This window comes from Nocardia sputi (genome assembly GCF_023501985.1).
This window is the reverse complement of sequence record NZ_JAMFLC010000016.1, coordinates 55,330-111,655: the sequence shown is the minus strand read 5'-3', so window position 1 is coordinate 111,655 and position 56,326 is coordinate 55,330. Positions and strand designations below refer to the sequence as shown.

Annotated in this window: 53 protein-coding genes and 5 pseudogenes (2 of these 58 running past the window's edge); 25 read left to right on the top strand and 33 right to left on the bottom strand. The window is 66.9% G+C overall.

Going from position 1 to position 56,326, the window contains the following annotated elements:
* The 3 genes and pseudogenes from M8859_RS21420 to M8859_RS21410 all read left to right on the top strand — a co-directional run.
* Positions 1-342, top strand: partial view of a cytochrome P450 family protein gene (locus M8859_RS21420; RefSeq protein ID WP_159930974.1) — the 3' end only. 867 nt of this gene lie to the left of the window's left edge; 342 of the gene's 1,209 nt are visible here — the last part of the coding sequence; the start codon falls outside the window, past its left edge; its stop codon occupies positions 340-342.
* A gap of 1,338 nt (positions 343-1,680) precedes the next feature.
* Positions 1,681-2,097, top strand: coding sequence for a phenolic acid decarboxylase (locus M8859_RS21415; protein ID WP_159930973.1), 417 nt, complete (start codon positions 1,681-1,683; stop codon positions 2,095-2,097).
* Positions 2,098-2,606: 509 nt separating this feature from the next.
* A pseudogene (locus M8859_RS21410) lies at positions 2,607-2,843 on the top strand (transposase); the annotation flags it as partial.
* Between the two features lie 40 nt (positions 2,844-2,883).
* Here M8859_RS21410 and M8859_RS21405 read toward each other — a convergent pair.
* A protein-coding gene (locus M8859_RS21405) for an IS3 family transposase (protein WP_195070763.1) occupies positions 2,884-4,040 on the bottom strand; the annotation gives its coding sequence in 2 pieces (ribosomal slippage) (positions 2,884-3,761 and positions 3,761-4,040; 1,158 coding nt in all).
* A gap of 78 nt (positions 4,041-4,118) precedes the next feature.
* Between M8859_RS21405 and M8859_RS21400 the strand changes: the two are divergent.
* A pseudogene (locus tag M8859_RS21400) lies at positions 4,119-4,359 on the top strand (transposase); the annotation flags it as partial.
* A gap of 104 nt (positions 4,360-4,463) precedes the next feature.
* On the opposite strand, the pseudogene M8859_RS36915 reads toward M8859_RS21400, so the two are convergent.
* The 13 genes and pseudogenes from M8859_RS36915 to M8859_RS21335 all read right to left on the bottom strand — a co-directional run.
* A pseudogene (locus M8859_RS36915) lies at positions 4,464-4,961 on the bottom strand (integrase core domain-containing protein); the annotation flags it as partial.
* Between the two features lie 117 nt (positions 4,962-5,078).
* Positions 5,079-5,231, bottom strand: a complete 153-nt coding sequence (locus tag M8859_RS21390) for a hypothetical protein (RefSeq protein ID WP_159930720.1) — start codon at positions 5,229-5,231, stop codon at positions 5,079-5,081.
* A 202-nt stretch (positions 5,232-5,433) separates the two neighbouring features.
* Positions 5,434-5,778, bottom strand: a complete 345-nt coding sequence (locus M8859_RS21385; RefSeq protein WP_249644770.1) for a hypothetical protein — start codon at positions 5,776-5,778, stop codon at positions 5,434-5,436.
* A 139-nt stretch (positions 5,779-5,917) separates the two neighbouring features.
* Positions 5,918-6,304 (bottom strand): protein-tyrosine phosphatase family protein, encoded by a 387-nt coding sequence (locus M8859_RS21380; protein WP_249644769.1) that lies wholly within the window; start codon positions 6,302-6,304, stop codon positions 5,918-5,920.
* Positions 6,305-6,599: 295 nt separating this feature from the next.
* Positions 6,600-6,914, bottom strand: a pseudogene (locus M8859_RS37300) (Tn3 family transposase); the annotation flags it as partial.
* A pseudogene (locus M8859_RS21370) lies at positions 6,910-7,230 on the bottom strand (Sir2 family NAD-dependent protein deacetylase); the annotation flags it as partial. The pseudogenes M8859_RS21370 and M8859_RS37300, both read right to left, overlap by 5 nt.
* A gap of 58 nt (positions 7,231-7,288) precedes the next feature.
* Positions 7,289-7,951 (bottom strand): transcriptional repressor LexA, encoded by a 663-nt coding sequence (gene lexA, locus M8859_RS21365; RefSeq protein WP_159930718.1) that lies wholly within the window; start codon positions 7,949-7,951, stop codon positions 7,289-7,291.
* On the bottom strand, positions 7,948-8,946 hold the full coding sequence (locus tag M8859_RS21360) for a LysR family transcriptional regulator (protein ID WP_236565786.1): 999 nt from the start codon (positions 8,944-8,946) through the stop codon (positions 7,948-7,950). The genes lexA and M8859_RS21360 overlap by 4 nt, the downstream gene beginning before the upstream one ends.
* A 211-nt stretch (positions 8,947-9,157) precedes the next feature.
* A complete protein-coding gene (locus M8859_RS21355; protein ID WP_308221218.1) occupies positions 9,158-11,452 on the bottom strand; it encodes a molybdopterin guanine dinucleotide-containing S/N-oxide reductase in 2,295 nt (764 codons plus the stop codon).
* A 61-nt stretch (positions 11,453-11,513) separates the two neighbouring features.
* Complete coding sequence (locus M8859_RS21350) at positions 11,514-11,996, bottom strand: nitroreductase family deazaflavin-dependent oxidoreductase (protein WP_159930717.1); 483 nt, start codon at positions 11,994-11,996, stop codon at positions 11,514-11,516.
* 365 nt (positions 11,997-12,361) lie between these two features.
* Entirely contained in the window at positions 12,362-12,760 is a 399-nt protein-coding gene (locus tag M8859_RS21345; RefSeq protein WP_195072007.1) for a DUF4870 domain-containing protein, read from the bottom strand.
* 110 nt (positions 12,761-12,870) lie between these two features.
* Positions 12,871-13,347, bottom strand: coding sequence for a VOC family protein (locus tag M8859_RS21340; RefSeq protein WP_249644768.1), 477 nt, complete (start codon positions 13,345-13,347; stop codon positions 12,871-12,873).
* Positions 13,348-13,398: 51 nt separating this feature from the next.
* Entirely contained in the window at positions 13,399-13,896 is a 498-nt protein-coding gene (locus M8859_RS21335; RefSeq protein ID WP_195072005.1) for a pyridoxamine 5'-phosphate oxidase family protein, read from the bottom strand.
* A gap of 529 nt (positions 13,897-14,425) precedes the next feature.
* On the opposite strand from M8859_RS21335, the gene M8859_RS21330 reads away from it, so the two are divergent.
* Positions 14,426-14,812 carry a DUF6924 domain-containing protein gene (locus M8859_RS21330; RefSeq protein ID WP_249644767.1) on the top strand — a complete coding sequence of 129 codons (387 nt, stop codon included), beginning with the start codon at positions 14,426-14,428 and terminating at the stop codon, positions 14,810-14,812.
* A gap of 482 nt (positions 14,813-15,294) precedes the next feature.
* Here M8859_RS21330 and M8859_RS21325 read toward each other — a convergent pair whose 3' ends face one another.
* Together M8859_RS21325 and M8859_RS21320 are read right to left on the bottom strand one after the other, a co-directional pair.
* Complete coding sequence (locus M8859_RS21325) at positions 15,295-15,909, bottom strand: restriction endonuclease (protein WP_195072004.1); 615 nt, start codon at positions 15,907-15,909, stop codon at positions 15,295-15,297.
* Positions 15,910-16,046: 137 nt separating this feature from the next.
* Entirely contained in the window at positions 16,047-17,447 is a 1,401-nt protein-coding gene (locus M8859_RS21320; protein WP_249644766.1) for a HEAT repeat domain-containing protein, read from the bottom strand.
* Positions 17,448-17,884: 437 nt separating this feature from the next.
* Here M8859_RS21320 and M8859_RS21315 point away from each other — a divergent pair, with 437 nt between their 5' ends.
* Positions 17,885-19,204: a family 1 glycosylhydrolase gene (locus M8859_RS21315; protein WP_159930710.1), complete on the top strand. Its 1,320-nt coding sequence runs from the start codon at positions 17,885-17,887 to the stop codon at positions 19,202-19,204.
* 43 nt (positions 19,205-19,247) lie between these two features.
* On the top strand, positions 19,248-19,442 hold the full coding sequence (locus tag M8859_RS21310) for a hypothetical protein (RefSeq protein ID WP_249644765.1): 195 nt from the start codon (positions 19,248-19,250) through the stop codon (positions 19,440-19,442).
* A 5-nt stretch (positions 19,443-19,447) separates the two neighbouring features.
* On the opposite strand, the gene M8859_RS21305 is transcribed toward M8859_RS21310, so the two are convergent.
* Both M8859_RS21305 and M8859_RS21300 read right to left on the bottom strand, forming a co-directional pair.
* Complete coding sequence (locus tag M8859_RS21305) at positions 19,448-20,428, bottom strand: NAD(P)H-dependent flavin oxidoreductase (RefSeq protein WP_159930723.1); 981 nt, start codon at positions 20,426-20,428, stop codon at positions 19,448-19,450.
* A 70-nt stretch (positions 20,429-20,498) separates the two neighbouring features.
* The gene (locus M8859_RS21300; RefSeq protein ID WP_195139667.1) at positions 20,499-21,197 is read right to left on the bottom strand and encodes a TetR/AcrR family transcriptional regulator; all 699 of its coding nucleotides are present in this window, start codon (positions 21,195-21,197) and stop codon (positions 20,499-20,501) included.
* A gap of 186 nt (positions 21,198-21,383) precedes the next feature.
* On the opposite strand from M8859_RS21300, the gene M8859_RS21295 reads away from it, so the two are divergent.
* The 3 genes from M8859_RS21295 (at position 21,384) to M8859_RS21285 (ending at position 25,481) form a co-directional block, all read left to right on the top strand.
* Positions 21,384-23,105: a GMC oxidoreductase gene (locus tag M8859_RS21295; protein ID WP_195072000.1), complete on the top strand. Its 1,722-nt coding sequence runs from the start codon at positions 21,384-21,386 to the stop codon at positions 23,103-23,105.
* Positions 23,106-23,363: 258 nt separating this feature from the next.
* Entirely contained in the window at positions 23,364-24,923 is a 1,560-nt protein-coding gene (locus M8859_RS21290) for a serine hydrolase (protein WP_249644792.1), read from the top strand.
* 138 nt (positions 24,924-25,061) lie between these two features.
* Positions 25,062-25,481, top strand: a complete 420-nt coding sequence (locus M8859_RS21285) for a hypothetical protein (RefSeq protein WP_195071999.1) — start codon at positions 25,062-25,064, stop codon at positions 25,479-25,481.
* A gap of 81 nt (positions 25,482-25,562) precedes the next feature.
* Here M8859_RS21285 and M8859_RS21280 read toward each other — a convergent pair whose 3' ends face one another.
* Entirely contained in the window at positions 25,563-25,976 is a 414-nt protein-coding gene (locus tag M8859_RS21280; protein WP_159930705.1) for a VOC family protein, read from the bottom strand.
* Between the two features lie 1,247 nt (positions 25,977-27,223).
* On the opposite strand from M8859_RS21280, the gene M8859_RS21275 reads away from it, so the two are divergent.
* Together M8859_RS21275 and M8859_RS21270 are read left to right on the top strand one after the other, a co-directional pair.
* Entirely contained in the window at positions 27,224-27,985 is a 762-nt protein-coding gene (locus M8859_RS21275) for a bestrophin-like domain (RefSeq protein ID WP_195071998.1), read from the top strand.
* Positions 27,986-28,536: 551 nt separating this feature from the next.
* Positions 28,537-29,019 (top strand): hypothetical protein, encoded by a 483-nt coding sequence (locus M8859_RS21270; RefSeq protein WP_249644764.1) that lies wholly within the window; start codon positions 28,537-28,539, stop codon positions 29,017-29,019.
* A gap of 241 nt (positions 29,020-29,260) precedes the next feature.
* On the opposite strand, the gene M8859_RS21265 is transcribed toward M8859_RS21270, so the two are convergent.
* Positions 29,261-30,022, bottom strand: coding sequence for a 3-hydroxyacyl-CoA dehydrogenase (locus M8859_RS21265; RefSeq protein WP_159930702.1), 762 nt, complete (start codon positions 30,020-30,022; stop codon positions 29,261-29,263).
* A 238-nt stretch (positions 30,023-30,260) separates the two neighbouring features.
* Here M8859_RS21265 and M8859_RS21260 point away from each other — a divergent pair, with 238 nt between their 5' ends.
* Positions 30,261-31,112, top strand: a complete 852-nt coding sequence (locus M8859_RS21260) for a crotonase/enoyl-CoA hydratase family protein (protein ID WP_159930701.1) — start codon at positions 30,261-30,263, stop codon at positions 31,110-31,112.
* A gap of 21 nt (positions 31,113-31,133) precedes the next feature.
* On the opposite strand, the gene M8859_RS21255 is transcribed toward M8859_RS21260, so the two are convergent.
* Entirely contained in the window at positions 31,134-31,808 is a 675-nt protein-coding gene (locus M8859_RS21255) for a cyclase family protein (RefSeq protein WP_159930700.1), read from the bottom strand.
* Positions 31,809-31,950: 142 nt separating this feature from the next.
* Here M8859_RS21255 and M8859_RS21250 point away from each other — a divergent pair, with 142 nt between their 5' ends.
* From M8859_RS21250 to M8859_RS21240, 3 genes are all read left to right on the top strand, one after another.
* Complete coding sequence (locus M8859_RS21250) at positions 31,951-32,157, top strand: hypothetical protein (RefSeq protein ID WP_159930699.1); 207 nt, start codon at positions 31,951-31,953, stop codon at positions 32,155-32,157.
* A gap of 238 nt (positions 32,158-32,395) precedes the next feature.
* A complete protein-coding gene (locus M8859_RS21245) occupies positions 32,396-33,925 on the top strand; it encodes a hypothetical protein (protein ID WP_195071997.1) in 1,530 nt (509 codons plus the stop codon).
* A gap of 415 nt (positions 33,926-34,340) precedes the next feature.
* Complete coding sequence (locus M8859_RS21240) at positions 34,341-34,826, top strand: DUF2505 domain-containing protein (RefSeq protein ID WP_195071996.1); 486 nt, start codon at positions 34,341-34,343, stop codon at positions 34,824-34,826.
* Between the two features lie 91 nt (positions 34,827-34,917).
* Here the strand turns inward: M8859_RS21240 and M8859_RS21235 are convergent, their stop codons facing one another.
* Positions 34,918-35,928: an alpha/beta hydrolase gene (locus M8859_RS21235; protein ID WP_249644763.1), complete on the bottom strand. Its 1,011-nt coding sequence runs from the start codon at positions 35,926-35,928 to the stop codon at positions 34,918-34,920.
* A 289-nt stretch (positions 35,929-36,217) separates the two neighbouring features.
* Between M8859_RS21235 and M8859_RS21230 the strand changes: the two genes are divergently transcribed.
* Positions 36,218-37,282, top strand: a complete 1,065-nt coding sequence (locus M8859_RS21230; RefSeq protein WP_372492927.1) for an alpha/beta hydrolase — start codon at positions 36,218-36,220, stop codon at positions 37,280-37,282.
* A 38-nt stretch (positions 37,283-37,320) separates the two neighbouring features.
* On the opposite strand, the gene M8859_RS21225 is transcribed toward M8859_RS21230, so the two are convergent.
* The 5 genes from M8859_RS21225 to M8859_RS21205 all read right to left on the bottom strand — a co-directional run bounded on the left by M8859_RS21225 (position 37,321) and on the right by M8859_RS21205 (position 43,207).
* Positions 37,321-38,394, bottom strand: a complete 1,074-nt coding sequence (locus M8859_RS21225; RefSeq protein ID WP_249644762.1) for an LLM class flavin-dependent oxidoreductase — start codon at positions 38,392-38,394, stop codon at positions 37,321-37,323.
* 5 nt (positions 38,395-38,399) lie between these two features.
* Positions 38,400-38,567 carry a DUF1684 domain-containing protein gene (locus tag M8859_RS37685; RefSeq protein ID WP_201295389.1) on the bottom strand — a complete coding sequence of 56 codons (168 nt, stop codon included), beginning with the start codon at positions 38,565-38,567 and terminating at the stop codon, positions 38,400-38,402.
* A gap of 395 nt (positions 38,568-38,962) precedes the next feature.
* Positions 38,963-41,824: a TIR domain-containing protein gene (locus M8859_RS21215; protein ID WP_249644761.1), complete on the bottom strand. Its 2,862-nt coding sequence runs from the start codon at positions 41,822-41,824 to the stop codon at positions 38,963-38,965.
* Positions 41,824-42,564 (bottom strand): hypothetical protein, encoded by a 741-nt coding sequence (locus M8859_RS21210; RefSeq protein ID WP_249644760.1) that lies wholly within the window; start codon positions 42,562-42,564, stop codon positions 41,824-41,826. Before M8859_RS21210 ends, M8859_RS21215 begins: the two co-directional genes overlap by 1 nt.
* 142 nt (positions 42,565-42,706) lie before the next feature.
* Positions 42,707-43,207: an anti-sigma factor antagonist gene (locus M8859_RS21205; protein ID WP_249644759.1), complete on the bottom strand. Its 501-nt coding sequence runs from the start codon at positions 43,205-43,207 to the stop codon at positions 42,707-42,709.
* Positions 43,208-43,335: 128 nt separating this feature from the next.
* Between M8859_RS21205 and M8859_RS21200 the strand changes: the two genes are divergently transcribed.
* On the top strand, positions 43,336-43,938 hold the full coding sequence (locus tag M8859_RS21200; protein WP_195071990.1) for a TetR/AcrR family transcriptional regulator: 603 nt from the start codon (positions 43,336-43,338) through the stop codon (positions 43,936-43,938).
* 143 nt (positions 43,939-44,081) lie between these two features.
* Here M8859_RS21200 and M8859_RS21195 read toward each other — a convergent pair whose 3' ends face one another.
* Positions 44,082-44,525 (bottom strand): pyridoxamine 5'-phosphate oxidase family protein, encoded by a 444-nt coding sequence (locus tag M8859_RS21195; protein ID WP_195071989.1) that lies wholly within the window; start codon positions 44,523-44,525, stop codon positions 44,082-44,084.
* Positions 44,526-44,814: 289 nt separating this feature from the next.
* Here M8859_RS21195 and M8859_RS21190 point away from each other — a divergent pair, with 289 nt between their 5' ends.
* Positions 44,815-45,171, top strand: a complete 357-nt coding sequence (locus M8859_RS21190; protein ID WP_249644758.1) for a DUF2218 domain-containing protein — start codon at positions 44,815-44,817, stop codon at positions 45,169-45,171.
* Between the two features lie 190 nt (positions 45,172-45,361).
* Here M8859_RS21190 and M8859_RS21185 read toward each other — a convergent pair whose 3' ends face one another.
* Positions 45,362-46,201, bottom strand: a complete 840-nt coding sequence (locus M8859_RS21185; protein WP_159930181.1) for a DMT family transporter — start codon at positions 46,199-46,201, stop codon at positions 45,362-45,364.
* Positions 46,198-46,716: a MarR family winged helix-turn-helix transcriptional regulator gene (locus M8859_RS21180; protein WP_195141067.1), complete on the bottom strand. Its 519-nt coding sequence runs from the start codon at positions 46,714-46,716 to the stop codon at positions 46,198-46,200. Before M8859_RS21180 ends, M8859_RS21185 begins: the two co-directional genes overlap by 4 nt.
* Positions 46,717-47,018: 302 nt before the next feature.
* Here M8859_RS21180 and M8859_RS21175 point away from each other — a divergent pair, with 302 nt between their 5' ends.
* Positions 47,019-48,194, top strand: coding sequence for a DUF3089 domain-containing protein (locus M8859_RS21175; protein WP_195071985.1), 1,176 nt, complete (start codon positions 47,019-47,021; stop codon positions 48,192-48,194).
* 182 nt (positions 48,195-48,376) lie between these two features.
* On the opposite strand, the gene M8859_RS21170 is transcribed toward M8859_RS21175, so the two are convergent.
* The 3 genes from M8859_RS21170 to M8859_RS21160 form a co-directional block, all read right to left on the bottom strand.
* On the bottom strand, positions 48,377-49,258 hold the full coding sequence (locus M8859_RS21170; protein ID WP_159930184.1) for a DUF4231 domain-containing protein: 882 nt from the start codon (positions 49,256-49,258) through the stop codon (positions 48,377-48,379).
* Between the two features lie 192 nt (positions 49,259-49,450).
* On the bottom strand, positions 49,451-50,890 hold the full coding sequence (gene proS, locus M8859_RS21165; RefSeq protein ID WP_249644757.1) for a proline--tRNA ligase: 1,440 nt from the start codon (positions 50,888-50,890) through the stop codon (positions 49,451-49,453).
* A gap of 234 nt (positions 50,891-51,124) precedes the next feature.
* Positions 51,125-51,790 carry a hypothetical protein gene (locus tag M8859_RS21160; RefSeq protein ID WP_249644756.1) on the bottom strand — a complete coding sequence of 222 codons (666 nt, stop codon included), beginning with the start codon at positions 51,788-51,790 and terminating at the stop codon, positions 51,125-51,127.
* A gap of 117 nt (positions 51,791-51,907) precedes the next feature.
* On the opposite strand from M8859_RS21160, the gene M8859_RS21155 reads away from it, so the two are divergent.
* From M8859_RS21155 to M8859_RS21135, 5 genes are all read left to right on the top strand, one after another.
* Positions 51,908-52,927 carry a GlxA family transcriptional regulator gene (locus tag M8859_RS21155; protein ID WP_159930186.1) on the top strand — a complete coding sequence of 340 codons (1,020 nt, stop codon included), beginning with the start codon at positions 51,908-51,910 and terminating at the stop codon, positions 52,925-52,927.
* A 107-nt stretch (positions 52,928-53,034) separates the two neighbouring features.
* Complete coding sequence (locus M8859_RS21150) at positions 53,035-54,087, top strand: nuclear transport factor 2 family protein (protein WP_249644755.1); 1,053 nt, start codon at positions 53,035-53,037, stop codon at positions 54,085-54,087.
* 82 nt (positions 54,088-54,169) lie between these two features.
* Complete coding sequence (locus M8859_RS21145) at positions 54,170-54,895, top strand: DJ-1/PfpI family protein (protein WP_249644754.1); 726 nt, start codon at positions 54,170-54,172, stop codon at positions 54,893-54,895.
* On the top strand, positions 54,892-56,205 hold the full coding sequence (locus M8859_RS21140; RefSeq protein WP_249644753.1) for a Dyp-type peroxidase: 1,314 nt from the start codon (positions 54,892-54,894) through the stop codon (positions 56,203-56,205). Before M8859_RS21145 ends, M8859_RS21140 begins: the two co-directional genes overlap by 4 nt.
* A gap of 37 nt (positions 56,206-56,242) precedes the next feature.
* Positions 56,243-56,326 carry the start of a DJ-1/PfpI family protein gene (locus tag M8859_RS21135; protein ID WP_249644752.1) on the top strand. It continues 525 nt past the right edge of the window, so only the first 84 of its 609 coding nucleotides appear in the window; the start codon lies at positions 56,243-56,245; its stop codon lies beyond the right edge, outside the window.

Genomic DNA, 56,326 nt, shown 5'->3' with positions numbered 1-56,326 from the left:
ATGGTCGACGGAATCTTTTTGGAGGCACACCAGCCGATCGTCGTCAGCCTCGCTGCCTGCAACAACGACCCTGCGATCCGCGTGGCCGCCGACCCCGGCGGCAGCCACATCGGCAACCGGGCACATGTGGCGTTTGGCGGCGGACCACACGGCTGCCCAGCAAAAACCTTGGCCTACGAGATCGCGCAGCATGCTATCGATCAGTTGTGCACCGCGGTGCCTGACATGACGCCAGCCGTGCCCGTAGATGAATTGGTCTGGCGGCCGGGACCCTTCCACCGGGCGCTGGAGGCATTTCCGGTCGTTTTCGAGCAACTGCCACCGATGCCTATCCCCCAGTGAAGTGATCTCACCAACTTTCGGCTGACGCGCCGGTATTCGAAGTGGGTGAGAACGAGTGCGGCTTCGACGACGGTGCCGATTCTTTCGGGGCTGCACGTGAAATGAGACGCAGGGCGCGCCAGCGGGCCGACGAGCACGGCGAAGCCGCGCTCGCACAGGGAGCGCAGCCCACGGAGCAGCGCGTTGTAGGTGCGGTTTCCCTGGGGGCGAGGGCTCGGCCATCGGCGGGTTGCTTGATCGGGGTGTGTATGCCGATCCCGGCACCTTCGTAGCCGCGCTCGGCCAGGGTCGGCAGGTCCAGATGTGCCGCTGCCCAGTACAACGCGGGTAGGACGTGGTCGCGGGCGGCGGCAACCAGGTCGTGCACCGAGGCGGGTCCGACGTCGGGGAACCCACAGCGGCAATCCGGTTGGCGCCGAGACGGCTTGGACGTTGCCACCGGGACTGTGGGCTTTGCCGGAGTACCACACGTCGATCTGCTCGCCTCTCACGCTGGTGGTCTTCTCGCCGCAGCGGTCGGCGCCGAAGACCTTCCCGTCCAAGGATCAGGTGCGTGAGACCTTCCTCGTGGGCACGGTACAGGGCTTCGTGCAGGTCGGGGGCTTGGGCCGCGAGGGCGGTGATGCCGTCGTGGTGGTAGCGGTCGGAGGTGGCACGGCTGATGCCGAATGCCGCGCCGAGCACCGCGATATCTTCGTGTTTGCGGAACCATGCCAACAGCATCAACACCTGTTTCCAGCAGGTCAGCGCCCGGCTGCCGCAGGGGTGCCGTGTGCTCGGCGTTGCGCGGCCAGTGTCTGGTCCTCTGGAGGTAGTGCGGGCGGAATTCGTCCGGTTCGCCGTGGCGGCGGGAGGTTGATGTGAGGGTGCCGAAGGCAGCCGGATCGGCGTGGGCGGATGCGCTGGCTGCGGTTGAGTGGGCCGTGGTCGTGGTCGCCGAGCGGTTCGCCGAACTTGGCGCGGTGACGCCGGGTGCGGTGGCGGTGGCCGCGAGTGGTGGTCGGCTTCTGGCTCCCGGTTGGCCACCGCGGCCGGAGCCGGCCCCGATGTTTCTGTCGTGATCCGGACGAGTCGGAATCTGTCGCCTACCTTGGTGAGATCACCTCAGTGAGCATCGAAGCCGCCGCCGGTCCTCTTCCGCGTGTGCGAATCGCGAGTTGCCAACACCGCAGCCATGCCCTGGAATCTTTTGTGCCACAATGCAACCGACACCGAAGCTTCGCTCAATCTACAACCAAGGTCTCCGGCCCTATGCGATGATGATCATCGAATATCGTTCGCAGGAACTCACTTGAAAGGGGGATCGGGATTGGCTTCACGGCCGACCCGGACTGTCGAATGCTGAAATCTATCGTCGGACAACGCTTGCACCTGTACTTGCCCAACGGTTGGGAATTCGACCCCTGGATCACTGGTGCCGGTTTTATCGACTACACGCTGACCGAGGGTCCTCACAAGGGGCGTCACGCCATCCAGAAACCTACGTACCGTCGACTGGCAGACAACGTCGAGTTTCTGGGCTGGTACGAGGAGACCGGTACCACCGTGACCCTCGTCTGGCACCTCGACAGCCAGGTAGTGGACCGGTTCGCGACGGTGCCTCGATGGCTGGCCGATGTCGACATGTCCATAAGCGCAGGTGACAATCAAGATCCTGAGTTCCGCGAGAAGATGGCGCAACTCGCTGCGGCCGGACCAGATATGCCGCGGCACATTTACGCGGACCACGGCCACTTCGAGCTCAGCAATAAATAAAACCGCACGAGACGGTGCAGATGCCGCAGCAGCCCGCCGCAGATGCCGGCCACCGTGATGTCGCCGGCTCGACCCCCGTCCCTGCGGTTGCGGCAATCGACGATGCCACAGGGTTTCCCTTCCCGGTGGCATCGTCGCCTCGAACGAGAACCCGAATGGTCTGCCAGCACTGCGAGTTCGCCACATCGACGGCGACATGGCCACGTTCACTGATATCGCGGGCATCGGACCAAACGGAGCGTTTCTCGTGCGTCCCGACCACTTCGTCGCATGGCGATCACCCGCCCCCCACCTCACCGGAAAACGCCATTCGGCAGTTGTTGGTTGTCGTCAGGTGTCGGGTGGCCGGAGGAGGTTGCACCTCCGGCCACCCTGACATGACGACGAAGTAAGTAAGAACCAGCGGGCTTAGACCGTGTCTTACGTGGTTGTAATTCGTTCGCTTTGCGCCGGAATGTGATGTGCTGCATGATGTTCGACTCGTGGTCGATGAGTTGTCGAGACTTCTGGTGCCGGACGAGTTGTGGGCCCTCGTCGAGCCGTTGCTTCCGGAGTTCACTGCGCGTCCGCAGGGTGGTGGCACCGCCCCGGTTGATGAGCGTGCGGTGTTCACCGCGGTGGTGTTCGTGCTGACCAGCGGTTGTGCGTGGCGGATGCTGCCGCCCTCGTTCGAGGTCACCGTGCCGACGGCGCATCGCCGGTTCAGTGTGTGGACCGAAGCCGGGCTGTGGCGGCGTCTGCACAGGGGACTGCCCCGGCTTTGGTTGACTCGCGGTGTTGATGGGTTCAGGCCGCGAGTGCGGTCTGGTTGATTGTCTCGAACTCGATTGGGGTGAGTTTGCCGAGTCCGCGTTGTCGCCGTTTGCGGTGGTAGGTTCTCTCGATCCAGGTCACGATCGCCAGACGCAGTTCGGCCCTGGTCGGCCAGCGTTGCCGGTCGAGGACATTGCGCTGGAGCAGAGCGAAGAACGACTCCATGGCAGCGTTGTCACCACATGCTCCGACCCTTCCCATGGAACCGCGTAAACCATTGCGCGACAGCAGGCTGACGAACTTTCGTGATCGGAATTGGCTGCCCCTATCGGAGTGCACGATTGTGCCGACCGGTGCCCGCACCGCGATGGCATTGCTCAAAGCGTTGACCGCCAGTGAGGCCTTCATGCGCGAGTCGATGCTGTAGCCGACGATCCTGTTGGAATAGCAGTCCTTGATCGCGCACAGATACAGCTTTCCCTCGCTGGTGGGGTGCTCGGTGATGTCGGTGAGCCATCGCTGGTCCGGCGCGGTCGCGGTGAACTCGCGTTGGACGAGGTCGTCGTGCACCGGCGGCCCGGCCTTGCGGTTCAACCCTCGTTTCTTGGCGAAGCTGCTCCAGATCCGCTGGATCGAGCAGAGTCTGGCCACCCTGTTCTCACCGGCGCTGATCCCGCGCGCGGGCAGTTCGTCGGCGATGAACCGATACCCGAATGCCGGGTCGTCGGCGTGGATGTCGTAGGCGGCGTTGATCAGGTGCGCGTCGTCCCGATCACGTTGCGATACAGGGTTTTTCTTCCACTTATAGAAAGCCTGTGGGGTGAAGCCCAATACCCGGCAGGTCACCGCGACGGGCACCTGCACAGGTGCGGTGTCGGCGGCGAGGTCGAGGACCAGCGGGTACATCATTTTGGGTTGACATCGCGCGACAGGTAGGCGACCGCGCGACGCATTACCTCGGCTTCCTGTTCGAGTTGCCGGATCCGTTTGCGGGCCTCCCGCAGCTCGGTGGACTCGTCCGGGGTGGCGCCAGGCCGGGCCCCGTCTTCGATGTCGGCCCGTTTCAGCCAGTTCTTCAGGCAACTCTGCGAGATGCCGAAATCCTTGGCGACCTGAGTCAACGGCGCTTCGCCCTTGCGGGCGACCGCGACTACGTCGCGACGGAACTCCTCAGGGAACGGCTTGGGCATGATGACGATCCTTCCACTGCGAAGACCGAAGTCATCACAGATCAGGAGTCAACCGAACCGGGGGCAGTCCCCAGCGTCGTGCTGGATGAGCTGGGCGGCGCAGGCTTGATCGACTGGTCGCGAGCGGTCATCGACGCGGCGAGTGTCCGGGTGAAAAAGGGGGACCTTTGACCGGCCCGAGCCCGGTTGATCGCGGCAAGCCCGGCTCGAAGATCCACGTGCTGTCCGACCGCGCGGAATCCCGCTGTCGGTGGGTATCTCGGCCGCCAACACCAACGACGCTGAAGCGCTGCGGCCTATGGTCAAAGCGATTCCTGCTATTGACTGGGCCCCGTTTTCAGGTCCACCGATCATGTGAGTTGTAGTGGTTGGTTGAACTCGGTCGGTGACCATTGCTGGCGGAATGCGGTGGGGGCTGAGGAAGCCCAGCGATCCGTGTGGCCGGTAGTTGTTGTACTCGAAGCGCCAGTCCTCGGCAAGGACCTGGACCTCGGTCAGAGAATGAAAGATCTCGCAGGTGAGGAATTCGTCGCGGAAGCGGCCGATGGACGATTCGCAAATCCCGTTCTGCCATGGCGGTCCTGGGTCGATGAACGGCGCATCGACCCCGGTGAACCGGCACCAGTCGGTCATCGCGTGTGCGGTCATCTCGGTGCCGTTGTCCATGCGGATGTGCTCGGGTTTGCGCCCGGTCGCCGCGATGATCTCGTCGAGCACGCCGATCGGCGCATCGGCGGTGCAGGACCGGAAAGCCTTGACGGCGAGGGCTTCCCGGGTGAACTCGTCGACGACGTTGGGGAACCGCACCTGCCGGCCGTCGACGGTGAGGTCGAACTGGAAATCCAACGCCCACATCTGATCCGGTCGCGACGCCCGCAGCCGTTGATGGCGGCCAGGGCCGATCCGGCGCTTCTTACGCACCCGGACGGGGCGTTTCAGCCCTTCCTCGCGCCAGAGCCGTTGCGTACGTTTTCGATTGACCACCAGGGCTTCGGCCCGGCACCAACCAGTCAAGATCCTGGCCTGGATCTACGAGGCCTACTCCCAGCCGCACACGACGTCGAACGGCATCGCCGCCAGCATGAAAATGGCGCGCTCCACGGTCGACCGCGCGATCCGCTGCGCGATCGAGCTGACCGGTTCACGGTAATCCGGGGCGGGGTCGCCCTCCGCGGGCGAGGTGCGGTTCAACGGTCCGCCGCATCTTCCCGACCCGGTGGCTCATGCAGGAGCTGAACCATTGGCTAGCCCATGCGTTGCAGGTCGGCACTCGCCAACAGTGCGCTGGAAAGGATCGAGTGCCTCGGGCGCAACGGTTCGGTCGATCCGTCGTCGCGCGTCAGCTCGAGCCTCCGCACCATGCACCGTTCATTTCGCGGGGAATGACGGCGGGTCATTCGTGGAGCCGGTGGTGCAGGTCGTCCAGGAGCTCGATCGCGGCGGTGAACGCCGGAATCGACTCGGTCGGAAATGAGTAGGCGGCCACCTTGGAGAGGTGAGCGGATTCGGGTAACGGATTGCCTGGATCAGCCGTCGCTTCGGGCAGGCCGCGGGTGACGCCTTCCCGCCGGGCCGCGACGTTGAGTGACTGCGTGGCCGCGCGCAGCAGGCTGTCGCCGGTCAGTTCTGAGATCCTGCCGACCGGGGCGGATCCGCCTTCGGCGATCAGGGCCTGCACCAGCCGGTGCCCGCTGGGTGTCGAGGACCGCAGGATCTGCGCCGCCACCGCGGGGTCCACTCCACACACTCTGCCTCCCCGATGTCCGGCGAGGTGTCGACAGGATCGAACTCAGTGGTGTCGGTACCGGAGAGCAGTACTGACTCAGAGTGTCTCACGTCGTGACATTTAGTTGGCCGGGTTTGTGGAGGCTTGTTTGTCAGTGGTCGGCTGAAGTCGTGAAGCGGTGAACGAAGCGGCGTTGCCAAGGTGTTTCGACAGCGCGCGGTGAATAGTGCGTGCGGATGTAGGCGACTGCCTCGTTTGCGGGGATGCCGTCGAGCACTGCGATGCATGCGAGTGCCGTGCCGGTTCGGCCGTGGCCGCCGTTGCAGGCCACCTCGACTCGCTCGGCGGCGGTTCGCTTCCACGCCTCCTGCAGTGCACCGTGGGCGTCGGTGCGATCTGAAGGCAACCAGAAGTCGGGCCACCGAATCCATCTGCTGGACCACGCCACGGCCGGAGGCTGTTTTCCGAGCAGGTACAATCCGAATTCAGGCACGGGACCGTCCGGCATCGGCCGACGAAGTGCTCGGCCGCGTATCATTCGGCCCGACGGCAGAACGAGCAGGCCAGGCGTCGAAGAGTCTCAGGTGACAGTCACGGGTACACCCTAGACTTCACTTTGTCGCTCTCACCTGCACCAGCCTTTTGTAGCAGGTCAGTGCGGCGGCGAGGGTGAGGAAGGCGCAGAAGTGGTTGGCGTAGCGCTCGTATCGGATGCTCAGGCGGTGGTAGCCGAACAGCCAGGCGATCGACCGTTCGATCACCCTTCTGTGCTTGTTGAGCTTCGTGCTGGACTCGATGCCTTTGCCAACGCCTGACACCACCGGCATCTGTTCCGACATGTCCAGGCTGTCCGCGCCCAGACCGCGCAAGAACCCGAGCTTGTCGACTTCGGCCTTCACCGCTTCCGCCGATGCTTCCACCGGTCCGGTCGACAGCCACCGCAACCGTGACATTCCGATCGACACGTCGGTGGCAAGCAACGCATCCAGCTCGGCACACCGTTCCGGCGTGAACTCATGCGCCAACCGGTCGTAGGTCTCGGACTGAGCCTGCTTGCGGGCGTGGGCGACGCGCTCCACCACCGTCACCGGACCCGGCCGGATCACCCGTGCCGAGATCAGACACTCACACGCCAGCCGGAACAACAACCTCCACATTCTGGGTGATCAGCCCGGTGACCACGCCCATCCGCTCCAGCCACGCCAGCGCGCGATGCCCGGGATTGGGGCGCGAGGCGTCCATGCGCCGCCAGCCCACATGGTTGCGCGCCCAGTACTGCTGCCTGAAGACCGGATCGCCGACGAACTGCTGGTAGGTCATCGGGTTGCGCGGCGGCGAGGACGGACCGCGATAGTCGGGGATACCGCTGTCGGTCGAGACCCCGGCACCGGTCAGCGCGACGACCCGGCGCCCGTCGAGCAAGCGCACCAGCTGCTCGAACCCGGCGCCGGAAGATGTCAGCATGCCGTTCAGGGTACGGCGGTCACCGCGGGCCGCATCGCGCCGTCACAGTTCGGCGAGGTCAGACCCGCCGCATCACCGACACGACCTTGCCGAGCACGACCGCCTCGTCGCCATCGATCACCTCATAGGCGGGGTTGCGCGGCTCCAGGTACACGTGACCGTTGCGCCGCCGGTACACCTTCACCGTCGCCTCGCCCTCGATCATCGCCGCCACGATCTCCCCGGAATGCGCCTCGTGCTGCCGGCGGACCACCACCAGATCACCGTCGCAGATGGCCGCGTCGATCATCGAATCACCACGCACCCGCAGGCCGAACACCGTGCCGCGCCCGACGAGCTCGCGCGGCAACGTCATCGTCTCGTCGGCATGCTCCTCGGCCGGAATCGGAGCGCCCGCGGCGATATCGCCGACCACCGGCACCGCCACCGAATCCTGCGCCGTCTCCCGCCGCGCGCCCGCCTGCAGGAACATCCGCACATCGATCGGCCGCGACACCGTCCGGCTGCGCCGCAGAAAACCCCGCTCCTCCAAGCTCTTCAGATGCTTGGACACCGACGACGTGGAGCGCAGACCCACCGCGTCACCGATCTCACGCGTATTCGGCGGATACCCGTGCCGCAGCACCCACTCCCGGATCGTGGCGAGAATCCGCTGCTGCCGCGGCGGCAACGTCGAGGTGTCGAGATGCTCGAAGGCGTCGAGCGGGTCGTATCCGGTCACCCGGGGAATGGTAGAGGCAGGGGCGGACACTCCGTGCCGGGCGCGGCGCCCGGCACGGCGAACAGCGCCCGATCGGCTTCGGGCACCCAGCAGGCGGCCGCGATATCCCGGTTGTAGTTCTGCGCGACGTGCTCGATCAACGGACGCAGCCCCGGATGCCGGTTGCCCGCCGACCACAGCAGCGCCAGCGGATACGCCGGAGTGGGATCGACGACCATCAGACGCCGCAGGTTGGGATGCCACGGCGTCTGGCCACCGTCTCCGCTGAAGGTCGTCAGCGACGACGAGTCCGCGATGCGTTCGACGAGCTGCGCCAAGTTCAGCATCGGTCCACTGGTGTCGACCGGAACCCCGCTGAACGCACTGAGATCTCGATAGAAATCCGCCCACTCCGACGGTGTGGCCGCCCCCGGCACCCACACCGGATGCCCGGCGATCTCCCGCAACGCGATCGTCGACCGGCCCGCCAACGGATGATCCTTACCCACCAGCAGATACAACGGCTCCAGATACGCGGGCGCGGCGACGATGTCGCCGGGCAACGTCACCGGTCCGCCGTACGCGCGGGCCAGGGCTGCGTCGACCAGGCCGCTGCGCAAGGCCTCCCGCGAGGTCGTGATCGCGTTCGAGATGACGATCTCGGTGTCGCAGCGCGGATGGCGCGCCAGATAGAACTCCATCAACTCGGTCGCGGCCGCCCGTTTCCCCAGCACCGCCACCCGCAACGGCCGCACCTGCGCACGAACGGCCCGCACCGCCTCCTCGGCGCCCGCCAGCAGTGACCGTGCGTACGGCAGCAATCGCGCACCGGCGCCGGTCGGCACGCTACTGCCGTGCCCGCGATCGAAAAGCTCCGCACCGAGCTGTGATTCGAGCTTCGCGATGCGCTTGGACACCGCCTGCTGACTGATCCCGAGCACAGCCGCGGCGTGGCCGAACTGCTCCTGCTCCACCACCGCGACGAACGCGCGCAGCGCCGCCAGATCCAGGTCCACCCGCCACCTCCATGAACAACCATCCGTTGTCCATATTTTCGTGTCTTTTGTTCGACTTCCGCGATCACCACTGCTTATATGGACCAGCAATAGCGATCAGCGAACACAACCTACAACCAGACGATGTTCGCCGAGCGATAGGTCCCGTGAACGTCGAGGCCCACCTGTGTGGCGGTGTGAGCACCGCACGGACACGACCACCAACGGTGGACTACGACTCGGACGCAACTCCGATCCGGGGCGGGCGAAGCACCTCCACATCCGCTGGAGGACCCGCATAGCGTTCGATCTCCACCAGCGTGAGCTGCCCGGCGCAGCCCTGGCTCAGCGTGGAGGACGGGCGGTCGGCGATGAGCACGTTGGGATTACCGTGGCGGCAGAACGTCGGATCGGCCGGATCCGGGTCGTACCAAGCCCCGGTGGACAACTGCGCCACACCAGCCCGCACCCCGTCGTCGACCAGCAATCCGGCCAGACAACTGCCTCGCTCGTTGAACACGCGCACGACCTCACCTGCGCGCAGGCCACGAGCCGCGGCGTCGGAGGGATGCATGCGAATCGGTTCCCGCCCGGATATCTTCACAGACCGGCTGTGCGCACCCATGTCCAGCTGGCTGTGCAACTTGGTCCGCGGTTGATTCGCCACCAACTGCAACGGATATCGCCTCGCCGCCGGACCGCCCAGCCACTCCTCGGGCTCCAACCACACCGGATGCCCCGGGCAATCGGCGTACCCGAAGCCATCGATGGTCGCAGAGAAGATCTCGATCTTCCCGCTCGGTGTGGTGAGCGGAAACCGGTCCGGGTCGGCGCGAAAGTCCGCAGCCAGCACCTGCCGCGGGTCGGGCACCGGAAGCTCGAGGCACTCGCCGGTCCAGAACGTGTCGAAGTCCGGCAGCTCGTGGCCCAGCCGTGACTGCCCCGCTCGCCACTGTTCGTACAGATGCCGCAGCCATTGGCCGACGGAGCGCCCCTCGGTGAATTCCGTGCCGACCCCGAGCCGATCGGCCGCCTCGGCGAAGATCGAATAATCGTCCCGAGCCTCGGCGCGCGGGCGGGTGAGCGCCCTCATCGGAAACAAGGAGCTGTCGCCCTCGCCCGCACCGTAATCGTCGCGCTCGATGGACATGGTCGACGGCAGCACGATATCGGCGTGCCGCGCGGTGGCCGTCCAGAACGCATCGTGCACCACGACCGTGTCCGGGCGCGTGAACGCCGCCCGCAACCGAGCCAGATCCTGGTGGTGATGGAACGGATTACCACCGCACCAGTACACCAACCGCACGTCCGGATACACCAGGTCCTGACCGTTGTAGCGATAGGGTTCACCCGGGTTGAGCAGCATGTCCGCGATCCGCGCGACCGGGATGAAGATATCGATGCCGTTGCGCCCCTGCGGAAATCGCGGCACCGGCATACGCGCCGGCTCGCCGACACCGGCCACCGACCCGTAACCGTGTCCGAACCCGCCACCAGGAAGTCCGATCTGCCCCATCATCGCCGCCAGCACGATCCCCGCCCACAGCGGCTGCTCACCGTGCCGCGCCCGCTGAAGCGACCAACTCACCGTCACGAGCGTGCGCGCGGCCGCCATCTCGCGCGCCAGCGTCCGTATACGCTCGGCAGGCACACCAGTGATCGACGCCGCCCACGCTGGATCTTTGACGACTCCGTCCGCCGCGCCACGCAGGTATTCCGCGAAGCGCTCGTAGCCGACCGCATACCGGCGCAGAAACTCCTGATCGGCCAATCCTTCCTCGTCCAGCACCTGGGCAAGCGCCAGCATCATCGCCACGTCGGTCCCGGGTAGCGGGGCGATCCACTCGGCCGCACCCTCGGGCGCAGTGTCGTCGCGCAGCGGGCTGATCGACACGAAGCGGCAGCCCCGCGCCCGCGCCGCCGCGATCCACCCGCGCGCGTTGTGCCGCGACACGCCACCCGGTGACACAGCCGCATTCTTCGGCGACAACCCACCGAAAGCCACCACCAGCTCCGAATGCTCGGCCAGCACGGCTTTCGCCGTCGCCTGTTGCGTCACCCACCCGATGTCGCCGAGGACATACGGCAGGAACACCGTCGACGTGCCGAGGCTGTAGCTGTTCACGTGCCGGACGTAGCCGCCGAGACAGTTGAGAAACCGATGCAACTGACTCTGCGCGTGATGGAAACGCCCCGCGCTGGCCCAGCCGTACGAACCGCCGTACACCGCTTCCGGTCCGTGCTGCCGGTACACCCGCCCGAGTTCGCCTGCCAGCAGGTCCAACGCCCGCTCCCACGACACCGGGACGAAACCCTCCGAACCGCGCGGGCCGGGACCGGGACCGCTCTCCAGCCAACCCCTGCGGATGTACGGCCGATCGATACGGGTCGGGTGGTGTTGTGCCGAAGCGATATTGCCGATCAGCGGCGTCGGCTCCGGATCACCACGCCACGGCCGGACGTTCATGAGTTGTTCGCCGTCGCTGTCGGCCTCGAATGCGCCCCAGTGGGTCAGATGCGTGGTCACCGTCCCACCGTAAGCTGCCGCACACGAGCCCGACCGCCGCTCGCATACGATTCACAACGCTTCAGGCAGACACGCGGCGGAGCTCGAAGATGCGGAACACCCGCCCTCCGGACAGTTCGTGCTCCATGGCGTAACCGGGCCACAAGGCGACCGCCCGCTCCCAGACGCGTTCGCGCTCCACGCCGGTGAGCTCACGTACCGCGACCGGGAACTGCTCGCCCTTGTAACGAACCTGAGCGGTCTGCGCCGCACGCAGATTCGCCGACCACGCCGGATGTTCGGCACTGCCCCAATTCGAACCGAGGACTACGAAGTCGGCATCGTGCAGCACGCACAGCAACGACGTGGTGCGCGAAATCCCCGTCTTCCGCCCCGCCACGGTGATCTGGATCGAGGGCAGACCCGCCAGATCCAGGACGCCCATGCGGCCGCCGCTGGCACGCCGGACCAACCGATCCACCCGCAGCACGACCGGCGCCGAGCGCATCACCCACCGCTGCTGGGCCAACCGCCGGGCCACTCGCGGCAACGGATTCCAGACCATGTCAGGACACCTTTCCGTAGCGAACTCACAACCTGGCAGGCGCTCTACAACAGAACTACCACCCGTACCGACAACCCTGCACCATCGGCCTGCGGCCAGTCGGTGAGAGGTGGTCGTCGTGAAGCAGATCTTGCCTGGGGACATCCGACCATGGCCGCCGCGCTCACCGACGCCGGCGATCCTTGGTCAAGTCCGCGCGTTACGACGCCGAGGAGTCGGTGGCATCATCGGACGTTCCGCGAGGACGTCAACGGCCCGAGATAGTCTCGGGCCGTTGATCTTCGGACTGTCGTATCCGGCCGTCGACAGGAGTGCCGACACCCATCCTCGATTACGAAATCCAGCAGAGGACTTCGAAAATGCCGCTACTTGACGGACTCGGCCAACCGATCGGCATATGGGGCAGTCAATCTTCCGACGATGGGAAGCTCTGCACGGAGACCGCCGATTTTGTTCGCCTGGACCATGGCCATGATCCAGACGACGACCGCGAAGACCGCGACTGCGAGCCCGGCGAGGCTGAAGATGATCCCCACGACTCCGAGGAGCGAGCCGACGATGCCCAGAACAATATTGACCACCGAGATCGCCCCGAAGAAGACAATTGATTGCGCGGCATGGAATTTCACGTCGGGATCATTCTTTCCCACGAATAGGAAGATGATTCCCGTGAGCCACCCCAATGCGTACGACAGGATCGCGCTGGTCCTTTTGTCCGAGCCGGCGGACTGCGGTTTGTTCGTAGGATGTTGAGAAGATGTCATGGGGTAAGTAGATGTCACGCCCGCCACCTACCGATCCCAGGTTTCAGCACGAACCACAGGTTGCGGGCGCGAGATGGCCCCGTCGCGGCGCTGGACCGTTGACCGGCCGGTCACTTGATCTGCTCGGCCAGCGCGACGAGGATGCCCGCGGGGCCCCGGAGGTAGCAGAGCCGGTAGCTGTTCTCGTACTGCACCAGCTCGCCGGGGAGCTCGGCTCCGTGTGGCCGCAAGCGGTCGAGGATGCCGTCGATGTCTTCGACCGCGAACATGATGCGATGCATGCCCAGCGTGTTCGCCGGAGCGCGCGGGTCACCGCCGCGGGCCGGCGGCGTCCGGTACTTGGTCAGCTCGAGCCGTCCGTGGCCGTCTGGGGTGCGCATCATCGCGATGTCCGATCGGACTCTCTCGAGCCCGACGAGGCGATCCACCGCGCTGCCCTCGACTGTCGCCTCGCCTTCCAGCTCCAGTCCGAGTGCGACGAAGAACGCCGTAGCAGCCGCGAGGTCGTCGACGACGATGGCGATGTTGTCCATCCGCTGGATTGTCCCGCGCCCGGGTCGGGGGCCACGCTGGTCGGTCTCGCTCATGGTGATCTCCTTTCGGGGCGCGCCGCCGACTTCGGCGGCGCGTGTACGTGTTCAGGCGCGCTCACGTTCTTTCTGTCGCTGCATTAGTTCCTCGATGGCGGTGGGCAGTGTTGTCTCGAAGTCGATCAGCTTGGCCCAGGTCGGCTTGACCACGATTCGGACCATGCCGTCGTAGAGCGACCTCACGCCTTCCTCCCACTCGGTCCGTTGTTCGGGCGTCATCTCATAAGTGCCGTTCCACTGGAGGTACTCGTCCGGGATGCCGTCGACGACATCCAGCTCCGCACGGCCGCGGATGAGTAGGACCTTCGGCGGGTGCGACTCGGTGTCGATCGTCAGCGCGACCGCGGGATTGCGGCGCAACGCGGGGAGTTTCCGCGCGTTCGTCGCGGTGCACATGACGATTTCCGTGCCGTTCCAGACAATCCCGATCGGGATCGACCGCGGGGTGCCGTCCAGCCCGATGAAGGCCAGCCTGGCCAGGTCACGGGCCAGTAGTTCCTGGCTGAGTGGGCGGCTCAGTACCTCATCGATGGCGTGCTGGTCCATAGTTCGAGCTCCTCGGTTGTAGTAGCGGCGGGCGCTGGACCCGACGCGGGTAATGCGGTGCCGTAGATGTGCGGGCGGCCGGAATCCTTCGGTCCCGCGCACAAGCGCCCTCAGATACTGGTGCCCGCCTCGCCGCTGCGCACGAACGATCCAGCCACGTCGGCAGGTCGGTCATGTCGGGCTCCTGTCTTTCGGCCTATCCAGTAGATTTGACGAGGCAGCCATCCGAGAATTCATCGGTGCAGCCGAGATCGGTACACACTCCTGCGAACGCCTCGAACTCGGCATGAGCGCGCACCCAAGAGACACGCCGAGCCAGCGCGACGCGCCACCCCAACAATGCCTGATCTGGATCTCGGTATCGCCAGCGACTGGACGCGCGAGAAATGGAACATCCCGATCTACGATCACGGCCCCACCGATAGCCCCGGTTACGGCCCGGTGGGGCGTGGGTCGCCCGACCCTCCCTCGCGGTAGGGGTGCACAATCGGGCCTATGGCACGATCTCTGCCGGGGCGAATCGCTTCTGGTGCGTACGGACTTCACCGACGACGCGGCGTGGGCCCAAACCCTCGCGGCGGTCATCGCGTCCTACGACGAAGACACGATGACAGAGCTGACACCCGTCGACGACGTGACCTTCGACGGGCTGACGCCCGCCGATCTAGGTGATCTGATCGATGGCCAGACCTATGTGTTCCTCGCCGACACCACCACGATGACCGACCCCGAGCACCCACTACTGGTGGTCGATACCAGCGGCGAGGATGTTCGAGGGGACGGCGACGCGGTGTTCCGGATCGCACCGATCGCGATGGCCGAGGTCGAGGCCAACTTCCTCCTCTCCAACGTGGACTTCGAGGACTACGCCGGCAGCGTCGACGACGACGGTGTCTTCCGCGGCTTCGATCGGTGAACGCGGCCGACGCTCATGCCCTGCCACAGGTCCATCCCCGTGGAGCTTTGGATGGACGACTTACCCTCGCTCAATGACGATGGGCCGGTATAGGTTTCACGTAGTCGACAATGACGGGCACAGGAAACCACTGACAAACGAGCAACGTGTGAGCCGCCATGCTTCACACCTGGGTCGAGTCCACCGGAGGCCCCCTGCTGATCGCCCCCGAATCAGAACTTGGTCACTGGGGCGGCACATCCGAACGGCGTCGGTGACGATGATGTTCGCGGCCAGCTCTCGCCATGCGTTGAAGCTCGGCCCGATTGTGCCACCGCCCCCGCTTGACCGGTCGCGCCGTCGAGGGCCGTCCGCAGACGTTCTGCCATGCCGCGGCCGCACACCGCACCGGCTAGTGTCGCTGACCTGAGCGGCGTTCGACCTGAGCGGGTTGCAAGCGTCCCAGAGATCAATCGTTTCTCGGGCACTCTGGTTTCTCGGTTTCAGTTCCAGGGACTCGGCCCGGTCTGCGATTCCCACGCTGCGAGCTCTTTTGCCGACATGAGCAAGATCCTGGCCTTGGCCGCGTAGGCGCGTGCTTGCGGGGTGAACGCATGCGCGGTGGTCACCACGGCCGCCACGTCGGCGCCGTGGATGGTGTGCGCGGTCCCACCGAAGCGCTGGACGTCTTGGCTGCCCACGCTGCGGCCTTTGTGGTAACGCTTGGCCTGCAAGACGATTCGGCGACCGTCCGGTGCCCGCGCGATCACGTCGGCGCCTAGATCACCGGAGCCGCCGACCACCCGGACATCGGTGCAGCCGTCGCGGCGGCACAACGCGGCCAGCGCTTCCTCGAACTCGGAGGGACTCAGCGAGTTCTGCCGCAGCGCCACCAGCACCCGCGCGTCATCGCGAGCACGCACCTGGCGGCGATGCCGCGCCGTCAGCACGGCGGCGACGGCAGCAATGGCCAGAACACAGGCCCCGACAGAAGCAAGCGCCGCGGCTTGCCGTGCGGCGATGTCCGCGATCTTGGGTGCAACCACCAGCGCGGCGATGGCAGCCATGAACATCAACGCCGCCGCATCCGATCCGCGGCGACCACGTCGTCTTCCCATCCCGATGCCCCCTCGACAGCCCGCCCGGTTCTTCCTCGACTTGACGCGGGCGCTTGCCCATCTCGATTGTCACCGCCGCCTCCCCGATACCACCTACTTCCGGAGGAAGGAAACGGTCCGATCCGGTCCGGCCACAGTTATAGCGGGAATGCGCCACGATGCCCCCACTGCCTTCCACAATCGGTCAGCGCCAGGACTCCGTGGCCCTGGACCGAGGTGTGGGGCCCGAGTCGACCGAGCCCGACGGTCGTACGCTCGGCGATGATGGCGGCGCTTCGACCCGGCAGTAGTTCAACACCCACGTCCGCAAGGTGGGCCCGTACTTCTTCGCGCCATTCGCCCAGCGCCGCCAGCGCTTCCTCACTCGAATTCTCCCCCTCGGCGTCCGGGTCGTATTCAGGCATGGTGAGCAGCAGGTACATCGCCTGTTCCTGGGGCAGGTGTTGCTGAATCCTTCCCAGAAGCCCACTGCCATCGGGGGTGTGCAAGTTTGCCTCGGCAGCCAAGGGCTCGCCGGCCTCGACCTCACCTTCGTGAAAATCGTGGTGGTAGTAGCGGATCAGCGACTCCTGCTCGGCCGAACACCAGCCCATCCAGTCGCCACATCCTCCGTTCTCGACCTGGACGTACCAGTAGACGGTGCCGAACTGCCGGCTCAGCTCCACACATCGGCGTTGCTGGGCAACGTGCTCGTCCTCGATGGACGTCTCGTCGTGTTTTCTGATCATGCTCTTGGGCGTGCCGAAGACCAGGGTCCAGCCATCGAGAACCGGGGAGACGAACATCTGGGCGCACCGGCGGTGACCGCTGAAGTGATCGATGAGCCAGCTTCCGGGGGTGGGGCGGAACTGCCAGCGTTCGAATCCGGCGCGCATCGTGATGGGCACCGGATCGGACAGCCCGAATGCGCGCAGCACCGCGTCGCGGTCGTCGGTGCGCAGCGCGTACCACTCCCCGTTGGGATAGAACGGTTGAGCGATCTCGGCGCGAATCTTGGCGGCAACCAGACGTGCCGCCACCCGAGCATCAATGGGATCGAGTGTATCCCAGCCGATCTCAACGAGGGCGGCCAGCGCCGCACGACGCGAGCGGCGAGCCGAGCGCCGGACTTCCCGCAGGATCGGGACCGCCGCGCGGCCGATGTCCGCGAAGGCGCCCACGGCTGCGGCCACCACACCCGGATACGGATCGTCGAACATCGTGGCCAGCACGCGCGCGTAAGGCAATGCAGCATCGCCGCCGCGATGTCCGAGTACCTCCGCGCTGAGGCGGCGCGCGTCCGGATCCTCGTCTCGCAGGTGCGCTACTTGCAGCCGGACTTCGTCGGTGACACGGGGAAATCCGAGTACAGCGCCCGCCCGTTGCGCACTGTCGTCCGCGCCGCCCACGACCAAGTCGGTCAACTCCGGCCACACCGCCGGACCGGCCTGCCGTAACACCGCATCGGCCTGTGGCCACTCGGCTCGGCGCAGACCATCGCTCAGCACTTCGAGCGCGACCCCGCTGTCCAATGCGCGCACGGGCCTGTCTGTTCCCACTGTGTCCTTCCCGCACGACCGCCCGGCGCTGCCGATAGCAGCGGCGGCGGTCGATTCGTTGCATCGTATGGGGTGCGCACAGACATCCACGCTCGAGCAGCAAGCTCGGTAAGTAGTTGCCCGATCCAGGCTTTTTGGGTGTTGAAACGATCGTTTCACAGCGTGGTGTTTGTTTATACGATTGACATTGTTAGATGCGCATATCTACGTCTCGACATATAAATTCAGGCGCTTCTCGACCGGCTATCCCGAGACGGCCACATCGCACTTTCCTCGACCAGCTTTAGGCACGCCTACTCGCCCGCTCCCCATAACCCCTCCCCGACTTCAGGAAAACGGACAAGTGACCAGTTACCCTGTCCCCCGTGGTATCCACTCTCCGCCCAGTGCGCCCGAGGTCCAGGTGTACCGGTCACCACTCCCGCAACAGGAGTTCGATGCGTTCACATCACCGCCACGCCTTGGCTGCCGTCGTGGCTGTCACCGCGGTATTTCTCGCAGGAGCCGCTCCGGCCGCCGCCCGGCCCGCGCCACCCCCTGTGGTCGCACCGATGGGCCCGGACTTTCTCTGGGGCGTCGCCGCGTCGGGATACCAATCGGAGGGCCACGCCCCGGACAGCAACTGGTCTCGCTACGTCGCGTCCGGGAAAACGACGGACCCCTACCGGGATTCGATCGACTTCTACACGCGCTATCGCTCGGACATCGCCTTGGCGGCGGGCCTGGGCGTCAAGGTGTACCGCGTGGGCATCGAGTGGGCTCGCCTCCAGCCCGAGCCGGGCAAGTGGGACCCCGACGGACTGAAGTTCTACGACGATCTCGTCGCGGCGATCACCGCCGCGGGCATGCGTCCCATGCTCACGATCGACCACTGGGTCTACCCGGGTTGGGCGGTCGACCGCGGCGGCTGGAACAACCCGGGCATCGTCGAGGACTGGCTGGCCAACGCGCGCGCCGTCGTCGATCGCTACGCCCCGTACCGGCCCTTGTGGGTAACCTTCAACGAGCCGACCTTCTACTTGGTGAACGAACTGCGACACGGCGGACTTCCGCCCACCGCGGCGCTGGCGATGCAGGAACGAATCGCGCTGGCGCACAACAGCATCTACGACCACATCCACCGGGTGCAGCCCGACGCCATGGTGACCAGCAACGTCGCCTACATCCCGGGCGCCGAGGACGTGGTGAACAAGCCACTGGTGGACAAGATCGGCGCCAAGCTCGACTACATCGGCATCGATTACTACTACGGCCTCTCCCCCGACACCCTCACCACCACCGTGAACTTCACCGAGCTGTGGAAGAACCCGATGCAGCCAGAAGGCATCTACTATGCGCTGCAGCACTATTCGCGCCAGTTCCCCGGAAAGCCGCTCTATATCGTCGAGAACGGCATGCCCACCGAGAACGGCCTACCGCGTGCGGACGGTTACGGGCGCGCCGACTCGCTCCGCGACACCGTCTACTGGCTCCAGCGCGCCAAAGCCGACGGCATGAATTTGATGGGCTATAACTACTGGAGTCTCACCGACAACTACGAGTGGGGTTCCTACACACCACGTTTCGGCCTTTACACCGTCGACGTTCTCACCGATCCGGCACTGACGCGCAAGCCGACGGACGCGGTGGCCGCGTACACGGCTATCACGCGAGCCGGTGGCGTCGCGCCGGACTATCGACCGACGCGGACGCCGAAGGATTGCTCGTTCGTCGACGGGCCCGCAAGCTGCTCCGACCCCGTCACCGTGCCGCGGTGACACGGAAGTCGAAGGCGGGTAGACCACCGAGTGGAGGTGAACGATGACCGACGATCCCGTCGCGACCCTGCGGCGCTGGACCGATTCGGGTGGGGTCTGGCGGGTGACAGGCTGCCGATCCGGTTCGGTCACCGTCGCGCTCTACCAGTGCACCGGCGGCGAGGAAGTGGAGCGGGTGGTGTCCGCCGATCCGGCTCTGATCCGCTACCTCGGCGATCGGACCAGCAGTGAGGACTGAACCGCTCAGCTCCCGACCGGACCGGTCACACCCGACCACAGCCGTTCGAGCACCCGCGCCGCCGGTTCCACGGAGGTGATCATTCCGACGCCCTCCCCCGCGTCGATCGGCGCGGTCTTCGGATCGTCCACGGCGAGCGCGGCGGCGAGCGTGTGTTTGGCCGACCGATCCGTCGCGAGTTCTTCTTCCCGTCCGGTCCACCGATCGGTGAATCCGGTGCGCAGCACCCGCGCGGGAAATCGCGCGGGCCAGGGCAGTTCCATCCCCACGTCGTAGGCGCGGGTGAGCACGGTGTCCGTGCCGCGGGCATCGAGCAGTGCCTGCCTGCCCGCATCCGACAGCAGCGATTCCGTGCAGGCCGCCAGGCAGGTACCGAGCCATGCGCCGCTCGCCCCGGCGCGAAGGACGGCGGCGAGATCCCGCGGTGCGCCGATGCCGCCGGCCGCGAGCACCGGGACCGAGGCCACGTCCAGCACCTCGTCGAGGAGCGGGAGCAGCGCCGCGTTCACGGCGCCGTGCCCGCCGCCCTCCACGCCACGGGCCACGAGGACGCCGATGCCCGCGTCTTGCGCACGCCGCGCGTCCTGCCCGCTGTAGACCTGGGTGGCCGAGGCGATCCCCGCGGCCGCGACCCGGGCGGCCCAATCCAGGTTCTCGCCGAAGCTGACCGAGATCAGCGCGGGACGTGCTTCGATCGCGACCTCCAGCAGTCGTGGTTCCCGGGCGACGACCCAATCGACCAGCCCGATGCCGAACGGGCCTTCGACGCCGCCCAGGTGCGGCAACTCCAGTTCCAGCGCGCGAACCGACCCGGCGCTGCCCATCCCGATCATGCCGAGTCCGCCGGCCGCGGTCACCGCTGCGGCGAGCCGCCCGCCCGCCACGCCGCCCATCGGCGCGTTGACCAGAGGAATGCGCATACCCATCCGACGCGCCCACGCGGTCGCGGCGCTCAGGTCGGGTACCGCAGACGGTTCGCCTGGCATCGTCACGCGTTCCATCCCAACACACGCCGTTGTGCTCGGCCGCGGACTCCCCCGTTGTCCCGGTTGCCGATCACCCGCGGTGCCCCAGCATGTCCAGCAGTCCGTCGAGTTGCAGTTCGAACAGCTCGTCGCGATCGGTGAAGGTGTCGGGGCCGTACATATCGAAGACGTCCGCGCTCACCGCACCGAACAGGCCGACCCAGAAGGTCACGCCGCGGACGACCAGCCAGTCCGGCAATTCGAGCCGGAATTCGTCACGGATCCGCCCGAAATTGTCCGCGAGAGAAGCGGATATCCGCGGTTCCCTGATAGGGGCCGTGAGTTCGCCCGCTCCGTAGGCGTGAGCGAACAGCGTCAGCATCGTGGCGATCACCCGGGTGCCCGGTGCGACGGTCTCGGCCGCGGGCGCGTCGTAGCCGGGAACCGGGGTGCCGAACAGCAACCCATAGCGGGCGGGTTCGGCCAGCGCCCACCCCCGCACCGTGCGCCCGAGGACCCGCAGCCTATCGATCGGCGCGTCCCCTGCCTCGGCCAGCGCGTTGTCAACCGCGTCACCGAGTGCGTTGTAACCGTCCACTACGAGCATGGTGAGCAGTTCGTCGCGACTGCGGACGTAGCGGTAGACGGCCGAGGAAACCACGCCGAGATCACGCGCCACCGCACGCAGGGACAGTGCCGCGGCGCCGTCTGTCGCCAGGTGTTCTCGCCCGATCCGGATGATGTCGTCCATGGTCTGGGCCCTGGCGCGGGCGCGGGGTGTGGTCGGCATAGCAGAAACCATGCGCGCTCCAGAGAGCGATGTCAACTGTTGAGAGCACCGCTCTACATCGGGACGAAGGACCGTCGGCGAACCGATTATCAGACCGATGGGGCCGGTTCCGGCCGACTTGCGAACCGTTACTTACCCGGGAGTAGTGTTATCCGAGTCACTGGCGACACGATCGAGGAGTTCCACATGGACCAGCGGACGACGGATTACGACGTGCTGATCGTCGGTTCGGGGTTCGGCGGCAGCGTCACCGCGCTCCGGCTGGTGGAGAAAGGGTACAAAGTCGGCGTACTGGAGGCGGGCAGGCGCTTCGCCGACGACGAGCTGCCCAAGACCAGCTGGGACGTGAAGAAGTTTCTCTGGGCGCCCGCGCTCGGCTGTTACGGGATCCAGCGCATCCATCCGCTGCGCAACGTGCTGATCCTCGGCGGCGCCGGTGTCGGCGGCGGGTCGTTGAACTACGCGAACACTCTCTACGTGCCGCCGGAGCCGTTCTTCCAGGACGCGCAGTGGCGTGACATCACCGACTGGCGCGACGAACTGACCCCGTACTACGAACGAGCGCAGCAGATGCTCGGCGTGGTACGCAATCCGCACATGACGCCCGCCGACGAAGTCTTCAAGGCCGTGGCCGACGACATGGGCGTCGGCGACACCTTCGTGCAGACCCCCGTCGGCGTGTTCTTCGGCGAACCGGGAAAGACCGTGCCCGACCCGTACTTCGGCGGGGCCGGCCCCGAGCGCACCGGTTGCGTCGAATGCGGCGACTGCATGGTGGGCTGCAAGTACGGCGCGAAGAACACCCTCGTGAAGAACTACCTCTATCTGGCCGAGAAGGCCGGCGCCGAGGTCATTCCCATGACGACTGTCACCGAGCTGCGTCCACACCCCGACGGCACCTGGGACGTGTCCACCGCCCGCACCGGCGCCTGGATACGCAAGCAGCCGCGCACGTTCACCGCCGCGCACGTCGTGCTCGCCGCGGGCACACGCGGAACCCAGCAGTTGCTGTTCGCCATGCGTGACAAAGGCGTGTTGCCCGATCTGTCCGATCGACTCGGCGTGCTGACGCGCACCAACTCGGAATCGATCGTCGGCGCGGCCACCAAGAAGGTGAAGCCGGGCCAAGACTTCACCAAGGGCGTCGCGATCACCTCGTCCATCCATCCCACCCCGGACACGCACATCGAGCCGGTCCGTTACGGCAAAGGCTCCAACTTCATGGGCCTGCTCCAGACGCTCATGGTCGACGGCGGCGGCCGCATCCCGCGCTGGCTGCGCTTCCTGGGCATGGTGTTGCGTCATCCGACGGACCTGCTCAGCTTCCTGAGCACCAAGAACTGGAGCGAGCGAACAATCATCTCGCTGGTCATGCAGCACTTGGACAATTCGATCACCACCTACACCAAGCGGGGCTTGTTCGGCCGCAAGCTCACCAGCAAGCAGGGCCACGGCGAGCCCAATCCGACGTGGATTCCCGTCGGCAACGACGTGACCAGGCGGGTCGCGGCGAAGATCGGCGGCATCGCGGGCGGCAGCTGGGGCGAGATCTTCAATATCCCGCTCACGGCCCACTTCCTCGGCGGCGCGGTGATCGGAGCCGACGCTCAGCAGGGCGTGATCGACGCCTACCACCGCGTGTACGGCTACCCCACGCTCAGCGTCGTCGACGGCGCGGCGGTCTCGGCCAACTTGGGCGTCAATCCCTCGCTGACGATCACCGCGCAGGCCGAGCGCGCGGCGGCGTACTGGCCGAACAAGGGCGAAGTGGACACCCGGCCCCCGGTCGGCACGGGATACCGGCGCATCGCTCCGGTCGCGCCGGTCAAGCCGGCGGTTCCGGCAGATGCTCCCGCCGCGCTGGTACTTCCGATCGTAGAGATCCGGAAGACACCCGCCGCCGGTTAGGACCGGGCGCATCTCGGATTCCGGTCGGCGACGTCGCAGCTGGCGATCGCCTCACCACCTCGCCGGCCGCGCTCCCAACGGCTTCGCCCAATGCGGGGAAGCCGCGTCCGGCGACGTCGGCGCTCGCCCGGCGAGAACGGCTGAACCACCCGCGCAGCAATCGCACCTCAACTAGCCTTTATCTGGTCTTTTGTCGCTACGACAGCCAGGAGGCGACCTGTGAGCACACTGTGGCGCGCACTGCTCGGTCCCGCGGCGATGGCGACCGCCGCCCTCCTCGCCTGCACGGCTTGCGGCGGCGACGACGCGGACACGACCGGTGCCGGTACACCGTCCAGTTCCGCGGCGATGCCCAATCAGGTCGCCGGTGTGCCGATCCCGGACGGACGCATCGATGATGCCGTTGGCGAGTTGGATCGACTTGCTGAAGGCCTACTCAGCTCGTCCGGCATTCCGGGCATGGCGATCGCCGTCGTCCACGGCGGGAAACTGGTGTACAGCAAAGGCTTCGGCGTCCGCAATATCGTCACCAAGGAGAAGGTCGACCAGGATACGGTCTTCCAGCTCGCGTCGCTGTCCAAGCCGGTGGGAGCGACGGTCGTCGCCCGCCGGATCGCCGCGGGGGGCGTCGAATGGGACACTCCGGTGCGCAAACTGCTGCCGTCTTTCGCGCTCGCCGATCCCTACGTCACCGAGCACGTCACGGTCGGCGACCTGTACGCGCATCGCTCCGGACTGCCCGATCACGCGGGCGACCTGCTGGAGGACCTCGGCTACGACCGTCAGCAGATTCTCGACCGGCTCCGGCTGTTGCCGCTGGGCTCCTTCCGGGACTCGTACGAATACACCAATTTCGGGCTGACCGCGGCCGCCGTCGCCGTGGCCGCGGCGGCGGGAGACGACTGGGAGACGCTGTCGGAAGGGACGATCTACGGCCCGCTCGGGATGAAGTCGACAAGCTCCCGCTACGCCGACTTCGCCTCCCGCGCGAACCGTGCCGAGGGGCACGTTCTGGTCGACGGCAAGTACGAGGTGGCGAACCCGCAGCGCCAACCGGACGCGCAGTCCCCAGCGGGAGGGGTCAGTTCCTCGGTGGCCGACATGGCCAAATGGATGACGATGGTGCTCGCGAACGGCTCCGCGGGCGGCTCGGTCGTGGTGCCGCCCGAGGATCTGCTGCCCGCCATCACCCCACAAGCCGTGTCGGCGCCGCCGAGTACGCCCGACGCGCGTGCCGGGTTCTACGGATTCGGTTTCAACGTGAGCGATTCCGCCTCGGGCCGGGTCGTACTGGGCCACTCGGGGGCGTTCGGTCTCGGCGCGGGTACCGCGTTCACACTGATCCCCTCCGCCGACGTCGGGATCGTGACACTGACCAACGCGGCGCCGATCGGTGTGCCCGAAACCCTCAACGCGGAGTTCGCCGACCTGGTCCAGTTCGGGCGGATCCAGCAGGACTGGCGCGCCCTCTATCGCACGGCGTTCGAGCCGCTCAGCGCGCCTGCGGGGGCTCTGGCCGGAGAACAGCCGCCCGCGGACCCCACACCCGCCCGCCCCCCGGCGTCGTACGCGGGCACCTATGACAACACCTACTACGGCCCGGCGACGATCAGCGCCACCGACAATGCCCTGACCCTCAGCTTGGGCCCGAACAACATGACCTTCCCCTTGAAGCACTGGGACGGCGATACTTTCGTCTTCAGCCCTTCTGGCGAGAACGCCAACCCCGGCTCGGTCTCCAAGGCGACCTTCGCCGGCGACAAGCTCACCCTCGAGTACTACGACACCGAACACCTCGGCGTCTTCACCCGGAGGTGACGCTCGCCGCCGTCCCTACCGCCGATGTCCGGGGCCTCAGCGCGTGATCGCGACCACTCGTCTCCGCTGTGTGCTCATTTCCGGGGGTTTGCTGCAGACAGTTGCGGGAAGTCGCTGAATGCAGGAGAGGAGGCAGCGATGACCGAACCGAACGATACCTACGACCCGCCCCAGGACACGGGCGCGCCCGACTCGGTGGAAACCGATCCGGCGGCCCTCAACAGTGCCGAGGATCTCGACGAAGACCGACTGCGTTCCGACCCGCTCGAGGCCGGGATGGACCCGCCGGAGCACTGGACCGGGGTCACGAAGTACGGCGTCACACCGTGGGAGCAAGCCCATCCTCGACCGATCGGGGACCGGCTCGCCGAAGAGGAACCCGACGTCGAGCCGAGCGCGGTGCCGGAGACCGAGGACACCCAGAAGCTCAAAGACATCACCGCCGACAGCGACGGGGTGCCGGTAGACCACCGCTACGAGGAAGAACTAGGCGTCTCGGCCGACGTCGCGGGGGGCTCGGTGGCCGACGACATCCGGCGACCTTCCCCGCCGGAATGACGGCCCGGATATCGGGCTGATCCGCTGACACCGCGGCGGCCCGGCTCGTCACCTGTGCAGGACAATCGCCGCACTGCGCGATCACTTCTCGGGTGACTCGCCGAGGCCGGCTGCGGTGCCCGGGAGCCAGACCAGGCAGAAAGTGTGCCCCACGGGGTCGGCGTACACGCGGAACGCTCCGCCGGTTTCGGCTTGGACGAGCGTCGCACCCAGAGCGAGCGCGGCAGGCTCGGCCTCCGCGATATCGTCCACCAACACGTCGAAATGGATCTGCTGGGACGCCTCGGGATCGGGAAAACGCGGCGGTTTGTATTGCGGCGCGGTCTGAAAGGCGATGCGCCTATCCGAGGTCTCGACCAGAACCACCCAGTCGTCGTCCTCGTCCTCGAGCAGGTCTCCCCCGAGCAACTCTTGGTAGAACCTGGCGAGTTTGCGCGGTTCGGGGCAGTCCAGCACGACGCTACGCAATTGTCCGACCCTCTTGTTCGCAGTCATCCTCCACCTCCTGACGAAGCCATTCGTCGTTGGCTACCCGGGCCACTCGGCGACAAACACGGCAGGAACTGGCAGACCAGGCCGAACGCAACGGCCCGCCCGGTGTCACGATCACACCGAGCGGGCCGCTTCCCCGTTCGCCGTGCGGCGCCGCCACGTCGCACAGCCCGATCATGGTAAGCCCCGGCAACGGTCGAATCCGGCAGCCACGCCGTACCATCGGGCGTCCCCTGAAAAGAAAGCTCGACAGCCCGCTGCTCATCATCCAGCACGACATGATCGACCGGAGACAGCAGCATGTCCACCGCTGTCTGCCAGAAGCTCACATGGCAGAGAATCGAACGTACCGGGTAGCTGCCGACCGCGTCGCGGACCCGGACCGCCGGATCCGTCACCCCATCAGCCGCCTCCGGCCTGGTGGCAAAGGTTCTGCCGACTGTTTCGCCGACTCCTCACGCAATATGCGAGGTACGAACATGGTACGGAAGGCATTGCCGTTGCGTATCTCCGCACTTCCTCCGAGCTCACCGACGCAGCGCTGGGCAACAGATGCACATAGCCGAACTCCCGCCACGCGCCGCGCAGGAACTCACCCGGACCGGCAGGAGCACAGGACTTCGATCGTTCGGCGCACAGCCGCATCGCGGGCACCGAGCCGGCCCCTCCGTGGCCCGCGCCTACGCTTTCGGCGGTCTTTCTCCGAAATTCCCCCACACCCAGACGGATTCGCAGTCTACTATCGGTGTCGTCCAGAACGGTCCACCGTCCAGGACAGTTCAACGGCGCCTGGTTCTTTCAGGCGCGTGTCGCCTATAGATTCGCTGTGCACCACTGATCAGATCCGAACAAACGCAGACTGTCGACAGCACCATCATCGATCGTCTCGGTATCCGTCTCGGGGGTGAGGACCACGCATGACCATCGAAATGCTTGTCCGAACGGCACCGGCCTGCGCGGAAGTCTCGTCGTCGCGGCCGCCCGCCGACGCGCGAGGGCTACCGGATACTGGCTCGCGGAATTTCGCCACGCCTGGTCGGCGGAACTGAGGCGGCTCGAAATCCGCGACGACCACCTTGCGAAAACCTGCCGGCCGCAGCAGCACTGCGGCTCGACGCACTGATCGATAGCGACGTCGCACCGAACGATGCTCGATCGGTCCGTCACCGGCCCCGTGGTGCACCAGCCTTTGTGTACATCACCGACGCCGCGGTCGCGAGAACCATTCCAGACAGAAACGGAGTCGCCGCATGGTCTTCGAATTCCTCGTGCCTGCTCTCACCGCGTTGGTCGCGGTGGTCGTATTCCTGGCCGGGGACCGCCTACACCCGAAGACGTGGCGGCAGACCGACGACGACACAGTCGGCGCGTTGGTGCTCAACCTGATCAACACGATCTTCATGGCGGTGGTGGCATTCATCGTGGTGATCGCCTGGCAGCAGTACGACAACGCACGCAATCACACGATCGCGGAAGCCAAGGCGCTCATCGACACGTATTGGGCCGCACACGGAATGCCCGAGCCCGACCACGCGCGTGTCCAAGGCTTGGTGCGCGATTACACCGACCAGGTTCTCAGCGAGGAATGGGCCGTCATGGCCGACCATGGACATCTCAGTCAGTCCACCCAGGACACCCTCGACACTCTGCGCGACGCGGTGGCCGCGGTGAACTCGGCGGACTCCGAGGTCGATGCGCTCCGTACCAGTGCTCTTTCCAGCCTCGACACGGTCGCGCAGGCACGAGCCGATCGTGCGCTGGACGCCGGTTACCGGGTTCCGGGCTTCCTCTACCTCGCCATGTGGATCTGTACGGTCCTCTTGCTTCTCAGCGTCATCCTTTCCGGCGTCCAGGTCAGCAAGCGCACTGTGGTGACGACCGCGTTGCTCGGCGCCATCGTCGGTGTGGTTATCCGGGCGATCTACAACCTCGATGAGCCGTTCTCCGGCGGGAACGTGGTGCCGAAGGACGCCTTCGAGCTCGCTTTGTCCCGCTACCAGCACACGGCGTGACCTTCCGGCCACTTTCGACGACGACGAGGCGACCGCATATGCCAAGCAATCGAGGAGTTATCCGAACACGAGGTTTTGCAAAGGGTTTCGCTACTGCGATTCTCCCGCTGACCATAGCGACGCTCGCGGCTCGGCCTCTGGAAGCCTCCGCCGAAGCGCCGCCGTGGCTGCCCCTCGGCGACCTGGCAACCGGTAGTTCGAGTTCAACGACCGGCGCCGAGCCAGTGGGCGACGTCGTAGGCAGTGGTTCGAGCTTCGGTCCCGGCGCCACGTCGTCCGGCAGTGCCGCCGATCCCGCTCCCGAAGGGGCGTCTTCCGGCGGATCTCTCAGTCTCGGCCCGGTTCGAATACCGTCCGGCAGCGCCGGTCCGGGCGATTTCGCCACCGGCAGCGCGCACGCGGGCCTTCTCGCCACGGGGGATGCGGGACTCGAGGATGCGACTCCCCTCGCAGCGAATCCGGCGACTCACTCGAACGGAACGACGGGTAGTCCGGCCGAGACCCTGGAGCTCGATTCCGGCAGCGTGCAGGCGGCTTGTTCCGGAAGCGCCGTGACGGGGAGCGCGTTGCTCGTGCTCGGACTGGCTACCGGTAGCGGCTTCGGCTCCCTGGGATCGAGCCTCATCGGCCCAGGGTCCAGCCTCATCGGCCCGGGGTCGAGCGGATCGAGCCTCGGCAGCGCCGCCGTCGGTAGCGCCCTCACCGGAAGCGCACTGCTGACCTGCCTACTGCTGGTCCCCACCGCTCCGCCGATGCCCATGAACCCCCTCCAGCTCGAACCGCCCGCGCCCGAAGTGCGGATCGCGCCGTCTCCAGCCGCCGGCGCCACGCGGACGCAACTTCAGGCACCGCCACCGCTGGCCGAGCGGCCGCCGTCCCCGCAGAACCGCCCACGCGGAAGGGACGTACGCGCCGCCGAACCGCCCGGCGACCCGGATACCTGGAACCTCATGCGGCTGATGACGGTATTGGTGGTCACCGTCCTCACCGTCGTCGGCATCCGTACGGCACCTGGCTCCCGACGCCTCCGCTGACGCAGCCGAAAGTAGGGGACCACCGCAGCCGCGGCAACGGCAACGGCAACGGCAACGGCAACGGCAACGGCAACGGCAACGGCAACGGCAACGATCGCGCACGCACCGTTCGGATGCCGCATGAAGGCCCGCCCCGGAAGAGTCGTCGCAGTCGGGCGAGCCTGGCCATCACCGTGTGAACTCGTAGATCCCGGGAGTCGCATCGGCGGACCCACCCGAAACCCGCTCGGCGGAGACCACTTCAGCGCGGCGCCATCCGGATGGCGCCGTCGAGGCGGATGGTCTCGCCATTGAGCATCGGGTTCTCCACGATGTGACGCGCGAGCGCCGCGTATTCGACGGGATCGCCGAGTCGCGAGGGGTGCGGGACCTGCGCGCCCAAGGATGCGATCGCGTCGTCCGGCAACGTGGCGAACAGCGGAGTGTGGAACAGCCCCGGCGCGATGGTCACCACGCGGATCTTCAGCGCCGCGAGGTCGCGCGCCACCGGCAAGGTCAGGCCCACGATCCCGCCCTTGGACGCCGAATAGGCCGCTTGCCCGATCTGGCCGTCGAACGCTGCCACCGACGCGGTGTTGATGATGACGCCGCGCTCTTCGCCGACCGGATCCGTCCGGGAGATCCGTTCGGCCGCCAGCCGGATGACGTTGAAGGTGCCGATCAGGTTGACGTTGATCACCCGGGTGAAATCCGCCAGCGGAAACGCGCCCTTCTTGCCGACGGTCTTGACGGCGTTGCCGATTCCGGCGCAGTTCACCGCGATCCGCAGGTCGCCCAACTCTTGCGCGGCGTCGAGAGCCGCCGTGACCTGCTCCTCGTTCGTGACGTCGGCGGGAACGAAAACCACGCCGTCACCGAGTTCTTCGGCGACGGCCTCGCCCGCGGACGACGGCAGATCGATGATCACGACCCTCGCTCCCTTGCCGTGCAGTTCACGCACGGTCGCCGAGCCGAGTCCCGAAGCGCCGCCCGTCACTGCCGCGACCGCGTTGCTGATCTCCATCCCACTCCCCTTCTCCGGGTTATCGAACGACGGCGCGAAGCGCCGGGCCGATTGGTCTCCGTTGCCACCCCGCGGCGGGGCCAGGTGCCCGTGACCAATCGGGACACCGCGACAGGCTAACCGCACAGAGAGGAATAAGTAAACAATCATTCTGCTTCGTCTCGGCGTCACTGTCGCGAGATGCGGCGCGAACGCCCTGTAAGAGAAGGGGTATCGGCGTCGTGGCAAGCTGTACGTTATGGCCGATATTCGCCTGGACGTCTCCGACACCATCGCCACCATCACCCTCGACCGTCCGAAGCAGCTCAACGCGTTCACCACCGCGATGGGTGCGGAGCTGATCGATGCCTTCGACTCCTGCGATCGCGACGACAAGATCCGAGCGGTTGTCCTCACCGGCGCCGGACGTGCCTTCTGCGCCGGCGCGGACTTGTCGGCGGGTGCGGACACCTTCGTCGCGGGCGACCAGAACGCCGCTGCCTCCTTCCGCGACAGCGGCGGCGAAGTCGTCCTGCGCATGTTCGAATCGCGCAAACCCATCATCGCCGCCGTCAACGGTCCCGCCGTCGGGGTGGGCATCACCATGACTCTCGCCGCGGATTTCCGGCTCGCCGTCGACAACGCCCGGATCGGATTCGTCTTCAATCGACGCGGGATCGTTCCCGAGTCCTGCTCCAGTTGGTTCCTGCCCCGCCTGGTGCCCGTGCAGACCGCGCTGGACTGGGTGTATTCGGGCCGTCTCGTCGACGCCGCCGAAGCGCTCGACGCCGGACTGTTCTACGCGCTGCATCCGGCCGGCACGCTGCTGGACGAGGCTTGTGCCCTCGCCCGCCGCGTCACCGAGCACTCCGCACCCGTCTCGGTGGCCCTGTCCCGGCAGATGCTGTGGCGCAATCTCGGCGCCGAGCATCCGATGATCGCGCATCGCGTCGAATCCCGCGGCATCCACCATCGGGGCGCGAGCGCCGACGCCAGGGAAGGCGTCACAGCTTTCCTGGAGAAGCGGCCCGCCCGATTCCCGGACAGCGTCGACCGCGACCTGCCGGACATATTCGGTGATGACCTAGCGGTCCCGCCATTCCGGTCATGAGTCCACGGCAAGAGCCGCACGCTATAGCGTGGCTGCGCCGCTGTGCTCGATCCACGCCACGGCGCGCAGCGGAAACGAGCCCATCCCGCGGATGGGTGCGGGCAGGGCGACCAGCCTGGCGCCGGTGTCGGGCACCGCGTCGAGGTTCGTCATCTGCTCGATGATCGGGATCCCCGCCCCGAGCAGCGTGTGATGACACGGCCGCGTCGGCAGAGACGTGTCGTCGATGTCGAGGGAGTCGATTCCTACCAGCGCCACATTGGCCGCGACCAGCGCATCCGCGACCTCACCGACCAGAAACGGATGCCCGGGGCCCCGGTAGTCGGGCGAACCCCACGCCGCAGACCACCCCGTGTGCACAAGCACCGCCTTGCCCCACAGGCGCGCCGGGTCGCCGAGCAGATCCGGCCCCACCGCGCGAAGTCTCGGAGCGCGGATGATCACGATCGGCACGTTGAACAATCGTTCCAGCGGAAGGTCGGCAACATCGGCGCCATCGGCGTGGAAAAGGAAGGGCGCGTCGATATACGTGCCGGTGTGGCCGACCATGTCCACGCGTGCGATGTCGTAATCCATGCCGATCAGCGGCGACCGCTCACGCGCGACATCCGTGGTGACTCGCGGTCCGGGCAGGCCCGGACAGGTGAGCATGCCGTCCGAGATCGAGTGGGACAACTCCACGATCACTCGGCTCATGCCAGGGACCGTACCGCCGCTCCCACCGAGGAGAGCCGAGGCGCGAGCTCGCCGTCCTCAACCGGTCCGAAAGGCAGGCCCAGCAAACAGGGCAGGTGCACCCGGGCCGGAAAGGGCGCAGAATGGAAGCAGGAAGGTCGTCATGAAACTGCTGAAGGGCCTGCTCGGCGTAGTGCTCGGGATTCTCACGGCCGTGCTCGGCACGGTGCTGGGGCTCTTGGCCGCTGTGCTGTGGCTCGTCGGCGCGGTGCTGTGCGTGACGGTCATCCTGCTACCGGTGGGAATCCCTGTCGTCAAGCTCGCGCGCCGCCTGTTCGGCCTGTCCCGCCAGCTGATGCGTCTTCCCTGACCGCAAATGTCCGATGTCCTTGTCGCGACGGCTGTGGGACACGATCGCAGTGCACGGCAGGTGTCGGTAAGGGAGAGGTCTTCGCCTCGCTCCTTCGCGGCACCGGATCATCATGCCGTCCGATCCAGCAAACAGCGGGCGTCCCGCAGCCTCGCCGAGCGCGGTTGCGTCGCGACCAGCGAGCTGCCATCCTCGTGTTCATGATCTTCGACGGAAAGGGCGTCCTGCGCCCGGCTCGATGAGCCCCCACTCGGCCACGTTCGTGGCCCACGCGCTATCTCTGTCCGCTCTGCACGGTCCCGGCCCTTGGCCGTGTGACGGGTATCCCCTACCGGACGAACCGCCGAACGAAACCGGCCGTAGCGTCCTTCCCAGCGTCGTGTACGACGGCGTCAGCACCCATCACTTCGGGACCGGCGCGCAGCCGGTCGCCGATCTCACCGATCGGATCCTCGCCGACCTCGACGATCCGGCTCGGCTACTCGAGCACTTTGCCGGGATACGGGCCGTGAGCGTCGCCGACGATCTCGTGGGCGAGTTGCGATCCCGGCACTTTCCACGCGAAAAGCTCCGTAACGCAGCGCGATTCGTCACGGAGAACGCCACGCGACGGGAGGCCGCGAAACTCGGCATCGTGCTGCTGGGCACATGTGGTGACGAACGCGACCGCGAGCTCCTCCAACTGCTGGGTTCGCTGGAGGAGTTCGCACTCTTCGCGGTCGTCGCGCTGATGAACACCCAGCCCCATCCCCACCGGGCGGTGTTCGAGCTGGCACAGCGGCTCGAGGGCTGGGGACGGATCCACGCGGTGGAGCGACTGAAGGGCTGCGCCGACCCCGACATCACGGCATGGTTGCTGCGTGGCGGCTTCCGCAACGGCGTGATGAACGAGTACCTCGCCCACCTCGCCGCCACGACCGGCGGTCTCTACGAGGCGCTGCTCGAAGACGACGTCGACGACGCCCTGATCGATGGGGCGGCGGACATCCTCAACGCACTCGCCAAGGGCGGCCCCGCCGAGGACATGCACGACTACGAGGACGCGGTGCCCGCCATGCATCGTTTCGCCGAACACCTCGCCCGTGCCCAACCCACCCTCGGACGGCTCGACGCGGCACTGACCCTCGAACGCCTGGTATCCGGTGACGATTTCGACTGGCCCGACGGCGAACCTGCCCGGCTGCGGGCCAGGTACACCTCCCTCACGGCGCAGCCGCGGTGGCGCGAACTGGTGGCGTCCGAACTCGCCCGCGTCGACTCCGCCGCGGAACCTCGCGGCGCGCGCCGCTCCTACGCGTTCGAGGTCGCGCTCTCCTGCGCGGGACGGCTGGGCATGAACGCCTTCCCGAATGCTCTCGCGCGCTTGCGGTTCGATCACCACAACGCCTACGTCTGGCAGTGGGCGATGCGGCACGCAGACCAGGTCACTGTCGAGCAGGTGGTGGGCCTCGCCGAGCAACTCCTACCGCTCGACCAGCTGGCCACGGGCCCATCCGAAGCACTGGGCCTCGGCCCGGACTATCAGGCCGATACGGTCCTCGAGACCATCGTCTGGAATCTGCGCGACCATCCGGGCCACGGCCACGCACTATTGCCGGTCGCACTCGCCAACCGGGTCGTCCGGTGCCGCCGGGCGGTCCTCACAGTTCTCGACGCCTGGCCGCCGCAGGCGCGCCCGTCCCAGGCGCGCGGCTGGGTCACCGCGGCCGTGGAGCGCGAGACCAACGCGAAGCTGCGTGCGGACATGCTGGCTTTCCTGGAGGGGTGAAGCGGCCCTGCGGTGGGCAACAGATCGCATCGGTAGTTGCCTGCCGCGGGTCGGCGGCTCGGCGGTGACTGCCCGCGCTGGATCGGAACGAGTCGGGCACAGGCGGACGTCGAAACCCGACACCGTATGCCGGGTACTCCGCGCATCCACGCCGAGCGCAGTCGGGCCAGCTGATCGACGCCGCCCGCCGACAGTATTCGGTCGCTCGACAGGGCAGCGGTTTGCACCCGGATATGGTTTGCCCCGTCGGAAGTGGACCGCGTCCACCACCCGTCGAAGCGGTCCTCCTGGACGGAGGAGCCATACCTCGCTGCCGAACCTTCTATTTCACAAGATGATTCAGCATGTTCGGGGAAGGAGAGCATCGGCGGTTCGCCCGCTGCGAGCGGCGTAGCAGCAGGTAGCGTGTGTCGGTATGGCGACCCCCTTGGCGTATACGGCCACCTATTCCCATTCGGCCGACGCGCTGCGTGCGGCGCTGGCCGACGAGCAGTATTGGAAGGACCGCATCGAGGAGGTCGGCGGGGTCGACGCGCGGCTCGTCGAGTTCGACGCCGCCGAGGACCGCCTGCACGTGCGGCTGGTGCAGACCGTTCCGGCGGCGGAGTTGCCCAGCGGCATCACCGCCGTGCGACCGGAGGGGCTGGTCGTCACGCGCACTGAGACCTACACCCGCGAGGGCGGCAGTTTCGAGGCCCGCGTCGAGGGTGTGCCCGCCCAGGTGAGCGGAACCGTCCGGCTCACCGGGGGCGACACCACGACGGTGGCGGTCGTCGACGGCTCGGCCGAGGTCGGCATCCCGTTGTTCGGCAGGAAGATCGAAGCGGCCGTCGTAGCCCGGCTGCTCGACATGCTCACCGTGGAGGCGCAGTTCACCGACACCTGGATCACCGACCACTGACCCGGATGCCGGTTGCCGAGTCCGGAAGTCGGTCGAAGGGCGGTGGCCTCGACACGCAAGCGCGGACGACTGCCGATGATGAACTCCTCTGCTACGGATCGACACCGAGAGCGACGCCGATCGTGTCCCACGACTTGTGCAGATCTTCCTCCCAATACCCCCAGGAATGGGTTCCGGCCGGTCGTAACTCGAAAGTGGCTGGAACGGCCAACTGGCGCAGTCGCTCCCGGAGCTGACGGGTGCACAGATTGGTGACGGCTTCCAGGGGAGCCCCGAAAATCAATTGGTAGGCCAGCTGTATCCCGGAACCGTTCGCGCCGTCGAGTGTGTCGTGTGGTCCGGGTGCTCCGGTACCGGTCGACACGTAGATCGCGGTTCCCCGCAACTTGTCCGCGTGCAGATACGGGTCGTTGGCCGCCCACGCCGGATCCGTCGGCGGACCCCACATGTTGACCACATTGCCGCGACGCCCACCCACCACCGCACTCACGATCACCTGACCCTGCGGATCACTGGTACGCACACACCCCGAATACGACCCGATAGCCCGATACAACCCCGGCGCGGCCAACGCCAACTGGAACACCGACGTACCCGCCATCGAGATACCCGCGATCGCGTTCGCCCCGTTCCCCCCGAACGCCGCATCCACCAGCGGAGGCAACTCCCGCGTCAGGAACGTCGCCCAACGCTGCCGTCCCAACACCGGATCATCCGCACGCCAATCCGTGAAATACGAACTCGCACCCCCGAACGGAACAACCACATTCACCTGCTTGTCCCGGAAGAACTCCACCACATCCGTCCGGTCGAGCCAGCTCCCGTCGCTGATACCGCCGTTGGCGCCGTTGAGCAGATAGAACGTCGGTGCGGGTCGAGCCGGATCGGACGCACGCAGGACGCGCACCCGGGTGACGCTGTTCATCGCCGTCGACAACACGCCGAGGTCGAGGACCCGATCGGACTCGGCGCGGATGTCGTGGATCCGGGACCCGTCAGGGGCCGCCACGGATGCGAGATCCGGTTGCGGTTCGGCCGTCGCCGCAGTGTTCGGGCCCGCCGCCATCGCCGCACACACCATGACAGCGAGCAGGATTCGCATTCCTGAACCGTTGAGCGACATGGCATCTCCGATCTCCAGACCGCACCCCGGCCGGTACGCTCGGCTCCACGGGCCGGAGATAGGCGACCGGGCTCTCCAGAACCAGCATCGAGTCAACCGCATCCCGTGAGCCGGTGAGTACGGATACCTCCGACCTTGTGGACGTTCCCAGTGCGACGCCGAGCGAACTGGCCACCCACCCCAACGACCTCGACCGCGCCTTGCCCGCCGACGCATGCGCCGCCTAGCGTTGGCCGTGTTCCGTTCCGCCCGTTCAGGAAGGCCGTGTGTGGATTCCCCTCCCCCGCCGTCATACCACCGCGGCGCGGCGCGGCTGATCGCGGCACTGAGCGCCGTCGCCCTCGGATTCACCGGCAGCACAGCCGGTTCGGTGAACGCCGAGCCGATCACGCCGGAGGTGCCGTCATCGATCAGCGCCGCCCCGGATGGGTCGCGTATCGCAGGCGCGGTACAGGGATCGGGACGGCTGGTCGAGCTGACGGTCCACTCCGCCGCGATGGCGAACACCGTAGCCGTACAGGTCCTTCCGGCCGTCGACAGCTCGGCTCCCGCGCCCACCCTGTACCTGCTCAACGGCATCGACGGCGGGGCTGACGGCAACTGGCTCAGCCGGACGGATGTGGTGGAGTTCTTCCGGGACAAGCAGGTGAATGTGGTTGTTCCGTTCGGGGGTGCGAGTTCGTATTTCACGGATTGGCGTGCGGATGATCCGGTGTTGGGACGGCAGCGTTGGGCGACGTTCCTGACGCGGGAGTTGCCTCCGCTGGTGGATGCGGCGTTCGGGGGGAACGGGGCGAACGCGATCGCGGGTATCTCGATGGCGGGTACGTCGGTGTTCCAGTTGGCGTTGGCCGCGCCGGGGTTGTATCGGGCTATCGGGTCGTATTCGGGGTGTGTGCGTACCAGTGATCCGCAGGGTCAGGTGATCGTGAGTGCGGTGGTGGGCGGGCGTCGCGGCAATGTGGTCAACATGTGGGGTCCGCCGACGGATCCCGCCTGGGCGGCCAACGACCCGTATCTGCACGCGGACAAGTTGCGGGGAACCGCGATCTACGTCTCGACCGGTACCGGAGCACCCGGACCACACGACACACTCGACGGCGCCGGTATCGAGCATCATCCCGGCAAGCTGTTCGACCAATTACTCATCGGCGGCGTACTGGAGACCTTCGCGGACCACTGCACCCGTCAGCTGCGTGACAGACTGGGCGAGCTGAACATTCCCGCCATATTCGAGCTGCGCGACAACGGCACCCATTCCTGGTCCTACTGGCAGGAAGACCTGCACAGCTCATGGCCGGTGTTCGCCGCCGCGCTCGCCGAACAATCCTGACGATCCCATCCGACGGTCACCCGCGTCGAGCGGTCTGCTCAGGCCGACGCGGCCACCTCTCCGGTGTTGCGCTCGGTGCGGGGCCGATTCGTCGCGGGCCGCCAGCCCAAAGCTGGGGCGATCAGCTCGACGGTGTCGTGCAAGATCTGCTCGTAATCGGCCCGGTGGAACTCATACGGCAGTTCCAGCCGCAACTCCGAGGCCCGCGTGAGCACCGGATCGGCCCGCAGCCGCTCGATGATCTCCTCGGCGCTTCCGACCACGTCCGGCGCGAACAGGACCCGCCGCTCCCCCTGTGGCGCCAGGGTGCGCTCGTACCTGCTCGCCGCGTACTGCCGGTAACGCTCGCGGGTCGTGCGGTCGGCGCTGTCGAACGGGACGATCACGCGTCCCACCGCGACCCGGCCGGGCCGGGCCGGATCCGTCAGTCGGCGGTAGTCGCCGATCAAGCTCAGCTGGGTGGCGGTGAAATCGTCGCTGCGGTCGCCGAACACGATATTCCCGGTCAGCAGGTTGAGCCCGTTTTCGCCTGCCCAGCGGACCGAACGGCTACTGCCGCCGCCGTACCACAGCCGGTCGATCAAGCCGGGATTGTGCGGCTGCAAGCGGGGTCGCTGGATGTTCCCCGGGGAGTGGATCACCGTGTCGGTGCCACCGAGGTAGTCGCCGCGCAGGTTGTCGATCAGCCTGGTGATCCGGCCGTAGGACAGATCGTAGTTGCGCCAGTCCCCGTCGAACACCAGGTTTCCGATCAACTCGGCATGCGGCGGCGTGCCCGCACTGAAACCGGCTTGCAACCGGCCCCGGGAGAGCACGTCGGCCAGCGACAGATCCTCGGCCAGCCGGAACGGGCTCTCGTATCCGATGGGAATCACGGCAGTGCCCAACTCGATTCGGTTGGTGCGCTGCCCGGCGGCGGCCAGGAACACCGCGGCCGACCCGACGCCGTGCTCGAGATGGCGCTGCCGGACCCACGCACCGTCGAAACCGAGGCTCTCACCGTACTCGAACAGCTGCAGTGTGTCCTCGAGCCCCGAGTAGGGGTCGTCGTCGAGATAATTGCCCGGAGTCAGGAACGACAACGTCGTGATCCGGGATGTGGTATCGCTCATGGAGTTCAGCGCCGCTCGTACGGGATCTGCTCACCGGCCTCGATCGCGACCGGAAGCCGATGCTGCGCCGGTGGCAACGGGCAGGTCGCCAGGTCGGTGTAGGCGCAGGGCAGGTAGTCCTGCCGGTCGGCGGCGAAGGCGTCGGTCGGGGTTGCGGTGGCCTGCGCTGTCATGTGGTGCTCCTCTGTCTGTCCTCGGTTCGGCGCTGTCCTCGAGGCCCAGCATTACGCGCGCGGCACCCCGGCGTCCGAGCGTCGCCGCGCCCTCTGTCCGAGGGCGCTGCGCCTCTCCTGGGTGACGCCGAACGGAGGTGATACCGAAGTCAACCGAATGCATGTGCCGAGGAACAGGATTGCGATCAGCGCGAACACAAATATTTCGCTCGCGTCACGCGAAGGAACAGCCGCCAGAGGATTCGCGGGGAATGATCGGACCGGCTCGTTCGATTCGGGCTGCGCCGATCCATGTCGACCGGCGGAGTTCAACTCACTCGACCAACCGGCGACTCTCGAACTACGGAGCTTGGGGCGTGATCGTCACCGCACTCTCGAGTTCGCGCGTCCTCGGGCTAGTGTCCGCAGCCGTCGTGGTAGTCGAGGCCGGGAGCGTAGAACGACCAGGTTGCCTCGTCGAGTACGGACGACATGCGTCGGCACGCGGTCCGGAGCGGATCGGCGCGCAGTTCCTCGAGCCCACGGAGATCCCAGACAGCGATGGTGTGGTCGGCAGCACCGATTCCCAAGGTATGCCCGTCCGGTGCGAATGCGACCGGCCTCATCGATCCGCCGGTCTCCATCGGAGCGCCGAGTGGGCGCGGACGCTGCCGATCGCTGAGGTCCCACAGTCGGGCGGTGTCGGCGGTCACCGCGAGGGTCCGGCTGTCAGGCGCGAACGCCACCCGGTGAACGGAGTCCGGATAGCCGGGCAGCGGTTGCCCCGACAACGACGGACGGGCGCGGTCGGTGACGTCCCACAGCAGCACGCCCGGATTGCTGCCGCCGGTCACGAGGGTGCGGCCATCCGGGGAGAACATCAGGTGCCTGGCGGTCTGGGATGTGCCACCCAACTCACTGATCGAGCGCGTCACGTCGGCGACGTCGTAGAGGACGACGACATCGCGCTCGCGCGCGGCCGCGACGGTGCGGCCGTCCGGTGAGAATGCCAGACCCGTCGTCGTGCTGGGTCGCCCGACGGGCTTCGGACTCAGTCGCTTCGGGTTTCCGGGTTCGGTGATGTCCCACAGCATCATGGCCGGATGGCCGGTGACGGCGAGTAACTTGCCGTCTGGAGAAAAGGCGATGGCGCGAACGATATTGGTGAAGTCGGTCAAAGCAGCCCCGACCGGTCGGGGCTCGGCGAGGTCGTCGATGTTCCACAACGTCGTGGTCTGGTCGGATCCGCCGACGGCGAGGATTCGCCCATCCGGGGAGATCGCTGTCGCGGTGATCGTGTTCCCCGGTCGCCGTACCTGCCCGCCGGGCACCCGGCGGCCGGCCTCCAGCCTCCACAGCCCGACGGTGTCGCCGGCGGCGACCGCGACGACGGGCCGCCGCTGAGCGAACGTCATCTCCGACGCGTCCGCGCCCAGTCCGCCGAGCGACGCCGAGAGCCGTTGCGGCCGGTTCGCATCGGTGACGTCCCACAAGATCACCTGGCCGTTGTCGCCGCTGGTGGCCAGCCATCGGCCGTTCGTTGTCAGCGCCTCATGGTTGATGCCGCCGGTGTGCTCGACCGTGAATCGACGGGTCTCCCTGGGTGCGTCCGCCGCAGTGACATCCCACCACACCACTGTGTGACCGACGATCGTGACGGCGGCGCGGCCATCCGGAAGAAAGGTGGACAGCCCGGCGTTCCAGAGGTCCGTCGGTGTCGCGGTCGGCCCGGGGGGCGAGTCGTCGTGAGCGACCAACCGCGCGGTGCCTGCTTCGAGGGTGAAGAAGGAGACCGCTTCCTGCTCGGAGGTGATGATCAGTGAGGCGTCGGGGGACAGTGCGAGTTGCGCGACGGCCCGAGTGCTCGCGATCCACGATCCGGTGAGACTCTGTGGCGCCCTGGCGTCGCGAACATCCCAGACGCCGACGAGACCGTTGGTATAGCTCACCGCCACTGTGGGCGTCCTGCTCGCGAACGCCACGGATGTGACCCGTGCAGGCACACCGGTGAAGATCGAGCCCACTGTGTCGATGGAGCTCACTACCCGGGGGCCCGGCGTCTCGCTCACGTCCAACAGCATCAGGGCGCTGCCGAAGCCGACGGCCAGCAACCGGCCGTCCGGCGAGAAGCCGAGCGCGCCGACTGGAACGATCTCCATCGCGGGCAACTCGATTCGGGATGGTTTCGCACGATCGGTGATGTCCCACAGTCGCAGGATGCCGGCCCCCGCCGCCGCAAGTAACTTCCCGTTCGGGGACACGGCAAGGAACTCGATCAGGTGGTCGGAAGCCAGTGCGTCGCCCCATCGGGACGGCCGCTCGCCGTCGAGGTTCCACAACTGGAGACTTCTGCCGCCGTCGGCGAGTGCCAGCAGCCGGTTGTCCGGCGCGAAGGCGAGCGGGGTGGCTCGTCCGAATCTGCCCGGCAGCACGGTGGCCAGAGGGCTCCCGGCGAGCGTGTGGACCAGGCTTGCCGTCGTCTCCGGATTCGGCAGGTTGGCGTAGGCGGCCGCGCCCAGCCGCAAGGCCGTGTCGATGTCGGGGGGACTGCCGTTCCTCGCCGCATCCGCCGCCGTGATCAGGGAACGTGCTGCCGCGACCCGTTGCTGATCCAGCGCCTCTTGCTGTGCCCGTACCGCGAGGACCGTCGCGACCAGGGCGAAGACCAGCAGCACGCTCAGCACGGTGACGACACCGCCGATGATTCGCCGGGTGATCCGCCGCTGGCGGATGTCCTCGCCTTCTATCTCGTCCTTGCTGAGCTTGTGGACGGCGGCGGCCAGGGTAGCGACGTCGCTGCGGAACTCACTGTGTTGCAGGGAAAGAGCTTCTTTCCTTGCCCAGCGCAGATCCGCGTAGTTCGGCTCCGCGGAGAACCAACCCGACAGGCAGTCCGGGAGCGCATCCGTACGGTCCCAGTCGAAATCGCCCGTCGCCTCGTCCCAGCAGATCTCCCCACCGGTGAGCGCCACTAGGAATGTCTCCGGGGAACGGTGCGCCCGCCACCACTCGACCTCCCGGCGTACCCACACCGATCGGGCGGCAGGCGGAGAGGCGAGCAGGACGAAGTTGTCCGCCTTCACCAAAGCGCTTTCGATACCGTGCCACAGGCTGGCATTCACGCCCAGGCCGGTCCTGTCGCGGAAGACCCGCAGCGCGTACGGCCGATACCACCGGCGACCCAGCCCACGCAAAGCGCGCTGCAATGCCGGCGCCAGTTCGGTGTCGAGCGCGTGACTGTAGGACATGAAGACGTCGTAACGACCGGGCTCGGCCATCAGCAGCGCGTCACTCCCGACTTGCCTTGACACACGCCGGGCGGGAAACTCCACGTCAACCGGTTACTCACCGGAACACGCGAGAATTCCGGCGGGGCCTTGGGCAGGCGGTCCAGCACACCGTCTTCGTAGAGCGACGCACAGCCATCGCCTCGCACGAACTCCGGATCGACGCCGGTGATACACACTCCGCCCGGCCGGGTAACTGTGAAGGTGCATGTTCTGGACTTGGGCCCTTCATCGCAGCCGTACCACAGGAATCCGTCCCGCGGCGGTTGATCGTAGATCAACCGTTGCTGAAAGGTCGCTTCCAAGCGCATGACCGTGGTGCCTTCCGGGATCAGCAAGCTGCACGGCGGGGCGGTGTGATTGGCGGCGAGGCCGCATTCCCCTCCGGCGTCCGAGCGGATGAGCATGCTCCACGGGTGATCGCCGTTGGCGAGAATATTGAGCTTCGAGCCGGGCGCGATAGTCGCTCCAGGCTGCGCCGAGTCCGTGGGCGGTGCCTGCGGCTGCGACCGGAACACCGAGTAGGCGATCGCGCCGGCCACAGCCAGGAGAACCACCGCCGCGACCGCGATCACGATGCGCCGCTTCGAATGGCTGTTCCGGTTCGGCTCCGAATTGGTCGTATGGCTGATCGGGCGCTGGGACATCGCCTCCCCTTCGGCTGTCCGGCTGGCAAACGCCGACAACTGCCCGAAGTCCAGTTCCGCGAAGGGGTTTCGGGTTGCCGTCACCGACGCAGGGCCAGTTTATTCGACCGCGCGACGGTAGAGGCAGGGAATGACGAACATGCTCGGCGGCGACGCCCGTTCTATCGAGTTCGAGCGCAAGGGAATCCGGGGAGGATACCGAGTTGGCCGCCGTCAGCGCCGCCGCCTACGCGCCGGATGGATCTCCTATCTTCGCTACCGACGCGACCGTGCCACGTTGCCCCGCGGCACGGCATCCATGGGAACGCCCGTTCAGCGCCGAGTCGGCCACCGCGTCCTCGACGCAGGAGTAGATGGGCAGTTGAGCGTCGAGGTCGATGAGGGTCACGATGCGGGCCAGGACCGAGCGGCCGACCACGCACAGTCGCATACCCTGATGCCGGCATCTCTCGGATTCCTCGGCCAAGACCAGCAGGGAACGGCATGCCATGAAATCGAGCCCGGTGGTATCGATCACGATCGGATTCGGCGCCGCCGTAGCCGCGGCGGCCTCGCGCAGTATTCGGCGCCACGTCGGCAGTGTGTAGGCGTCGATTTCGCCACGAGCATGGAGAACGACCGTGCTACCGCGATGTTCGATGGTGGCGTTCAGTCTGAGGCGAGCATCCTCCGGCTCATCGGTTGGTGGGTGCAGGGGGCCGGATTGACCGTGCAGTGCTGTGCTCATACGGGCACTCGATTCGTTTCGCGCGTATCGCGCTCGACATTAGGGCCCACCCTGCATCCTCAAGACAGACCTGTCTTTCTTTACTAACATAGACAGGCCTGTCTGTACAGCGATATCGTGACGGGGAGATGGCGACTCCGAACCTTTCCCACGCCGCACCCGCGGTACCTGCCCGGGAGCGAATCCTGACGACGGCATACACGTTGTTCACCCGGCGTGGCATCCGGGCGGTGGGCACCGACGAGGTGATCGCGGCGTCCGGTGTCGCCAAGGCCACACTGTATCGGCATTTTCCGTCCAAGGACGATCTCGTCCTCGCGGTGCTGCAGCGCCGCGAGCAGCTGTGGACACTCGGCCTGGTCGAGAAGCAGTCCCGTTTGCTCGGCAACACACCGGAAGAGCAACTGCTGGCGATCTTCGACGTCTTCCACGACTGGTTCCAGCAGCGCGAGGACTTCGACGGCTGCTCGTTCATCAACGTGCTGCTCGAACTCGGCGCGGGACATCCGGCCGGGCAGGCAAGCATCGGATATCTGGACAATATCCGGGGCATCGTACGCAGCCGTGCCGAGGCGGCGGGATTGTGCGACCCGGACGACTTCGCCCGCTCCTGGCACATCCTGATGAAGGGCTCGATCATCTCCGCCGCCGAGGGCGACCTCGAGGCCGCCCGGCGCGCGAAGCGCATGGCCCGCATGCTCATCGAGCAGCACCGACCGGTCGAGCCATGACGAAGCGGGCCCTGCGCCGCCATGGACGCGTCTTAGCGCAGCACATTTGTTGACACACTGCCAACAGAGCCGGAAGTCGTCACCTACCGCCGTAGCCGTCGTCGGATTCACACACGGCTCGCAGACACGGCACGAATGGAACCTCAGCTGTTGCCGTAGACACGATCCGGCACGATCAGCACCACCGCACGACGTTCGGCGGCCATCACCCTGTCGTACTCTTCCCAGTCCTCGTGGACGCCACCGGCCGCGGTGAACACCTCACGCAGCAGAAGCCGCAGCCGCTCGGCATCGATGCCGGACACCGGGTCGTCCGGCCCGGCGATCCAGACCGGCCCCTCGACGGCGGCCCACTGCCAACCGACCCGGACGACGATCGTCATACGCGCCCGGGCACGTAGGTTGTCCAGTTTGCGGGCATCGCCGCGCACCACGATCCCCACCACGTCCGTACCGGCCTCAGGGTGCGCCAAGACACCCGCGTTCACCACAGACGACTGAATCGTTTCGTCCGCCCGGAGGGTCGAGACGACGCAGAGTCCGTGGTCGCCCGCGATCAGCCGAGCGAATTCCGCCAGATCGGTCATGTCGAGAGTTTACGTAGCCAGCACTGGAAGGTTGCTGTGCAATCGCCACTCGATCGGTACCTATGTCGGATAGGCGGTCCCGTGCCGCTGTGTAAATGGCAGTTCGCCGGGGTAGTCCCGAGACGATTGCCACGTCGGCGTTGCAGGGCTGTCCTTCGGTCGGGCTACACGCGCCGCAATCGGCATGAAAACGCGAATGCAGAGCAACCCAAAGGCTGGTACGCATCATGGTGCTACAGGTCCTCGGTGCCCCTCTCGCGGACGTCGAATCTCGATCGCGGGCCGCGTCGTGACCGCAGAGGCTCCTTCGTCCTCGTCCCAGTCGGTGGTGCGCACCGATCGACCCGAGCGATACGGCAAGCAGCTGGTCGCGCATCTCGGGCGACGCAACGGCGGTTCATGGTCGGCGGACTCCGCCTCGGGCTGGATCGACTTCGAAGTCGGGCGAGCGACCCTCACCGCCCGGGAAGGCGAACTGCATCTGCGCATCGACGCGGCCGCCGAGGATCTGCCGCGGCTCGAGGATGTGCTCGCGAGACATCTCATCCGGTTCGGCGAGCGCGACCATCTGACTGTGACGTGGCAGCGAGACCTTTCCGGGCCGGATTCGACCGATCCGCGAAGTGGCCGCCTGCCGGACAACTGACGCTCCCACCACGGCGGGGTCGACCCGATGTCGACAGCGATGACGACCGACCAATCCTCGAGCTTGCTCGCCGTAGCCGTTACCGACGACGAGCAGTCGCGCCGACCGGAACCTACCCGAGTCTGCCGCCTGACCAGGACGGTTGTTTCGACGGCCCGCGCCGGGCGGCGGCACCGACCGGATCCGATCTTCAGCCGACTGTCAGTAGACCGAGGGCGGCGGCGGCCGCGGCGAGCCCGAACGCCTGGCTCCGAGTCAAGCGTTCGCCGAGCGCCGCGATGCCGAGGAGAACGGGGATCGCGGGGTAGAGGGACGACAGCACGACGGCGATCACGACCAGTTCTTCCCGGGTCGCTAGCAGGTAGCAGACCAGAGCGAGGGCGGCCAGGACCCCGGTGACGAGTGACAGGAGGATGGCGAGCGCGGTGGCACGCGGGCGGCGGGGCATGGTCCGATGCAGCAGCGGCAGGAGGGTGGCGATCGCGGCCAGGCGTCCGGTGACAACGGGCCAGGTTCCGGCCGCCGCGTCGGCTTGTGCCAGCGCGAGGTACTGGAGGGCGATGCCCGTGCCTGCGAGCAGTGCGTCCACGGTCGCGGCTGTCGATCTGCCCGCGGTGCCGTGGCCGTGCGAGACGAGCCAGAGTGCTGGAATCGCCGCCACGATCCCCGCCCAGGCCAGAAGCGATGGCCGTTCGCCGAGCCACAGCGCCCCGATCAACACCGGCAGCGTCACACCGCTGACCGCGCTGACCGGGACGACCACGCTCATGGCGCCTCGGCTGATCCCACGGAAGAGCAACAGCATGCCGACCGCCGTACCGGCCCCCGAGATGGCACCCCACGCAAGACTTTTCCAATCCGCCGCGGCGGCGAACAACGGCGCGGTGACCAGGGCGACGATCAGGCCGCCGACTTGTCCGAAGAACGCGACGACGAGGAAGTGAGCGCGTCGAGCCAGCAGGCCACCGGTGAAATCGGACAGACCGTACGCGGCCGCGGAAACCAACGCCAGCGTGGCGCCCGACGTCATCCGGTTCGCTCCCGCTCTGCTTGTCCGACCGGGCAGATGGCATCGGTTGTGCAACAGCGACGGTCACACAGGCGGCACAACAGATCGGCGTCGCCCACCTCGCCGTACAGCCCGGTCAGCAACTTGCCGAGCAACTCGGACAGGGCGGCGCGTTCGGACGGGTCCAGGACGGCCAGGGCTCGGGTCAACCGATCCCTGCGTGCGGCGAGAATGCCGGCAGCCGCGGTGCGGCCTCGCCGCGTCAACCGGATGGACACCTCACGGCCCTGACCCGGCCGCCGTTCGACCAATCCACGTTGCAGGAGCCCGTCGATCATCCGCGCCGCCGCGGACTGACTCAGACCCACCCGCCTGCCGAGCTCGGTACCGCTCAGCGCGGCGGAGGTCGCCAGCACCACGAGTGCCGAGGCAGCCCTTGGGCCGGCCCCTGACATCTCGGTCACGTCCTCGAGCATCAGATCGGTCACCGCCAGCGCCGCGGCTCCGAGCAGATTGCCGGTGCGGTCATCATGCATGACTCATGCATAACACGATGGACGTGAATACACCATGAGTCGAGCGTGATTCGATTCGCTGGTCGACGAATTCGATAAAAGCCGATCAATCCGTTGCCCGTGCGACTCGGCCGAATCACCGCGGATGCGGGATCACCACGGATGCGGGATCACCTACGGTGGTGGGCACGGCTCGAACTCGACATCGCTTCTGGTCGGGCGCGATCGTCGCTAAGCTGACGCCGTCGAAGGCCGCCCCTCCGAACATGCGCGGTGTCGCGGGGCACAGGCTCAGAGTCGCGCGCGAAGCGGTGAGGTGTGCGATGCGGGATAGCTGGTGGCGGCGGACGGTTGCGGCGGCGGCTTGTGGCGCCGGCGTCCTGTCGGGATTGCCGGTGAGCGCGGCGGCGGATCCGGTTGCGGACGTCGGCGTCGTGTGGTTGTGCCGACCGGATCGGGCCGATGATCCGTGCCGAGCGAGTTCGGCGACAACGGTACGCCGGGCCGGGCAGCCGGACGTGCGGGACGAACCGGCGGCGAACGATTCGGGCTCGGACTGCTTCTACGTCTATCCAACGGCATCGTTGGAACCGACCCCCAACGCCGATACCTCGGTGACTCCGGAGATCCGAGCCGTAGCCGAACAACAGGCGGCCCGCTTCTCCCAAGTCTGCCGGATATACGCGCCGGTGTACCGGCAGCGAACCCTGGCCGCGCTGGCGGCGGAGAAGGCGTATACCTCCGAGCGGCGCGCCGACATGGCGCGGATCGCCTACGAGGACGTGCTGCGGGCCTGGCGGCAGTTCATCGGCGAGCGCCGAGACGGCAGACCGGTGGTGTTGATCGGACATTCGCAGGGTACACGCATGTTGCGTCAACTGATCAGGGAGGAAATCGACCCGCGGCCGGAGGTACGAGATCGGATCGTGTCCGCGATCCTGCTCGGCGGCAATGTGGTCGTACCGAAGAACCGCGACGTCGGCGGCGATTTCCAGCATCTGCCGCTGTGCCGCGCCGAGCAGCAGACAGGGTGTGTGCTCGCCTGGCAGACATACGACGAGACTCCCCCACCGGACAGCCGATTCGGTCGCAACCCCGTGACTCCTGAGCCGCTCCCACGTCCGTATGGCGACGACTACGAAGTCGCCTGCACCAACCCCGTTTCTCTGGACCGCAACGAATCTCGCGTCGCCGCCAGTGTCCTGCGCGTGAATCCGGTGCCCAGCCCGCTCGGCGTCGAACTGGCATTGCAGGACGGAGCGTCCGCTGTCGTCGCGCCGACCCCGTGGCTCGATCCCGCCGAACGCTACCGGCTCCAGTGCTTGCGCAACGGCGACACGAACGTGCTGATGGCGACTCCGGAGCCGGGAAGCCCCGACTTGTACGCCGTGCCGGACGCGACGTGGGGTCTGCACCTCGCCGATGTGGAGATCGCGTTGGGTGATCTGGTGCGCATCGTGGCCACCCAGGGCCGCGCCTACCATGCCGCCCACCGCTGACAATCCACCGAGCGCGACCAACCGTGGATGAATCCGCCACGGACGGTGTCCCGGTCGAGCCCAGCCATAACGGACGACACGGACAAAACAGACGCCGACCGCGCTGCGCGGGACAGCCTCTCCGGGTCCAGAGAAGTGCAGCGCATGGCGCACATCGGGGAGCTACGAAAGCCGGGACGAGCTCACAGCAGGTTGGCGGTGCGGGATGCCAGCCACATGGTGTGCTCGCGACTGATGGCTTCTTCTGCGTCCGCGACGGCCTGCGGCCATTCGACTTCCGAGACATCGGCCAGCTTGTCGGCTTGCAAGGCCAGTTCGTTCGCTGCCGTGGCGTAGGCAGAGTTCCGTGCCGCGTACTGCTTGATGCCCATCCATGCGGTACCCGCGGCGATGCAGGCGGCGATGACACCTGACCAGTCGATCTCCCAGACGCCGAACGCGCGCAACCCGGCCAACACCAATCCCAGAACTTCTCCGAAAACCAGTGCAACACGCCACCGAGACATCTTCTGCTTCGCGTCCTCGGCTTTGTTCGCGTACCACTGACGCTGGTCTTCGGTGCGGTCCCGGAGGTAGACAGCCTTGCGCTCCGTGAACGGGGCGGCTCGCAATGTCTGCATCGCGGACGTGGCGACGGCATCGCCCGCTCCGATCGGAATCTGGTTGCCGAACTCCGCGGCGATGGCGGCAAGGCGGTCCCGCATCGCGGCGCGGGCATCGGCCGCGCTCATCGAGGGCAGGAACGGAGCAGCGCCCGCCGCATATCGCCATGCCAAGGTCTTGGCGGACTCCGCGAGCGCGCGCCCGGAATACCAGTCCTGCTCGGGCCGCACAGTGCTCGACACGATCTCCGCTGCCAGCGCGGCGGCGAACCCGAGCAGTGCCACCACACCCCATACATTGACGGCGCCTGCCTTCCAAGTCAGCGCTCCGCCGACCGCGGCGAACACCGTCCCGCCGAGCCGAATGCGGTTGAGCCGCAGCGTCATCTGCTGCCCCCGCAACGACGCCGCGTCCGCACTGCGCCAGAACGCGGGCATGTCCGCATCGGACATCCGACTCATGTGTCCCCTCCCACCAATACGCGACCCAGGAATGATGACACGGAGTAGAGCACCGCGAGGAGCGAACTTCAGGTGTAAATGGTCCTGGGCCGTCGAGATCCCCCGCTTTCTGGCTGACCTCGGTGCGCGATACGCTTTTCAACCGGATCGTCGGCTGGAAGTATCGGCTGGTATGAGGCCGACGCCCACCGATCAGTAAGCGCGAGAAAAGATCACCCGCTTGCCGTAAGCGGCCGGTGCGGAACAGCGCACGCACCGGCCGCTCTCGGTTGCGCCGGCCGACGGCACACACCGTGGGGTCGCCGCGGTGATCGCTTTGATGTCGTTCTCACAGCTTGGTTGCCCGCAGTGCAAGGCCAGCGCCCACCCTCTCGCGACAGCAGTCTCGAACGCCGCCCAGTCGTCGACTGTGCGAGTGTGGTCGTCGCGAAAGTCGGTGGCTCGCTGTAGCAGGTATGCCTGGAAATCCTCGAGGATGGTCGGTATCGCCGTGGGCAGCCTCGACAGCTCCACAGGTTGCTTGCCCTCGTCACCGAGTCGGCGCACCAGCACCGCGGTGCCTGCCGCGAGATCGCGTGGGCCCAGTTCGATACGCACCGGCACACCGCGCATCTCCCACTCGTTGAACTTCCAGCCCGGCGTCTGATCGCGGTCGTCGACATGCGCCCGAATTGCCGCCGCGCGCAGCTTCGCTGCCAGCTCATCGGCGGCGGCGAGCACCGCAGCGGCGCTGTCACCACGTGTGATCGGCACGATGACCACCTGGTGCGGCGCCAGCTTCGGGGGCAGCACCAGGCCGCGGTCGTCGCCATGGGTCATCACCACCCCGCCGAGCATGCGGGTACTCATCCCCCATGAGGTCGTGTGGCACAACGTGTCCCGGCCGTCGGCGGCGGCGTAGCTGATGCCGAAGGCCTGCGCGAAATTGGTGCCCATGTAGTGCGAGGTTCCCGCCTGCAGGGCCTTGCCGTCACGCATCATCGATTCGATGGTGAGCGTGTCGACCGCACCGGCGAACCGCTCACCCGGGGTCTTCTCCCCCGGCACGACCGGCATGGCCGCCAGCTCCCGCGCGACAGTGGCGTAGATGTCCAGCGCCAGCTCCATCTCCGCCCGCGCCTGCGGCTCGTCGACGTGCGCGGTGTGGCCCTCCTGCCACAGGAACTCGGTGGTGCGCAGGAACATGCGCGGGCGCATCTCCCAGCGCACGACGTTGGCCCACTGGTTGAGCAGCATCGGCAGATCACGGTGCGAGGAGATCCACTTCGCCATCATCTCGCCGATGATCGTCTCCGACGTGGGCCGCACCACCAGGGGCTCCTCGAGCTCCTTGCCGCCGGCGTGGGTGACCACAGCCAGCTCAGGAGAGAACCCCTCGACGTGGTCGGCTTCGCGTTCGAGGTAGCTCTGTGGGATCAGCAGCGGGAAGTAGGCGTTCTCGTGCCCGGTGTCCTTGATCCGGCGGTCCAGCTCGGCTTGGAGCAGCTCCCAGATCCGGTACCCGTACGGTCGAATCACCATGGTGCCCTTGGCCGGACCCCGATCGACGAGACCGGCCTTCACGACCAGCTCGTTGTACCAGGTGGAGAAGTCTTCGCTCTGGGCGGTAACTCCGCGCTCATCCCGTGCCATACCGGTAAGGCTATCGCTCCACGCTAGTGAATTCGTGAGGCACATGCGTGAATGCTAATATCTACGTAAGTAAATGTTAATACCGTCGACTGCTGGCGGGCTGCCGTTGCGTACATCCGGCACGGTGCGCATTCCGGCGCGCGCGAGCCCGCTGGCCCATCCCGAACCGCAGCTGGAATGCTGCGCAATTCGTGTCGGATCATCAGCGCATAGGCGGCAGACGGGCCGTCCCCGCTAAGCGCCGGCGCCCGCCTCGGGCTCGTCACCGCTACTCGCCGACATATCGGCTTTGCTCGAAAAGACTCGCACTTCGGCGCCTGTGAATGCGGCGAGCATTACGGCTTCACCGACATTGCCGAGCGGTGGAACGGCCACGGCCGCCGCGGACGCGAGCAACAGCAGTCCTGTGCTCAGCAACGGAGAGAGGCGCCCTTCGCTGCGCCACAATACGATTCCGGCGACGAGCAGCACCGCAGTCACGACGAGCGCAGGCACCGGAGGTGCCGGGGATTCGGCAGAATAGCGAAGGGTATCGGCGAACCAGCGGGGCACGAGTCGCAGGTGCGGCAGTTCGGTGAGCACGCCCCACGCCACCAATGCGACGGTGAGCACCAGCGCCGACCGCCGCCACCGCGGGCTCGCTCCGGTTCGGTCGGCCGCCCAGAGCACCAGCAGCGGGGTCAGCAGGGCGTGGCCGACGAATCGGCCGAGACTCAGAGCATGCAGCAACGCCCCCTCCCCCAGCGTCGCTCCGAGCCCGACGATCGCCGAGTCGTAAGCCACGCCGATGCCCACCAGGCCCAGCAACCAGATCCGGGGGATTCGGGTGATGCGAGTCCACAGCAGCACCACGCAGGCCAGCTGGATGCAGGCAGTCAGTAGCAGGACGGCGGACACCATAACGAACTGGAGAGTACCCGGGGTTTTCGCCGCGTCTCCAACCCCGCGTCAGTGGTGCGGCCCGGGCGGCGCCGGGGCGCCGGTGTCTGTTATCAGGCTATCCATTAAATTCTGGCCATGGCGATCGTGGCAGTACTGGCTCCTGACAACGCGCTCGGTTTCGAAGTAATGCTCCCGGGCTTCGTGTTCGGCGCCGCGAATTCCGTGAGCGGGCAAAAGCATTACGAAATCCGGGTTGTCACGATCGGCGGCACTGCCGCCATCGCCCCCGTGCACGGTGTGGTGCGACTGCAGACGGATTGGGCTCTCGACAGCGTCGCCGATGCCGACATAGTCCTCGTGCCGGGGCAATCCGAGTTCCAGCGCGAACCCGCCGACTGCGTTCGCGAGGCGCTGCTGGACGCGGCCGCGCGCGGAGCACGGATGGCTTCCGTCTGCGTCGGCGCGTTCACCCTTGCCGCGACCGGACTGCTCGACGGGCAACGGGCGACCACCCATTGGGAACACGCCGCCGAGCTGGCGCGCCGGTATCCGCTCGTCGAGGTGGACGCTTCGGTGCTGTTCATCGACAACGGCGCGGTACTCACCTCGGCTGGGGCAACGGCGGGGCTCGATCTGTGCCTGCACATGGTTCGCCGGGATCTCGGCGCCAAGGTGGCCGCCGACACCGCCCGCCGGATCGTGATGCCGCCGCAGCGAGACGGTGGGCAAGCGCAATTCATCACCTACACCGACCCCGAAAGCCCCGACACATCGCTGCAACCGGTCCTCGACTGGATGCAGGTCAACCTGCACCGCCCGCTCACCCTCGACGACATCGCCGCGCACGGGGCGATCAGCGTGCGCAGCCTCAATCGCCGGTTCCGTGCCGAGATCGGGACCACCCCCTTGCAATGGTTGCTACGCGCCCGTGTGCATCGTGCGCAGCAGCTGCTCGAGACCACCGACCTGTCGATCGACCGCATCGCAGAGGAGGCAGGCTTCGGCGCCGCCACGACCCTGCGCTACCACTTCGCCCGGCTGACCCGGACGTCTCCGCAGGCCTACCGCAACAACTTTCACCATTCTGGCCGTGCCATGCGGTCCGTGGATCGCCACCAGGAGCCGACCGGTCGGATGGCCGAGTCCACGCACTGAGCTACGAACAAACTGTGGCCAGATCTGGGCAATAGATGGCTATCTGGCCACTGGGCGGCCGCTACTTCCGGGCACACACTGAGTGCGCACATTTCGGAAGGAGCACGATGACCGTTCAAAACGCCGATGCGACCCAGTTCGCACTGCCCGCTTCGGATCTCGCCGTGGCCGCGGACGCGCTGGTGGCCGAGGTGTCGCCGCCGCTGGTCTACAACCACTGCGTGCGCGCCTACCTGTATGCGCGGGAGTTGGCCGCGGTCGACGGGTTGCGGGCCGGTGCGGACTACGACGACGAGCTGCTGTATCTCAGCTGTCTGCTGCACGACCTGGGGGCGACGGACTTTGCGAACGGCGACCAGCGTTTCGAGATAGACGGAGCTGACGCGGCCGCGGAGTTCCTCAGGAGCAAGGGTGTCGACGAGCAGCGGGTGCAGACGGTGTGGAACGCTGTCGCCCTGCACACCAGCGACGGCATCGCGCGTCGTTTCGGTACGGTTGAGGCGCTGATGCAGATGGGTACGGGAGCTGACATCGCGGGGCTGCGGCGTGCACAGCTGTCCGACGGTTTCGCTGCTCGAGTGCATGCGGTGTGGCCGCGCTATGACCTGGGCTACGCATTCGGTGAGATTCTGGCTCGGCAGGTGCGTGACAATCCGGCCAAGGGCAGCTGGTTCACCTTCCCGGGTCAGCTCTGCCAGCTCTACTACCCGACGCACGCGCCGACCACCTGGTTCGACGCCGTCGAGGACGCTGGCTGGAACGACCGCCCGGTACGGATCGGGGACCGTGGCCTGGGAGCCCCCCAGCCGACCGAGCTGGCCTCGCTGTTCGCGCGGTACTTCAACGCCGGTGACCTGGACGCGTTGATGTCGCTGTACGAGCCGACGGCGCTGCTGTTGCCGAGCCCGGGTGACCGGCGATCCGGCGCCGAGGCCATCCGCAGTTCGCTCGCCGCGATGATCGACTCCGGGGCGAAGATCGAGTTGCGGCCCCGTCGCGTGCACGTGGTCGGGGAGCTGGCTTTGATCTCCAACGATGCCACCGTGTCGGGCGCGACGCCGGACGGTGACCCGGTGTTCTCCACTTCGACCGAGATCGCACGGCGCGGGAGCGACGGGTCGTGGCGGTATGTGCTCGACGACCCGTATTTCTCCCTGTGAGCAGGTCGGGCACGCGTACCGGAATCTCCTGTCGCGCATATCGTTCGATGGCCGCCGCGCTGTGCGGTGTTCGCGAGCGCACATGAACCGGCGTGCAGCGCTGCGGACGGGACTCGGCGCTGTCGCCGGAGCGGGTGCGCTGTCGAGTCCGTTCACACCGGTTCCGCCGGCCCGCGGCGGAACCGGGCCGGACGGGTGGCGGGTGCAGATTCCCGCATTCGACGGTGTGGATGACATGGATATTTTCGCGCCGCTGGAGATGTTGGGTTATGCGACGCATTTCGATTCCCGTGCACGTGTGGAGCTGGTGACTGCGGCGAGTCCCGGTTCGGTGGTGCTCATGTCCGGCACCCGGATCGACGTCTCGGCCGGGTGGGCTCCGGAGCGTGCCGATGTGATCGTGGTGCCCGGCGGCGGTTACGGCCTGTCGCCGGGCTCTCCCGGCGTGCCCGGCGAGATCGCGCGCGGGCACATCCCCCGGCTGCTGGCCGCCGCCCGGCGTGACGGTCTCACGATGGCCTCGGTCTGCGTGGGCGCGATGCTGCTGTCAGGGGCCGGGATCACGCGGGGCAGGCCGTGCACGACCCACCACCGGCTGATCGAGCAACTGGAGCGCGAAGGGGGCGTGATCACCCGGGCACGGGTCGTGGACGACGGCGATCTGGTCACCACTGGCGGCGTCACCTCCGGGCTGGACCTCGCTCTGTGGTTGGTGCAGCGGGAATTGGGTTCGGATATCGCCGTGGCGATCGAGGAAATCATGGAGTACGAGCGACGGGGGACAGTGTGGAGGCGGGACAGGGCATGAGCACATCTACTGCGGACCGGAATGAAGCCGAATCGCCGCGCGTCACCCGGCGCGGGTTGTTCGGCGCGGGCTTGGCGACGGCGGGAGCCGCGGCGGTCGGTGTGGTCGCGGGCCGCGCGACCGCACCCGACACCCCCCAGGGGACGCGGCTGGAACCTTTCCACGGGCCACACCAGGCAGGCATCGCGACCCCCGCGCAGTCGCACGCGCTGTTCCTGGCGGTCGACGTCGCGCGACCGGACCGTGAGGCGCTGCGCGCACTCCTGGCCGGTTGGACGGCGACCGCCGCCGCGTTGGCGGCCGGTGCACCGCTCCCGGAGCAACCGGGGACGCCACCGGGGTTCAGCGCCCACACCGACTTCGCGAGCGGGCTGGCTCCGGCTCGCCTGACTGTCACCTTCGGCCTCGGGCCCTCGGTGTTCGACGAGCGGTTCGGGCTCGCCGCCCAACGTCCGCGACACCTGCGACCGCTACCCGCGTTCACCGGTGACATCCTGCATCCGGCGTGGTGCGGCGGCGATGTGCTGGTGCAGGTATGCGCCGACGACGCCCAGATCGTCAGCCACACGTTCCGCGCGTTGCGGGCACGCATGCCGGGACTGGCGCGCCTGCGCTGGACCCAGCACGGGTTCCTGAGCCGTCCTGCCGACGGTGGCACCTCGCGAAACATGTTCGGCCACAAGGACGGCACCGCCAACCCCCGCCCGGGCAACACCGAGTTCGATCGAACGGTATGGGTTCGCTCCGCCGACGAACCCGGCTGGTTCCAGGACGGCAGCTACCTGGTGTTCCGCAAAATCCGCATGAGAACCGCCGAATGGGACCAGCTGCCGCAGACCGAGCAGGACCGCATCATCGGCCGCCGCCGCAGTGATGGGGCGCCCCTGGGCGGTGCGGCCGAATCCGATCCGGTGGACCTCACCCACCACGGCCGAGACGGCGAACTTGCGATCCCGCCCGGCGCCCATGTGCGACTGGTCCATGGCATTCCCATGCTGCGCCGCGGCTACAACTACGACTACGGCACACTGATCTCGAACGCCGGGGCCGCGGGCTCCTCCCCCGAGACTCCACACACACACCTGCCCGGCACGCCCGAACATACTCACGGGGGCCACAACCAGCTCGACGCCGGCCTGTTGTTCGCCGCCTACATGAACAACCCGCCCGAACAATTCATCAGAGCGCAGAATGCACTCGCCGCCGAAGACCGGATGAACCCCCTCATCGAGCACACCGGCAGCGCGATCTTCGCCGTCCCGCCCGGCGCGATCCCGAACGAGTCGATCGCGGCGGCGTTGCTCCCATGAGCGCTGCCGCTTCCCCCGAGCCGACCGAGAGGCAACCATGACAACGTACGGAGTTCTCATCTTCGACAACGCCGAAGAACTCGACTTCGCAGGCCCCTGGGAAGTGTTCACCACATCGGCG

What these genes read in the sequence shown, in the direction of transcription:
- M8859_RS21300 (WP_195139667.1), bottom strand. Translation starts at nt 21,197, where the DNA reads ATGCCGACCACACCCCGCGCCCGCGCCAGGGCCCAGACCATGGACGAC.
- M8859_RS21255 (WP_159930700.1), bottom strand. Translation starts at nt 31,808, where the DNA reads ATGAGCCGAGTGATCGTGGAGTTGTCCCACTCGATCTCGGACGGCATG.
- M8859_RS21155 (WP_159930186.1), top strand. Translation starts at nt 51,908, where the DNA reads ATGGCGATCGTGGCAGTACTGGCTCCTGACAACGCGCTCGGTTTCGAA.
- proS (WP_249644757.1), bottom strand. Translation starts at nt 50,890, where the DNA reads ATGGCACGGGATGAGCGCGGAGTTACCGCCCAGAGCGAAGACTTCTCC.
- M8859_RS21325 (WP_195072004.1), bottom strand. Translation starts at nt 15,909, where the DNA reads ATGGGAAGACGACGTGGTCGCCGCGGATCGGATGCGGCGGCGTTGATG.
- M8859_RS21225 (WP_249644762.1), bottom strand. Translation starts at nt 38,394, where the DNA reads ATGAGCGATACCACATCCCGGATCACGACGTTGTCGTTCCTGACTCCG.
- M8859_RS21380 (WP_249644769.1), bottom strand. Translation starts at nt 6,304, where the DNA reads ATGATACGCGGCCGAGCACTTCGTCGGCCGATGCCGGACGGTCCCGTG.
- M8859_RS21250 (WP_159930699.1), top strand. Translation starts at nt 31,951, where the DNA reads ATGAAACTGCTGAAGGGCCTGCTCGGCGTAGTGCTCGGGATTCTCACG.
- M8859_RS21415 (WP_159930973.1), top strand. Translation starts at nt 1,681, where the DNA reads ATGCTGAAATCTATCGTCGGACAACGCTTGCACCTGTACTTGCCCAAC.
- M8859_RS21295 (WP_195072000.1), top strand. Translation starts at nt 21,384, where the DNA reads ATGGACCAGCGGACGACGGATTACGACGTGCTGATCGTCGGTTCGGGG.
- M8859_RS21260 (WP_159930701.1), top strand. Translation starts at nt 30,261, where the DNA reads ATGGCCGATATTCGCCTGGACGTCTCCGACACCATCGCCACCATCACC.
- M8859_RS21170 (WP_159930184.1), bottom strand. Translation starts at nt 49,258, where the DNA reads ATGAGTCGGATGTCCGATGCGGACATGCCCGCGTTCTGGCGCAGTGCG.
- M8859_RS21310 (WP_249644765.1), top strand. Translation starts at nt 19,248, where the DNA reads ATGACCGACGATCCCGTCGCGACCCTGCGGCGCTGGACCGATTCGGGT.
- M8859_RS21140 (WP_249644753.1), top strand. Translation starts at nt 54,892, where the DNA reads ATGAGCACATCTACTGCGGACCGGAATGAAGCCGAATCGCCGCGCGTC.
- M8859_RS21335 (WP_195072005.1), bottom strand. Translation starts at nt 13,896, where the DNA reads ATGGACCAGCACGCCATCGATGAGGTACTGAGCCGCCCACTCAGCCAG.
- M8859_RS21245 (WP_195071997.1), top strand. Translation starts at nt 32,396, where the DNA reads ATGAGCCCCCACTCGGCCACGTTCGTGGCCCACGCGCTATCTCTGTCC.
- M8859_RS21280 (WP_159930705.1), bottom strand. Translation starts at nt 25,976, where the DNA reads ATGACTGCGAACAAGAGGGTCGGACAATTGCGTAGCGTCGTGCTGGAC.
- M8859_RS21345 (WP_195072007.1), bottom strand. Translation starts at nt 12,760, where the DNA reads ATGACATCTTCTCAACATCCTACGAACAAACCGCAGTCCGCCGGCTCG.
- M8859_RS21265 (WP_159930702.1), bottom strand. Translation starts at nt 30,022, where the DNA reads ATGGAGATCAGCAACGCGGTCGCGGCAGTGACGGGCGGCGCTTCGGGA.
- M8859_RS37685 (WP_201295389.1), bottom strand. Translation starts at nt 38,567, where the DNA reads ATGACAGCGCAGGCCACCGCAACCCCGACCGACGCCTTCGCCGCCGAC.
- M8859_RS21215 (WP_249644761.1), bottom strand. Translation starts at nt 41,824, where the DNA reads ATGGCCGAGCCCGGTCGTTACGACGTCTTCATGTCCTACAGTCACGCG.
- M8859_RS21340 (WP_249644768.1), bottom strand. Translation starts at nt 13,347, where the DNA reads ATGAGCGAGACCGACCAGCGTGGCCCCCGACCCGGGCGCGGGACAATC.
- M8859_RS21315 (WP_159930710.1), top strand. Translation starts at nt 17,885, where the DNA reads ATGCGTTCACATCACCGCCACGCCTTGGCTGCCGTCGTGGCTGTCACC.
- M8859_RS21240 (WP_195071996.1), top strand. Translation starts at nt 34,341, where the DNA reads ATGGCGACCCCCTTGGCGTATACGGCCACCTATTCCCATTCGGCCGAC.
- M8859_RS21305 (WP_159930723.1), bottom strand. Translation starts at nt 20,428, where the DNA reads ATGCCAGGCGAACCGTCTGCGGTACCCGACCTGAGCGCCGCGACCGCG.
- M8859_RS21235 (WP_249644763.1), bottom strand. Translation starts at nt 35,928, where the DNA reads ATGCGAATCCTGCTCGCTGTCATGGTGTGTGCGGCGATGGCGGCGGGC.
- M8859_RS21150 (WP_249644755.1), top strand. Translation starts at nt 53,035, where the DNA reads ATGACCGTTCAAAACGCCGATGCGACCCAGTTCGCACTGCCCGCTTCG.
- M8859_RS21185 (WP_159930181.1), bottom strand. Translation starts at nt 46,201, where the DNA reads ATGACGTCGGGCGCCACGCTGGCGTTGGTTTCCGCGGCCGCGTACGGT.
- M8859_RS21200 (WP_195071990.1), top strand. Translation starts at nt 43,336, where the DNA reads ATGGCGACTCCGAACCTTTCCCACGCCGCACCCGCGGTACCTGCCCGG.
- M8859_RS21205 (WP_249644759.1), bottom strand. Translation starts at nt 43,207, where the DNA reads ATGAGCACAGCACTGCACGGTCAATCCGGCCCCCTGCACCCACCAACC.
- M8859_RS21290 (WP_249644792.1), top strand. Translation starts at nt 23,364, where the DNA reads ATGGCGACCGCCGCCCTCCTCGCCTGCACGGCTTGCGGCGGCGACGAC.
- M8859_RS21160 (WP_249644756.1), bottom strand. Translation starts at nt 51,790, where the DNA reads ATGGTGTCCGCCGTCCTGCTACTGACTGCCTGCATCCAGCTGGCCTGC.
- M8859_RS21195 (WP_195071989.1), bottom strand. Translation starts at nt 44,525, where the DNA reads ATGACCGATCTGGCGGAATTCGCTCGGCTGATCGCGGGCGACCACGGA.
- M8859_RS21350 (WP_159930717.1), bottom strand. Translation starts at nt 11,996, where the DNA reads ATGGTCTGGAATCCGTTGCCGCGAGTGGCCCGGCGGTTGGCCCAGCAG.
- M8859_RS21285 (WP_195071999.1), top strand. Translation starts at nt 25,062, where the DNA reads ATGACCGAACCGAACGATACCTACGACCCGCCCCAGGACACGGGCGCG.
- M8859_RS21175 (WP_195071985.1), top strand. Translation starts at nt 47,019, where the DNA reads ATGCGGGATAGCTGGTGGCGGCGGACGGTTGCGGCGGCGGCTTGTGGC.
- M8859_RS21180 (WP_195141067.1), bottom strand. Translation starts at nt 46,716, where the DNA reads ATGCATGATGACCGCACCGGCAATCTGCTCGGAGCCGCGGCGCTGGCG.
- M8859_RS21145 (WP_249644754.1), top strand. Translation starts at nt 54,170, where the DNA reads ATGAACCGGCGTGCAGCGCTGCGGACGGGACTCGGCGCTGTCGCCGGA.
- M8859_RS21275 (WP_195071998.1), top strand. Translation starts at nt 27,224, where the DNA reads ATGGTCTTCGAATTCCTCGTGCCTGCTCTCACCGCGTTGGTCGCGGTG.